Source organism: Streptomyces sp. NPDC050546, assembly GCF_044457425.1.
Taxonomy (GTDB): Bacteria; Actinomycetota; Actinomycetes; order Streptomycetales; family Streptomycetaceae; genus Streptomyces.
Genome location: NZ_JBITGX010000013.1, coordinates 122,972 through 179,033, shown reverse-complemented (window position 1 = coordinate 179,033; position 56,062 = coordinate 122,972). Strand labels below are relative to the sequence as shown.

At 69.3% G+C, this 56,062-nt stretch carries 50 protein-coding genes and 1 pseudogene (1 of these 51 only partly in view); 20 read left to right on the top strand and 31 right to left on the bottom strand.

The features are described from left to right. Positions 1-228 (top strand): annotated as a pseudogene (gene sodX / locus ACIBK5_RS30070) (nickel-type superoxide dismutase maturation protease); its annotated part reaches 258 nt to the left of the window's first position; the annotation flags it as partial. 65 nt (positions 229-293) lie between these two features. Here the strand turns inward: sodX and ACIBK5_RS30065 are convergent. Beyond that, on the bottom strand, positions 294-950 hold the full coding sequence (locus ACIBK5_RS30065) for a CGNR zinc finger domain-containing protein (RefSeq protein ID WP_399024318.1): 657 nt from the start codon (positions 948-950) through the stop codon (positions 294-296). An 89-nt stretch (positions 951-1,039) separates the two neighbouring features. Here ACIBK5_RS30065 and ACIBK5_RS30060 point away from each other — a divergent pair, with 89 nt between their 5' ends. Next, the gene (locus ACIBK5_RS30060; protein WP_399024316.1) at positions 1,040-1,810 is read left to right on the top strand and encodes a class I SAM-dependent methyltransferase; all 771 of its coding nucleotides are present in this window, start codon (positions 1,040-1,042) and stop codon (positions 1,808-1,810) included. Between the two features lie 64 nt (positions 1,811-1,874). Here the strand turns inward: ACIBK5_RS30060 and ACIBK5_RS30055 are convergent, their stop codons facing one another. From ACIBK5_RS30055 to ACIBK5_RS30045, 3 genes are read right to left on the bottom strand one after another with little or no spacing between them, the layout of a single operon-like run. Further along, on the bottom strand, positions 1,875-2,636 hold the full coding sequence (locus tag ACIBK5_RS30055) for an amino acid ABC transporter ATP-binding protein (protein ID WP_399024314.1): 762 nt from the start codon (positions 2,634-2,636) through the stop codon (positions 1,875-1,877). Beyond that, the gene (locus ACIBK5_RS30050) at positions 2,633-3,574 is read right to left on the bottom strand and encodes an amino acid ABC transporter permease (RefSeq protein WP_399024313.1); all 942 of its coding nucleotides are present in this window, start codon (positions 3,572-3,574) and stop codon (positions 2,633-2,635) included. Before ACIBK5_RS30050 ends, ACIBK5_RS30055 begins: the two co-directional genes overlap by 4 nt. A 32-nt stretch (positions 3,575-3,606) precedes the next feature. Next, positions 3,607-4,557, bottom strand: a complete 951-nt coding sequence (locus ACIBK5_RS30045) for an ABC transporter substrate-binding protein (RefSeq protein ID WP_399024311.1) — start codon at positions 4,555-4,557, stop codon at positions 3,607-3,609. 593 nt (positions 4,558-5,150) lie between these two features. Here ACIBK5_RS30045 and ACIBK5_RS30040 point away from each other — a divergent pair. The 4 genes from ACIBK5_RS30040 (at position 5,151) to ACIBK5_RS30025 (ending at position 8,582) form a co-directional block, all read left to right on the top strand. After that, entirely contained in the window at positions 5,151-6,383 is a 1,233-nt protein-coding gene (locus tag ACIBK5_RS30040) for a malic enzyme-like NAD(P)-binding protein (protein ID WP_391110293.1), read from the top strand. Positions 6,384-6,719: 336 nt separating this feature from the next. Continuing rightward, complete coding sequence (locus ACIBK5_RS30035; protein WP_399024308.1) at positions 6,720-7,685, top strand: zinc-binding dehydrogenase; 966 nt, start codon at positions 6,720-6,722, stop codon at positions 7,683-7,685. Positions 7,686-7,809: 124 nt separating this feature from the next. Then, positions 7,810-8,019, top strand: a complete 210-nt coding sequence (locus tag ACIBK5_RS30030) for an HTH domain-containing protein (RefSeq protein ID WP_004925761.1) — start codon at positions 7,810-7,812, stop codon at positions 8,017-8,019. Beyond that, positions 8,019-8,582, top strand: coding sequence for a Clp protease N-terminal domain-containing protein (locus ACIBK5_RS30025; protein WP_399024306.1), 564 nt, complete (start codon positions 8,019-8,021; stop codon positions 8,580-8,582). Before ACIBK5_RS30030 ends, ACIBK5_RS30025 begins: the two co-directional genes overlap by 1 nt. A 21-nt stretch (positions 8,583-8,603) precedes the next feature. Here ACIBK5_RS30025 and ACIBK5_RS30020 read toward each other — a convergent pair whose 3' ends face one another. Together ACIBK5_RS30020 and ACIBK5_RS30015 are read right to left on the bottom strand one after the other, a co-directional pair. Next, on the bottom strand, positions 8,604-9,713 hold the full coding sequence (locus tag ACIBK5_RS30020) for a helix-turn-helix transcriptional regulator (protein ID WP_399024304.1): 1,110 nt from the start codon (positions 9,711-9,713) through the stop codon (positions 8,604-8,606). Position 9,714: 1 nt separating this feature from the next. Continuing rightward, complete coding sequence (locus tag ACIBK5_RS30015) at positions 9,715-10,683, bottom strand: DUF4097 family beta strand repeat-containing protein (RefSeq protein WP_399024302.1); 969 nt, start codon at positions 10,681-10,683, stop codon at positions 9,715-9,717. A 147-nt stretch (positions 10,684-10,830) separates the two neighbouring features. On the opposite strand from ACIBK5_RS30015, the gene ACIBK5_RS30010 reads away from it, so the two are divergent. Next, a complete protein-coding gene (locus ACIBK5_RS30010) occupies positions 10,831-11,670 on the top strand; it encodes a hypothetical protein (RefSeq protein WP_399024300.1) in 840 nt (279 codons plus the stop codon). 116 nt (positions 11,671-11,786) lie between these two features. Here ACIBK5_RS30010 and ACIBK5_RS30005 read toward each other — a convergent pair whose 3' ends face one another. The 5 genes from ACIBK5_RS30005 to ACIBK5_RS29985 form a co-directional block, all read right to left on the bottom strand. After that, positions 11,787-11,966, bottom strand: coding sequence for a DUF6104 family protein (locus tag ACIBK5_RS30005; RefSeq protein WP_003992906.1), 180 nt, complete (start codon positions 11,964-11,966; stop codon positions 11,787-11,789). 86 nt (positions 11,967-12,052) lie between these two features. Further along, complete coding sequence (locus ACIBK5_RS30000) at positions 12,053-15,883, bottom strand: multifunctional oxoglutarate decarboxylase/oxoglutarate dehydrogenase thiamine pyrophosphate-binding subunit/dihydrolipoyllysine-residue succinyltransferase subunit (RefSeq protein ID WP_399024298.1); 3,831 nt, start codon at positions 15,881-15,883, stop codon at positions 12,053-12,055. 281 nt (positions 15,884-16,164) lie between these two features. Next, positions 16,165-17,277 carry a sensor histidine kinase gene (locus ACIBK5_RS29995; protein ID WP_399024296.1) on the bottom strand — a complete coding sequence of 371 codons (1,113 nt, stop codon included), beginning with the start codon at positions 17,275-17,277 and terminating at the stop codon, positions 16,165-16,167. Beyond that, positions 17,274-18,014, bottom strand: a complete 741-nt coding sequence (locus ACIBK5_RS29990) for a response regulator transcription factor (RefSeq protein ID WP_184590528.1) — start codon at positions 18,012-18,014, stop codon at positions 17,274-17,276. The genes ACIBK5_RS29995 and ACIBK5_RS29990 overlap by 4 nt, the downstream gene beginning before the upstream one ends. A gap of 135 nt (positions 18,015-18,149) precedes the next feature. After that, positions 18,150-18,827, bottom strand: a complete 678-nt coding sequence (locus ACIBK5_RS29985) for a spermidine synthase (RefSeq protein ID WP_399024294.1) — start codon at positions 18,825-18,827, stop codon at positions 18,150-18,152. 173 nt (positions 18,828-19,000) lie between these two features. On the opposite strand from ACIBK5_RS29985, the gene ACIBK5_RS29980 reads away from it, so the two are divergent. Then, positions 19,001-19,783, top strand: a complete 783-nt coding sequence (locus tag ACIBK5_RS29980) for a rhomboid-like protein (protein ID WP_399024292.1) — start codon at positions 19,001-19,003, stop codon at positions 19,781-19,783. Between the two features lie 11 nt (positions 19,784-19,794). Here ACIBK5_RS29980 and ACIBK5_RS29975 read toward each other — a convergent pair whose 3' ends face one another. Next, positions 19,795-20,454, bottom strand: a complete 660-nt coding sequence (locus ACIBK5_RS29975) for a GNAT family N-acetyltransferase (RefSeq protein WP_399024290.1) — start codon at positions 20,452-20,454, stop codon at positions 19,795-19,797. Positions 20,455-20,631: 177 nt separating this feature from the next. Here ACIBK5_RS29975 and lon point away from each other — a divergent pair, with 177 nt between their 5' ends. Together lon and ACIBK5_RS29965 are read left to right on the top strand one after the other, a co-directional pair. Next, positions 20,632-23,055: an endopeptidase La gene (gene lon, locus ACIBK5_RS29970; protein WP_399024288.1), complete on the top strand. Its 2,424-nt coding sequence runs from the start codon at positions 20,632-20,634 to the stop codon at positions 23,053-23,055. Between the two features lie 174 nt (positions 23,056-23,229). Then, positions 23,230-23,724: a MarR family winged helix-turn-helix transcriptional regulator gene (locus ACIBK5_RS29965; RefSeq protein WP_399024286.1), complete on the top strand. Its 495-nt coding sequence runs from the start codon at positions 23,230-23,232 to the stop codon at positions 23,722-23,724. A 14-nt stretch (positions 23,725-23,738) separates the two neighbouring features. Here the strand turns inward: ACIBK5_RS29965 and ACIBK5_RS29960 are convergent, their stop codons facing one another. Beyond that, the gene (locus ACIBK5_RS29960; RefSeq protein ID WP_399024284.1) at positions 23,739-24,524 is read right to left on the bottom strand and encodes a protein phosphatase 2C domain-containing protein; all 786 of its coding nucleotides are present in this window, start codon (positions 24,522-24,524) and stop codon (positions 23,739-23,741) included. A 367-nt stretch (positions 24,525-24,891) separates the two neighbouring features. On the opposite strand from ACIBK5_RS29960, the gene ACIBK5_RS29955 reads away from it, so the two are divergent. Genes ACIBK5_RS29955 through ACIBK5_RS29935 form a run of 5 tightly spaced genes read left to right on the top strand, consistent with a single transcriptional unit; the run spans position 24,892 to position 30,597 of the window. Then, positions 24,892-27,750 carry a nitrate- and nitrite sensing domain-containing protein gene (locus tag ACIBK5_RS29955; RefSeq protein ID WP_399024282.1) on the top strand — a complete coding sequence of 953 codons (2,859 nt, stop codon included), beginning with the start codon at positions 24,892-24,894 and terminating at the stop codon, positions 27,748-27,750. Further along, positions 27,747-28,271: a roadblock/LC7 domain-containing protein gene (locus ACIBK5_RS29950; protein WP_184590512.1), complete on the top strand. Its 525-nt coding sequence runs from the start codon at positions 27,747-27,749 to the stop codon at positions 28,269-28,271. The genes ACIBK5_RS29955 and ACIBK5_RS29950 overlap by 4 nt, the downstream gene beginning before the upstream one ends. After that, positions 28,268-28,690 (top strand): DUF742 domain-containing protein, encoded by a 423-nt coding sequence (locus ACIBK5_RS29945; protein ID WP_184590510.1) that lies wholly within the window; start codon positions 28,268-28,270, stop codon positions 28,688-28,690. Before ACIBK5_RS29950 ends, ACIBK5_RS29945 begins: the two co-directional genes overlap by 4 nt. After that, the gene (locus tag ACIBK5_RS29940; RefSeq protein ID WP_399024279.1) at positions 28,671-29,318 is read left to right on the top strand and encodes a GTP-binding protein; all 648 of its coding nucleotides are present in this window, start codon (positions 28,671-28,673) and stop codon (positions 29,316-29,318) included. Before ACIBK5_RS29945 ends, ACIBK5_RS29940 begins: the two co-directional genes overlap by 20 nt. 13 nt (positions 29,319-29,331) lie before the next feature. Continuing rightward, positions 29,332-30,597, top strand: coding sequence for a styrene monooxygenase/indole monooxygenase family protein (locus tag ACIBK5_RS29935; RefSeq protein ID WP_399024277.1), 1,266 nt, complete (start codon positions 29,332-29,334; stop codon positions 30,595-30,597). A 12-nt stretch (positions 30,598-30,609) separates the two neighbouring features. Here ACIBK5_RS29935 and ACIBK5_RS29930 read toward each other — a convergent pair whose 3' ends face one another. The 4 genes from ACIBK5_RS29930 to ACIBK5_RS29915 form a co-directional block, all read right to left on the bottom strand. After that, positions 30,610-31,734 (bottom strand): NlpC/P60 family protein, encoded by a 1,125-nt coding sequence (locus ACIBK5_RS29930; protein ID WP_399024275.1) that lies wholly within the window; start codon positions 31,732-31,734, stop codon positions 30,610-30,612. Positions 31,735-31,840: 106 nt separating this feature from the next. Then, positions 31,841-32,140 carry a hypothetical protein gene (locus ACIBK5_RS29925; RefSeq protein WP_399024273.1) on the bottom strand — a complete coding sequence of 100 codons (300 nt, stop codon included), beginning with the start codon at positions 32,138-32,140 and terminating at the stop codon, positions 31,841-31,843. Between the two features lie 10 nt (positions 32,141-32,150). Then, positions 32,151-32,804 (bottom strand): TetR/AcrR family transcriptional regulator, encoded by a 654-nt coding sequence (locus tag ACIBK5_RS29920; protein WP_399024271.1) that lies wholly within the window; start codon positions 32,802-32,804, stop codon positions 32,151-32,153. 132 nt (positions 32,805-32,936) lie between these two features. Then, the gene (locus ACIBK5_RS29915; RefSeq protein ID WP_031108281.1) at positions 32,937-33,875 is read right to left on the bottom strand and encodes a diiron oxygenase; all 939 of its coding nucleotides are present in this window, start codon (positions 33,873-33,875) and stop codon (positions 32,937-32,939) included. A 122-nt stretch (positions 33,876-33,997) separates the two neighbouring features. On the opposite strand from ACIBK5_RS29915, the gene ACIBK5_RS29910 reads away from it, so the two are divergent. Beyond that, entirely contained in the window at positions 33,998-35,110 is a 1,113-nt protein-coding gene (locus ACIBK5_RS29910; RefSeq protein WP_399024269.1) for a ferritin-like domain-containing protein, read from the top strand. A 44-nt stretch (positions 35,111-35,154) separates the two neighbouring features. On the opposite strand, the gene ACIBK5_RS29905 is transcribed toward ACIBK5_RS29910, so the two are convergent. The 7 genes from ACIBK5_RS29905 to ACIBK5_RS29875 all read right to left on the bottom strand — a co-directional run bounded on the left by ACIBK5_RS29905 (position 35,155) and on the right by ACIBK5_RS29875 (position 41,985). Next, positions 35,155-35,661, bottom strand: a complete 507-nt coding sequence (locus ACIBK5_RS29905; RefSeq protein ID WP_399024267.1) for a DUF3291 domain-containing protein — start codon at positions 35,659-35,661, stop codon at positions 35,155-35,157. Positions 35,662-35,705: 44 nt separating this feature from the next. Beyond that, positions 35,706-37,184 carry a penicillin-binding transpeptidase domain-containing protein gene (locus ACIBK5_RS29900; RefSeq protein WP_399024265.1) on the bottom strand — a complete coding sequence of 493 codons (1,479 nt, stop codon included), beginning with the start codon at positions 37,182-37,184 and terminating at the stop codon, positions 35,706-35,708. Next, positions 37,181-38,545 (bottom strand): FtsW/RodA/SpoVE family cell cycle protein, encoded by a 1,365-nt coding sequence (locus tag ACIBK5_RS29895; RefSeq protein ID WP_399024263.1) that lies wholly within the window; start codon positions 38,543-38,545, stop codon positions 37,181-37,183. The genes ACIBK5_RS29900 and ACIBK5_RS29895 overlap by 4 nt, the downstream gene beginning before the upstream one ends. Positions 38,546-38,597: 52 nt before the next feature. Beyond that, a complete protein-coding gene (locus tag ACIBK5_RS29890; RefSeq protein WP_399024261.1) occupies positions 38,598-39,014 on the bottom strand; it encodes an SH3 domain-containing protein in 417 nt (138 codons plus the stop codon). 191 nt (positions 39,015-39,205) lie between these two features. Continuing rightward, positions 39,206-40,483, bottom strand: coding sequence for an ATP-binding protein (locus ACIBK5_RS29885; RefSeq protein ID WP_399024259.1), 1,278 nt, complete (start codon positions 40,481-40,483; stop codon positions 39,206-39,208). Next, positions 40,480-41,154 carry a hypothetical protein gene (locus tag ACIBK5_RS29880; RefSeq protein WP_399024466.1) on the bottom strand — a complete coding sequence of 225 codons (675 nt, stop codon included), beginning with the start codon at positions 41,152-41,154 and terminating at the stop codon, positions 40,480-40,482. Before ACIBK5_RS29880 ends, ACIBK5_RS29885 begins: the two co-directional genes overlap by 4 nt. A 327-nt stretch (positions 41,155-41,481) precedes the next feature. After that, positions 41,482-41,985, bottom strand: a complete 504-nt coding sequence (locus tag ACIBK5_RS29875; protein ID WP_399024257.1) for a dual specificity protein phosphatase family protein — start codon at positions 41,983-41,985, stop codon at positions 41,482-41,484. A gap of 111 nt (positions 41,986-42,096) precedes the next feature. Here ACIBK5_RS29875 and ACIBK5_RS29870 point away from each other — a divergent pair, with 111 nt between their 5' ends. Continuing rightward, the gene (locus ACIBK5_RS29870; RefSeq protein ID WP_399024255.1) at positions 42,097-42,900 is read left to right on the top strand and encodes a nuclease-related domain-containing protein; all 804 of its coding nucleotides are present in this window, start codon (positions 42,097-42,099) and stop codon (positions 42,898-42,900) included. 257 nt (positions 42,901-43,157) lie between these two features. On the opposite strand, the gene ligD is transcribed toward ACIBK5_RS29870, so the two are convergent. Then, the gene (ligD, locus tag ACIBK5_RS29865) at positions 43,158-44,039 is read right to left on the bottom strand and encodes a non-homologous end-joining DNA ligase (RefSeq protein ID WP_399024253.1); all 882 of its coding nucleotides are present in this window, start codon (positions 44,037-44,039) and stop codon (positions 43,158-43,160) included. Positions 44,040-44,093: 54 nt separating this feature from the next. Here ligD and ACIBK5_RS29860 point away from each other — a divergent pair, with 54 nt between their 5' ends. Further along, on the top strand, positions 44,094-45,131 hold the full coding sequence (locus tag ACIBK5_RS29860) for a Ku protein (protein ID WP_399024464.1): 1,038 nt from the start codon (positions 44,094-44,096) through the stop codon (positions 45,129-45,131). A 5-nt stretch (positions 45,132-45,136) separates the two neighbouring features. On the opposite strand, the gene ACIBK5_RS29855 is transcribed toward ACIBK5_RS29860, so the two are convergent. The 3 genes from ACIBK5_RS29855 to ACIBK5_RS29845 form a co-directional block, all read right to left on the bottom strand. Beyond that, positions 45,137-46,960, bottom strand: a complete 1,824-nt coding sequence (locus tag ACIBK5_RS29855; RefSeq protein WP_399024251.1) for a hypothetical protein — start codon at positions 46,958-46,960, stop codon at positions 45,137-45,139. Positions 46,961-47,296: 336 nt separating this feature from the next. Then, a complete protein-coding gene (locus ACIBK5_RS29850; protein ID WP_399024249.1) occupies positions 47,297-47,803 on the bottom strand; it encodes an Asp23/Gls24 family envelope stress response protein in 507 nt (168 codons plus the stop codon). Positions 47,804-47,938: 135 nt separating this feature from the next. Further along, entirely contained in the window at positions 47,939-48,535 is a 597-nt protein-coding gene (locus tag ACIBK5_RS29845; protein WP_399024247.1) for a TetR/AcrR family transcriptional regulator, read from the bottom strand. 106 nt (positions 48,536-48,641) lie between these two features. Here ACIBK5_RS29845 and ACIBK5_RS29840 point away from each other — a divergent pair, with 106 nt between their 5' ends. Further along, positions 48,642-48,899 carry a hypothetical protein gene (locus ACIBK5_RS29840; protein WP_399024245.1) on the top strand — a complete coding sequence of 86 codons (258 nt, stop codon included), beginning with the start codon at positions 48,642-48,644 and terminating at the stop codon, positions 48,897-48,899. 403 nt (positions 48,900-49,302) lie between these two features. On the opposite strand, the gene ACIBK5_RS29835 is transcribed toward ACIBK5_RS29840, so the two are convergent. After that, a complete protein-coding gene (locus ACIBK5_RS29835; RefSeq protein WP_399024243.1) occupies positions 49,303-50,328 on the bottom strand; it encodes a hypothetical protein in 1,026 nt (341 codons plus the stop codon). Positions 50,329-50,351: 23 nt separating this feature from the next. Beyond that, positions 50,352-50,771: a hypothetical protein gene (locus tag ACIBK5_RS29830; protein ID WP_399024241.1), complete on the bottom strand. Its 420-nt coding sequence runs from the start codon at positions 50,769-50,771 to the stop codon at positions 50,352-50,354. An 807-nt stretch (positions 50,772-51,578) separates the two neighbouring features. Between ACIBK5_RS29830 and ACIBK5_RS29825 the strand changes: the two genes are divergently transcribed. After that, positions 51,579-52,760, top strand: coding sequence for a hypothetical protein (locus tag ACIBK5_RS29825; RefSeq protein WP_399024239.1), 1,182 nt, complete (start codon positions 51,579-51,581; stop codon positions 52,758-52,760). A gap of 446 nt (positions 52,761-53,206) precedes the next feature. Here the strand turns inward: ACIBK5_RS29825 and ACIBK5_RS29820 are convergent, their stop codons facing one another. Beyond that, positions 53,207-54,985, bottom strand: a complete 1,779-nt coding sequence (locus tag ACIBK5_RS29820; RefSeq protein WP_399024237.1) for a hypothetical protein — start codon at positions 54,983-54,985, stop codon at positions 53,207-53,209. Positions 54,986-56,062: the final 1,077 nt, after the last annotated feature.

Here is a 56,062-nt window from a genome sequence, read left to right as displayed (position 1 = left end):
GAACGGGGGAGGCCGTCCGCGCCCTTCGGCGTGGCCGAGGTGACCGGACCGTCCATGGTGCCCACGCTGCACCACGGGGACCGGCTCCTGGTGCACTACGGGACCCGGGTCAGGCCCGGTGACGTCGTCGTACTGAGGCATCCCTTCCAGCAGGACCTGCTCGTCGTGAAGCGGGTCGCCCAGCGCCGCGAGAGCGGCTGGTGGGTGCTCGGGGACAACGCGTACGCCGGTGGTGACAGCACGGACTACGGCGTCGTGCCGGACGAGCTGGTGCTGGGGCGGGTCCGGTTCCGTTACCGCCCGCGCGGGGCCGGGCGTTCGCCGTGGGCACTGCTGGGCTGGGTGCTGTCGGCCGCCAGGCCGGTGCTCTCGGGCAGGTCGGGCAGGGCGGCCTCGCGGCGCTTGCGGGCGCGGTAGGCCGCCACGTTGGCGCGGGTCGCGCAGCGGTCGGAGCAGTAGCGCCGGGAGCGGTTCGTGGAGGTGTCCAGGTAGGCGTTGCGGCAGGGCGCGGCCTCGCACAGGCCGAGCCGGTCCACGCCGTACTCGGTCAGGTGGAACGCCAGGCCCATCGCCGCGATCGCCGCGTAGCCCGCCGTGGCGTTGGACGGGTGGTCCGCCAGGTGCATGTGCCACAGGGGGCGGCCGTCGTCGTCGCGGAAGTCGTGCCCCGAGATCTGCGGGCTCACCGGGAACTCCAGGAGGAGGGAGTTCAGCAGGTCGACGGCCAGGGTCTCGTCGCCCGTGTCGGCCGCCTCGAAGACCGAGCGCAGCCGGGCCCGGATCGAGCGGAACCGCGTCACGTCCGAGTCGGTGGCGCGGCGGGCCGCCGACTGGCTGGCGCCGAACAGGTCGCGGACGGCCTCGACCGACGTCAGCGTGTCCTTGCCCCGGACCGGTTCCTCGGTGTTGACGAGGCGCACGGCATAGTCCGAGTAATAGGCCAGTTCCACTTGTAGTCCTTACGGAGGGGCTTTATTGTCGTGAACGCGGACTTGTAACAGCTGATGGTGCTTCCAGGGTATTACGAGGGAGAGGTTCCATGACGGACGCCGACACCACTACGGCCACCACCGACTGGCGTGCCTGGCAGGAGAGCTGGGACCGGCAGCAGGAGTGGTACCTGCCCGACCGCGAGGAGCGGTTCGGGATCATGCTCGACATGGTCGAGGCCCTGGTGGGCACCGCCCCGCGCGTCCTCGACCTCGCCTGCGGCACGGGCAGCATCACGGCCCGGCTGCTCGCCCGGTTCCCCGAGGCCACCAGCACCGGCGTCGACCTCGACCCGGCGCTCCTCGCCATCGCCGAGGGCACTTTCGCGGGCGACGACCGGGTCGGCCTCGTCACGGCCGACCTCAAGGACCCCGACTGGCCGGCGAAGCTGCCGTACGACTCGTACGACGCCGTCCTGACCGCGACGGCCCTGCACTGGCTGCACCGGGAACCTCTCGCGGACCTCTACGGCCAGGTCGCGGGACTCGTCCGCGACGGTGGTGTCTTCATGAACGCGGATCACATGATCGACGAGTCGACGCCCCGGATCAACGCGGCGGAGCGGGCACAGCGGCACGCCCGTATGGATCAGGCCAAGCGGGACGGCATCCTCGACTGGTCCGAATGGTGGCAGCTCGCCGCCAAGGACCCGGTCCTCGCGGGGCCCACCGCCCGGCGCTACGAGATCTACGGCGAACACGCCGACGGCGACATGCCCTCGGCGGCCTGGCACGCGCGCGTGCTGCGCGAGAAGGGATTCGGCGAGGCCAGGCCGGTGTGGTGCTCGCCCTCGGACACCCTGCTGCTCGCCCTGAAGTAACCGGTCGCGGACGAGCGAAGGGGGCGGTACGGAGATCCGTACCGCCCCCTCGGTGTCCGTGCCGTCAGAGCACCTTGGACAGGAACGACTTCGTCCGCTCGTGCTGCGGGTTCGTCAGCACCTCGCGCGGGTGACCGGATTCGACCACCACACCACCGTCCATGAAGACCAGGCTGTCGCCCACCTCGCGGGCGAAGCCCATCTCGTGGGTGACGACGATCATCGTCATGCCGGACTCGGCGAGGTCACGCATGACGTCCAGGACGTCACCGACCAGCTCCGGGTCGAGCGCCGAGGTCGGCTCGTCGAACAGCATCAGCTTCGGGTCCATGGCGAGGGCCCGGGCGATGGCGACGCGCTGCTGCTGGCCGCCGGAGAGCTGCGAGGGGTAGTTGCCCGCCTTGTCGGCCAGCCCCACCCGGTCCAGGAGCTCCTGGGCGCGCGTACGGGCCTGGCTCCTGCTCGCGCCCTTGACCTGGACGGGTGCCTCCATGACGTTCTCGACGGCCGTCATGTGCGGGAACAGGTTGAAGCGCTGGAAGACCATGCCGATGTCCCGGCGCTTGACCGCGACCTCGCTGTCCTTCAGCTCGTAGAGCTTGTCGCCCTTCTGCCGGTAGCCGACCAGCTCGCCGTCCACGTACAGACGGCCGGCGTTGATCTTCTCCAGGTGGTTGATGCACCTCAGGAAGGTCGACTTGCCGGAGCCGGAGGGGCCGATGAGGCAGAACACCTCGCCGGACTTCACCTCCAGGTCGATGCCCTTGAGAACCTCTACGGGGCCGAAGGACTTGTGGACGCCCTCGGCCTTGACCATGGCGGTCATGCGGTGCCTCCCGTCGGCTTGGAGCGGCTGGAGAGGGACAGCACGTTCGCCCTGATCTTCTGGAACGGGGTGGCCGGGAGCGACCGGCTCGAACCACGCGCGTAGTACCGCTCCAGGTAGTACTGGCCCACGCTGAAGACCGAGGTCAGCAGCAGGTACCAGGCAGCCGCCAGGAACAGCATCTCGGCGGGGGCGCCGGAGGTCTGGCCGATGTCCTGGGCCGCGCGGAGCAGCTCGGGATACTGGACGACCGAGACCAGCGAGGTCGTCTTCAGCATGTTGATGACCTCGTTGCCCGTCGGCGGCACGATCACGCGCATCGCCTGCGGGATGACGATCCGGCGCAGCGTCTTGGTGTGGCTCATGCCCAGCGCGTGGGACGCCTCCGTCTGGCCCTCGTCGACCGAGAGCAGACCGGCACGGCAGATCTCCGCCATGTAGGCGGCCTCGTTGAGGCCGAGACCCAGCAGAGCCGTCAGGAACGGGGTCATGAAGTCCGACCACTCGTCCTTGTAGAACGGCCCGAGGTTGATGTACTCGAAGACCAGGCCCAGGTTGAACCAGACGATCAGCTGGACCAGGACCGGGGTGCCGCGGAAGAACCAGATGTAGAACCACGCGATCGACGAGGTCACCGGGTTCTTCGACAGGCGCATCACGGCCAGCAGGACGCCGCCGACGATGCCGATCGCCATGGACAGCACGGTCAGCAGGAGCGTCTTGCCCACGCCGTCCAGGATGCGGTCGTCGAAGAAGTAGTCCGGGATCGCGCCCCAGTTGATCTTGCCCTGGGAGAACGCGTACACGATGCCGCCCAGCAGGGCGAGCGCGACGACGGCGGTGACGTACCGCCCGTAGTGCCGGACCGGGATGGCCTTGATGGCCTCCGGTCCGGCAGGGGGCGTGTCGGCCGGCGTCTTGTCGATGTCAACAGTCACGGGTGTTGCCTTTCAGTGCCGCTGCGTCGCGGTCACTTGCCGCCGTTGATCGTGGCTTCGGTGATGGCGCCGTCCGTGACGCCCCACTTCTTCATGATCTCCTCGTACTCGCCGTTCTTGACGACGGCGTCCAGCGCGGCCTTGAGGGCGTCACGCAGCTGCGTCTGGTTCTTGGCGACCGCGATGCCGTACGGAGCGGCCTCGACCTGCTCGCCGACCAGCTCGAAGTCCTTGCCGCCGCCGGAGGTCTTCACCGCGTACGCGGCGACCGGGAAGTCGGACGAACCGGCGGCCGCGCCACCCGCGCGCAGCCGGGTCTGGGCCTGCTGGTCGTTGTCGAAGGGCTCGATGGCGATCTTCTTGCCGGCCGGGCACTTCTTCGACTCCGCCTTGGCGAGGTCCTCGGACACCGTGCCGCGCTGCAGCACGATCTTCTTGCCGCAGAGGTCGGACCAGGTCTTGATGCCCTGGTCGTCGCCCTTCTTGGTGTAGATCGAGACACCGGCGGTGAAGTAGTCGACGAAGTCGACGCCCTCACCGACCTTCTTGCCGGTGTCGGAGTCGATGCCCTCCTGGCGGTCCTTGGTGTCGGTCATCGCGGACATGGCGATGTCGTACCGCTTGGAGCGCAGACCCGTGATCAGCGTGTCGAAGGTGCCGTTCTCGAACTGGAAGTCGACCCCGAGCTGCTTGCCCATGGCGGCGGCGAGGTCCGGGTCGATCCCGACCACCTTGCCGGCGTCGTCCTTGAACTCGACCGGGGCGTAGGCGATGTCGGAACCGACCTTGATGACGCCCTTGTCGCGGATGGACTTCGGCAGCTTGTCGGCGAGCGGGGCCGAGGCCGCCGTGTCGCTGGAGCCGTTGTCCTTGGTCTGGTCACCGCATCCGGTGAGCATCAGCGCGCCTGCGACCGCGATCGCACCGACCGCTGCTAGCCGGGAGTGCGCGGCGGTCGTACGACGGGTGGAGCTTGCGGTCATGGTGGGTTCCTCCGGCGGATGGGTGGAGTTGCCGATGGGGCCGGCGACTACCGGTGCGGCAGCGCCATGGGTCGACGAGTGCACGCACCTTCGAGTGTCGCGACCTCGTGTGATTACGGCATCTTGCCATTCGGACTGCGCGATTCTGGGGGCCAGCCATGTCAAAATCGGATAACGGGCGATCCCCGAACCGCATCACCCAGGTACATCACGGCTGGACCTTCTATGGGAATCAGTGCTTCCGGCCGGAAGATCTTCGGCGTAACCAGGGATTTCAGCATGGGGCCCGCGAACTTCGCGGATGCTTGAGTGGTTGTCGATGCTTTGTCCAGAGGTTGTCCCGAAATTGGACGAAGCGTCGGGGCGCCGTCATGTGACCTTCGCGTTATGGACTCGTCGTCGGCGCCTTCCGTCCGGTAAGAAGGGTCTTTACACCCCTCATCCGGGGCTCAGGGCGCGTGTGCGGCGCGCCCGTCGCGTACGCGCCCGTACGTATCACGTACAGAGCACGACCACGGCGGTACGCGGTCCCGCCCACCCCTCACCAGGAGTGGCCACCCTCAGACCAATGAAGATTTAAGGGGTAGAACGAAGTGGCAGCGGAGATCGTCAATCCTCGCAGCGAGAGCAAGACCGGCGATACGGGTCACGAGGGCGGTGCGGAGCCTCTCGACTCCTTCGACCCGGCGTTCGCACTGCATCGCGGCGGCAAAATGGCCGTGCAGGCCACGGTGCCGGTCCGTGACAAGGACGACCTGTCCCTGGCTTACACGCCCGGCGTCGCGAAGGTGTGCAGCGCGATCGCGGAGCAGCCGGACCTCGTCCACGATTACACGTGGAAGTCGTCGGTCGTCGCCGTCGTGACGGACGGTACGGCCGTGCTGGGACTCGGTGACATCGGGCCCGAGGCCTCCCTCCCGGTGATGGAGGGCAAGGCGATTCTGTTCAAGCAGTTCGGGGGCGTGGACGCGGTTCCGATCGCGCTGAACTGTACGGACGTCGACGAGATCGTCGAGACCGTGGTGCGGCTCGCGCCGTCGTTCGGCGGGGTCAATCTGGAGGACATCTCGGCGCCCCGGTGCTTCGAGATCGAGCGGAAGCTGCAGGAGCGGCTGGACATTCCGGTCTTCCACGACGACCAGCACGGTACGGCTGTGGTGACGCTGGCGGCCCTGCGGAACGCCGCGCGGCTGAGCGGGCGGTCGCTGGGCGAGCTGCGGGCCGTCATCTCCGGGGCGGGGGCGGCCGGTGTCGCCATCGCGCGGATGCTGGTCGAGGCCGGGATCGGGGATGTCGCGGTCGCCGACCGCAAGGGTGTCGTGTCGGCGGACCGGGACGACCTCACCGCGGTGAAGCAGGAACTGGCCGGGTTCACGAACAAGGCGGGGATCAGCGGGTCGCTGGAGGCCGCGCTGGCCGGGGCCGACGTGTTCATCGGGGTGTCCGGTGGGACGGTGCCGGAGGCCGCGGTTTCCTCCATGGCCGAGGGTGCGTTCGTGTTCGCCATGGCGAACCCGAATCCTGAGGTGCACCCGGAGGTCGCGCACAAGTACGCGTCTGTCGTGGCGACCGGGCGGTCGGACTTCCCGAACCAGATCAACAACGTGCTGGCGTTTCCGGGGATCTTCGCGGGGGCGCTGCAGGTGCGGGCCTCCCGGATCACCGAGGGGATGAAGCTGGCTGCGGCCGAGGCGCTGGCGTCCGTGGTCGGGGACGACCTCGCGGCCGACTACGTCATTCCGTCGCCGTTCGACGAGCGGGTCGCGCCGGCGGTTACGGCGGCCGTGGCGGCCGCTGCGCGGGCTGAGGGTGTGGCTCGGCGGTGACGTTGCCGTGATGTGGCCCCGTCCTGGTGTGGACGGGGCCATTTCTTTTGCCGTGGGCGGGCGGGTGCGGCTGCGTTGGTGTGCGGGTTCGTCGTGGGTCGGGGCCGTGTCTGGTCCGGCGCCCGCCGCTGCGGGCATGCGTGCCGCTGGGGGCGGCACGGGTGGGCGCGGCGGCACCCCGCTACGCCGGGCTGCGGACCCACCCCCGGCCCCAGCACCGACGCCGGGCACCTTGAGACGCCGGTAGCGGCACCGACGTGGTGCGTCTGGCAAGAGGGTGTGTCTCACACGGGGCGGTGGTTCCAACGGTTGGGCCGGGAACCTATCGTCAAGGTCATGTTCGCTGTCTATGCCGCCCGAATCGACCGCGACCAGCCGCTGACCGGCCTGGAGTTGGGAGAGCGTCCGGCTCCCGAGGCCCGCCCCGGCTGGAGTACCGTCACGGTCAAGGCCGCCTCCCTCAACCACCACGACCTGTGGTCCCTGCGCGGCGTCGGCCTCGCAGAGGACAAGCTGCCGATGATCCTCGGCTGCGACGCCGCCGGTGTCGACGAGGACGGCAACGAGGTCGTCCTGCATTCCGTGATCGGACAGACCGGGCATGGGGTGGGGCCCAAGGAGCCCCGTTCCATCCTCACCGAGCGCTATCAGGGCACGTTCGCGGAGCAGGTCGCCGTACCGACCTGGAACCTCCTGCCCAAGCCCAAGGAGCTCTCCTTCGCGGAGGCCGCCTGTCTGCCGACCGCGTGGCTGACCGCGTATCGGATGCTGTTCACCAACGCGGGTGTCCGGCCCGGCGACTCCGTGCTGGTGCAGGGGGCCGGTGGTGGTGTCGCCACGGCCGCCATCGTGCTGGGGAAGGCCGCCGGGCTGCGAGTCTTCGCCACCAGCCGGGACGAGGCCAAGCGGAAGCGGGCCGTGGAGCTGGGGGCCGTGGAGGCCGTGGAGTCCGGGGCGCGGCTGCCGCAGCGGGTCGACGCCGTGATCGAGACCGTCGGGGCGGCGACGTGGTCGCACTCCGTGAAGTCGCTGAAGCCCGGGGGCACGCTGGTGATTTCCGGTGCGACCAGTGGTGATCGGCCGTCGCACGCCGAGCTGACCCGGATCTTCTTCCTCGAGCTCAAGGTCGTCGGCTCCACGATGGGGACCAAGGACGAGCTGGAGGATCTGCTCGCGTTCTGTGCCGCCACCGGTGTGCGGCCCGTGATCGACGAGGTGCTGCCCATGGACCGTGCGCGTGAGGGCTTCGAGCGGCTGGCTTCGGGTGAGCAGTTCGGGAAGGTCGTGCTGGCGAATTCCTGAGGTGTTCCGGGGGCGTGTGTGAGGTGCCTCCTGAGTGATGTCGGCGGTCGGTCCGGGATGGGCCGGCCGCTTTCGTATGTCAACTGGGGTTGACGAATGGCGAGTGTCAACTTAGGTTGACGGTATGACCGAAGCAACGGATCTGGCCGAGCGCGCGGGTGACCGTGATCCACGGGTCGGCCTGAGGGCTGTCGCCGCGCTGCGCAGGCTGCTGGAGCAGTTGGAAGCCGTACAGGTGCGCAATGCGCGCAATCAGGGCTGGTCGTGGCAGGAGATCGCCGCCGAACTCGGTGTGAGCAGGCAGGCCGTGCACAAGAAGTACGGGAGGCATTGATGTTCGAGCGGTTCACGAAAGACGCCCGGGGTGTGGTGAAGGGTGCGTTCGAGTACGTGGAAGGGGGCGACGGGCAGAGTGTGGAGCCGGAGCATCTGCTGCTGGCGCTGCTCGACCGTGAGGGCAGTCGTGGGTCGTTCGCGCTGACCGCTCTCGGGCTCGGGGACCGGCGGGAGTCCGTGCGTCAGGCGCTGCGTGAGGCGCGGCGGCGGGCAGGGCTGTCACAGGCCGATACGGATGCGCTCGCCGGGTTGGGGATCGATGTGGCCGAGATCGTCGCCCGGGTGGAGGAGGTGCACGGGGTCGGCGCCATGTCCGGTGACCGGAAGGAAAAGGGGTGGTGGTCCGGGCGGCCCTCGTTCGGGCGGGGTGCCAAGGCAGTGCTGGAGCACTCCTTGCGCGTCGCTCTCGCTCAGGGGGACCGGCACATCGGTGACGAGCACATCCTGCTGGCCCTGACCATGCGCCCCGGTGTGCCGGCCGAGACCCTCGCCGACCACGGGGTGACGTACGAGTCCCTGGTGCGGGTGCTGTACGGGGGCGGCGAGGCCAAGGCCGGGTGACGCGGCTTTCCCTCCGGCCAGCTACTTCTTGGGCGTGCGCAGCAGTGCTCCCAGGTGGGCTGCCGCCGTCGACAGGTGGCGGCGGGCGTCACGCAGTTGGTCGGAGGTGACGCCATGGTCGCGGGCCGCGTCGCGGATGTCGTCCCGGAAGCGGTCGAGCAGGCGGTCCAGGTCGCGGGCGGGGTCGCCGGTGGAGTCCGCGGTGTCCTCGTGGGCCCAGGCCGGTTCGTAGGCGGCCGGGAAGTCCGTGGAGGGCCCTGAAGGGGCCGGCGGTTCTGCGGTGGTCGGCCGGTGGGTGTCAGATCCGGTGGCGGATTCCGTGTCGGATCCTGTGCGGGTGCCCGTCCCTGTCCAGTCGAAGCCGAAGTCCTTGCCGTAGCCCTTTCCGAACTCGCCCACCTCCTTGACCAGTTCGCTCAGGCCCTCGCGCAGGCCCGTCGGCCAGTCGCCACGGGTGAAGTGGTCCTGTACCTGCTCCTGGACCCGGCGGGCGATGTGCTGCACCTGTTCCTGCGCCTGGGCCCGGGCCTGTTCCTGAACCTCCTTGGCCTGGCGGCGGGCGCGCTGGGCGTCCTCGCGGGCGCGGCGGCTCTCGTCCTTGGCGCGGCGGGCCTGTTCCTTCCACTCCTGCCGGGCGCGCCGCATCTCCTCCTTGGCGACGCGCCACGCCTCCTTGTCGCCGTAGGCCGTGAAGTCCCCGAAGGGGGCGTCCGGTGCGCCGGGGGTCTTGCCGCCGTTGCCGCTGCGGGCCTCGGTCGCCGCCGCGCGCATCTCGCGGCGCAGATCGCCCGCGGCCCCGCGCACATCGGCCTGGATCTCGGCGGCCAGCTCCGCGACCGACTCCCGGATCTCCAGTTCCAGATCGGCCAGCTCGCCGCTGCGGTCGGCCAGTTCGGCCCGGCCGGCGTCCGTGATCGAGTACACCTTGCGGCCGCCCTCGGTGGTGTGGGTGACCAGGCCCTCGGCCTCCAGCTTGGCCAGGCGCGGGTAGACCGTGCCCGCCGACGGTGCGTACAGCCCCTGGAAGCGCTCCTCGAGGAGGCGGATCACCTCGTAGCCGTGGCGGGGGGCCTCGTCCAGCAGCTTCAGCAGATAGAGGCGGAGGCGGCCGTGGGCGAAGACGGGGGGCATGTCAGAGCACCTTCTTGTCGGTCGTGCCGTCGGCCGGGACGCCGGCGGCGCCCTCGTCCCGGCCGGAGACGGAATTGTCTCCCGAGCCGCCCCGGGGGCCGGTCGGCGGGTCCGTCGGCGAGCTGCCCGTGCCGGGTCGTGTGTCCCATGGCTCGGCCTCGTCCTCCCCGGCCGGGCGGCGCAGCAGGGCGATCGAGCCGGAGACGGTGGTGGCCCGTAGCGTGCCGTTGCCCGCGCCGAGACGGCCTGTGATCTTGTGGGCGCCCCACTGTCCGTGGACCCGTAGTCCGTCGAAGGCGTTGGAGATGGCGCCGCTCGCCGTGTTGGCCTCGACCTCGGCGTCCGCCGGGTACGGCAGGCGGATCGCGATCTCGCCCGAGACGCTGGTCAGTCGCACGTCCGTGGGGCCGTCCGGGTCGAGGTCGATGATCATGGAGCCGCTGACCGACTCGGCCCGCACGGAGGTGCCGGAGCCCTCGACCACCGTGAGGTCGCCCGAGACGGAGTTGAACCGGAGGTCACCGGTCACGTCCTGGGCCTCCAGGCTGCCGGAGACCGTGTCGGCACGGACCGGGCCGGAGAGTCCCACCAGGGTGGTGTCGCCCGTGACGCCCTTCACCACCGACGGACCCTGGATCCCGGAGACCACGGCGGCCGCGCCGACCACCCCCACCTCCACCCGGGTGGAGGCCGGGACGGCCAGGGAGACCACCGCGCTGCGGCGCCAGCCCTTGCGGTCCAGCCACTTGAGGAAGCCCTTCCAGGGCAGGTCCTCGTAAGCCACCGTGAGCGTGCCGTCCTGCTGGGTCACCACCAGGGGCGGGCCCTCGATCTCGGAGATCTCCAGGCGGGCGGAACCTTCGTCCGTGCCCACCACGTTCACCGTTCCGTTGACGAGTCGCACGTGCAGATCGCTCACGGGCTCGTCGAAAGTGAGCTTCCTCGGTTCCGCGACGGACCACTCGGACATGGTGCAGACCTCCCCGATTCAACGCGCCATATCGCGTCTTCTCGTATTCACGATATATCGTGGCGAGGGAAAGTCAAGGCACTCGTTCTGGGGATGGCGAGCTGTGCATAAGTGTTCAAATGGGGCGAGTCGCCCTAGCGTGTGACCATGCCGACGGAAGCTGGCCCCACCGGTCCCGCAGGTCCCGCCTCTGGGGCGCTGCTGCTGTGCCGGGCGGTACCCGGAGCCGTCGCCCCCGTCGCCCGCCTGCTGCGCGAACCCGTGCAGCTCCTTCGCGCGGGCGACGAATGGAGCGTGCTGGTCCCCGAGGGCGGGCCCTGGCGGGACGGCGGCGAGCCTGTCGACCGGGTGGTCACCGGCTGGGCCACGGCCCTCGCCGTCGGCGCGCCCTGGCCCGTGCTCGCCCTGTGGTGGGACGCCGACCACGCGGCATTCCTGCTGGCGTCCGGCTTCCGCCGCCCGGTCGGATTCGTCTGGCTCGCGAGCGGCGTACCGGTGGGGGAGGACGAGGCACTGCGCACCTTCGCCGCGCGCGTGGGCCTCGATCCCGTGCTGGACGTGGGGGCCCTCGACCAGCTGGCGAAACCCGACTCCGCGGCCGATGCCGGTAGCCGGCTGCGCGGTCTGCTGGCGGTCCTCGCGCGCGTGGGCGTCTCGCTGCCTCCGGGACTCGCCCCGGGCGAACCCGCCGAGCGCCTGCGGGAAGCCGCCGCGCGCCGGCCGGACAGCCTCCCGGTCGCATGGCCGGTCCGGCGCGACGAGGTCGCGGAACGCGACACCCTCGGTCACAGCCGCCTCGGCCCCTGGATGCCCTGGACCGGAGACCCGAGGGCCCGCGCTCTGGCTCTCGCTCAAGTGGCGGCGGGCGTACCGCTCCTGGCCTGGGGGCTACGGCGGCGCAGCGGGGGCTGGGTCGCGGCCGGAGGGCTGCTGCTGGCCAATGGCACGCTGGGCCTGGCGTACGGCCTCATGTATCCACGCGACTGAGGCCTCCGCCCCCGTGACTGACGCCTCCGTGCACGCGACTGACGCCTCCGCCCCCGCGACTGACGTCCTGAAAGCCGCCCGGGAGCTGCAGAGCGCCCGGACCCGGCGGAGGATTCCTACTCGTCGTCCTCGTCGTCCAGCCGTGCCAGCCAGGTCGCCAGGCGCTCCACCGGCACCTCGAAGTCGGGGTTGAGGTCGACGAACGTCCGCAGCTGCTCGGCGAGCCACTCGAAGGTGACCTCCTCCTCGCCGCGCCGCTTCTCCAGTTCCTCGATGCCACGGTCCGTGAAGTACATGCCGTCAAGGATATGTGCGCGCAAACGGCCGGGCCGCACCCCCGTAGCGGGGATGCGGCCCGGTCACATAGGACGCGCGAGGGCGGTTACGCCTCGAACACCTCACGCACCAGCTGCTCCTGCTCGGCCTGGTGCCGCTTCGCGGAACCGACCGCCGGGGACGAGCTGTGCGGGCGCGAGATGCGGCGCAGGCGCTCGCCGTGCGGGACGTCGGCGCCGACCGCCAGGTCCAGGTGGTCGATCAGGTTGAGCGCGATGAACGGCCACGCGCCCTGGTTCGCCGGCTCCTCCTGGGCCCACAGGTACTTCTCGGCGTTCGGGTACTTCTTGATCTCCGCCTGGAGCTCGGCACCCGGCAGCGGGTACAGGCGCTCGATGCGGATGATCGCCGTGTCCGTGACGCCGCGCTTCTGACGCTCGGCCTCCAGGTCGTAGTAGACCTTGCCGGCGCAGAAGACGACCTTCCTGACCGCCGCCGGGTCCACCGACGCGTCGCCGATGACCGGCTGGAACTGGCCCGTCGTGAACTCCTCCGCCTTGGCCGCCGCCGCCTTCAGGCGCAGCATCGACTTCGGCGTGAAGACCACCAGCGGCTTGTGGTGCGGGTTGTGCACCTGCCACCGCAGGAGGTGGAAGTAGTTCGACGGCGACGTCGGTGTGGCGACCGTCATGTTGTTCTGGGCGCACATCTGGAGGAAGCGCTCGGGGCGCGCCGAGGAGTGGTCCGGGCCCTGGCCCTCGTAGCCGTGCGGCAGCAGCAGGACGACGCCGGACGTCTGGGCCCACTTCTGCTCGGCCGACGAGATGAACTCGTCCACGACCGTCTGGGCGCCGTTGACGAAGTCGCCGAACTGCGCCTCCCACATCACGAGCGCCTCGGGGCGGGCCAGCGAGTAGCCGTACTCGAAGCCCATCGCCGCGTACTCGGAGAGGAGGGAGTTGTAGACGTTGAGCCGCGCCTGGTCCTCGGAGAGGTACTGCAGCGGCGTGTACTCGTCGCCCGTGGTGCGGTCGATGATGACCGCGTGGCGCTGGCCGAACGTACCGCGCTGCGAGTCCTGGCCCGCGAGGCGGACCGGGACGCCCTCCAGCAGGAGGGAGCCGATGGCGAGGGTCTCGCCCATGCCCCAGTCGATCGTGCCGTCCTCGACCATCGACGCCCGGCGCTGCAGCTGCGGCAGCAGACGCGGGTGGACGGTGATGTGGTCGGGGATGTTGACCTGGGACTCGGCGATCCGCTTGACGACCTCCGAGGTCACCGCGGTGTTCACGGTGACCGGGAACTCGGCCTGCGGGTCGGTGGGCTCGGCGGCGGCCGGCTGCGAGGTGGCCTCGCGGACCTCCGTGAAGACCTTCTCCAGCTGGCCCTGGTAGTCCTGCAGCGCCTGCTCGGCCTCTTCCAGGGTGATGTCGCCGCGACCGATGAGGGACTCGGTGTACAGCTTGCGCACCGAGCGCTTCTTGTCGATCAGGTCGTACATCAGCGGCTGGGTGAAGGCCGGGTTGTCCGACTCGTTGTGACCGCGGCGGCGGTAGCAGATGAGGTCGATCACGACGTCCTTGTTGAACGCCTGGCGGAACTCGAAGGCCAGGCGGGCAACGCGGACGACCGCCTCGGGGTCGTCGCCGTTCACGTGGAAGATCGGGGCCTCGATCATGCGGGCCACGTCGGTGGCGTACATCGAGGAGCGCGACGACTCGGGAGCCGCCGTGAAGCCGACCTGGTTGTTGATGACCACGTGGACCGTGCCGCCGGTGCGGTAGCCGCGCAGCTGCGACATGTTCAGGGTCTCGGCCACCACGCCCTGGCCCGCGAACGCCGCGTCGCCGTGGATCGCCACCGGCAGGACCGTGAAGTCCGTGCCGCCCTTGTTGATGATGTCCTGCTTGGCGCGGGCGATGCCCTCCAGGATCGGGTCGACCGCCTCCAGGTGGGAGGGGTTGGCGGCCAGCGAGACCTTGATCTGCTCGCCGTCCAGGCCCGTGAAGGTGCCCTCGGCGCCCAGGTGGTACTTCACGTCGCCGGAGCCGTGCATCGACTTCGGGTCGAGGTTGCCCTCGAACTCGCGGAAGATCTGCGCGTACGACTTGCCGACGATGTTCGCCAGGACGTTCAGCCGGCCGCGGTGGGCCATGCCGATGACGACCTCGTCGAGACGGGACTCCGCCGCGCTGTCCAGGACCGCGTCCAGCAGCGGGATGACGGACTCGCCGCCCTCCAGGGAGAAGCGCTTCTGGCCGACGTACTTCGTCTGCAGGAAGGTCTCGAAGGCCTCGGCCGCGTTCAGCCGGCGCAGGATGCGCAGCTGCTCCTCGCGCTCCGGCTTGGTGTGCGGGCGCTCGATGCGGTCCTGGATCCACTTGCGCTGCTTGGGGTCCTGGATGTGCATGAACTCGATGCCGGTGGTGCGGCAGTACGAGTCGCGCAGCACGCCGAGGATGTCGCGCAGCTTCATCAGGGACTTGCCGGAGAAGCCGCCGACGGCGAACTCGCGCTCCAGGTCCCACAGGGTGAGCCCGTGCTCGGTGATGTCCAGGTCGGGGTGCTTGCGCTGCTGGTACTCCAGCGGGTCGGTGTCGGCCATGACGTGGCCGCGGACCCGGTAGGAGTGGATCAGCTCGAAGACGCGGGCGGCCTTCGTGACGTCGTCGTCGTGGCTGGCGTCGATGTCCTTGAGCCAGCGGACCGGCTCGTAGGGGATGCGCAGCGCCTCGAAGATCTCGTCGTAGAAGCCGTTCTCGCCGAGGAGGAGGTTCGCGACGATCCGCAGGAACTCGCCGGAGGCGGCGCCCTGGATGACCCGGTGGTCGTAGGTCGACGTGAGCGTCATGACCTTGGAGATACCGAGCTTGTTCAGCGTGTCCTGGGACGTGCCCTGGAACTCCGCCGGGTAGTCCATGGAGCCGACGCCCATGATCACCGACTGGCCGGGCATCAGACGCGGCACGGAGTGCACGGTGCCCAGGCCGCCGGGGTTGGTCAGGGAGACCGTCACACCGGTGAAGTCGTCCATGCCCAGCTTGCCGTCGCGGGCGCGGCGGACGATGTCCTCGTAGGCCTGCCAGAACTCGAAGAAGTTCAGGGTCTCGGCCTTCTTGATGCCCGCGACCACGAGCTGGCGGTCGCCGTTGGGCTTGACCAGGTCGATGGCGAGGCCGAAGTTGACGTGCTCCGGCTTGACCAGGGTCGGCTTGCCGTCCTTCTCCACGAAGGAGTAGTTCATCGACGGCATGGCCTTGATGGCCTGCACCATCGCGTAGCCGATCAGGTGCGTGAAGGAGATCTTCCCGCCCCGGGCGCGCTTCAGGTGGTTGTTGATGACGATGCGGTTGTCGAAGAGCAGCTTCACCGGGACGGCGCGCACGGACGTGGCCGTGGGCACCTCCAGGGAGGCGTTCATGTTCTTCGCGACCGCGGCGGCGGGGCCGCGCAGCACGACCTGCTCGGGGCCCGAGGGGGCCTCGGCGGCGGGCTCGGCCTTCGGCTTCGCGGCGGCGGCCGGCTTGGCGGGGGCCGGAGCGGCCTTCGCCGGGGCGGCGGCCTGGGCCGGGGCCTGCGCGGCGGGCTTCGCCTGGGCCGGAGCCGAGGCGGGAGCCGGCGCGGCGGCGGGCTTCTCGGCCGCCGGGGCGGGGGCCGCGGCCTGGGCGGGGGCGGCCTGGGCCGCCGGCTGAGTCGTGGTGGTCCCCGCGGCCCCCGCGGCCGCGGTACCCGCCGGAGCCGAGGCGGCGGCCGCCCCTGGCTTGTAGTCGGCGAAGAAGTCCCACCAGGCTCGGTCTACCGAATTCGGGTCCTGGAGGTACTGCTGATAGATCTCGTCGACGAGCCACTCGTTGGCACCGAACGACGCGGCGGGGTTCTTCCCCGCTTGGTCGGTGTCGGTAGAGATGCTCGAGTTACTGGGGGACTGTGGCGACACGGCGGTAACCGCCCTCTTCCGCTTCACAAGATGATGGACAGCGGGAATCAAGGCTACGCCTCCCGGACCGTGAAGGTCAGGCCGGGCCCGTTCAACGTCACGCAAGTCACACTTCAAAGAGTGTTTCGGGGCTTGAAATGGCGGGAAACAAGCGTGGTTCCGCTTAAGGAGGGAAGGGGGGAGCGGCACCCGGGGCGCCGACGGCGCGGGTCTGTGCCTGATCACACGTGTCCGTCAGCGCGGACGCCCGTGGATCTTGAGGCTCCGCTTCGAACTTTACGTCAACTTGGCAGAGATGGAAGTCCCGGAAGAGTGACAAGAATCCGGCAACCTCGCTCGGATTCGGCCACTCCGATCCGCCCGCCGTGCAGATCCACCGCCCAGCGTGCGATGGCGAGGCCGAGGCCCGTGCCGCCGTCGCTGCCCGATCCCGGCGGCCGTTTGGCGCTGCCGCGGTTGAACCGCTCGAACACACGGTGCCACTCGGACTTCGGAATGCCGGGGCCCTCGTCCAGGACCTCCAGCTCCAGCGACTCCGGCAGTGCGCCGCGCCGCGCCTTGACCGTCACCCGGCCGTGCGGCGGGCTGTGCTTGACCGCGTTGTCGATGAGGTTGGCCACGACCTGGTGGATGCGCTCCGGGTCGGCGTGCGCGGTCAGCTCCGGAGGCGAGACGTCGAGGTGCAGATGGACGTCCGTACGGGTGTGACTGCCCGAGCCGGTGGCGATGCCCGCGCGCACGGAGGCGACCATGTTGGCCTCCTTCAGCACGCCCGACAGATACGGCCACACCTCGAAACGCCGCTGCTTGAGCGGTACGACGCCGTTGTCCAGGCGGGACAGGTCCAGCAGCGTCTCCACCAGCCGGCCGAGCCGCTCGGTCTGCTTCAGGGCCGTGCGCATCGTCTCGGGGTCGGCCTGGGTGACGCCGTCGACGATGTTCTCCAGCACCGCGCGCAGCCCCGCGATGGGTGTGCGCAGCTCGTGCGAGACGTTCGCCACCAGCTCCTTGCGCTGGCGGTCCTGGGCCTCCAGCTCGTCGGCCATGGCGTTGATCGTCACCGCCAGGTCGCCCAGCTCGTCACGGCGGTTGTCCCGCACCCGGCGGGTGTAGTCGCCCTGCGAGATGGAGCGGGCCACGGCGGTCATCTCGTCCAGCGGCGCGGTGAGCGAATGGGCCACGAACTGCGTAATGAGGAGCGTGGCGATCATCGAGAAGACCGTGATGAAGCGCAGCTCCGTCTTCGTGTGCACCGCGATCACCGACAGGCCTGTGGTGATCAGCACCGAGATGACGACCAGCGCGCCCAGCTTGGTCTTGATCGAGAACGGGCTCACCCCGCCCCAGGGTTCCGGCTCCCCGGGGTTTCTCCGTGCGGCCGGCCCGCCGCTCATGGCGTCGGGGTCTCCAGGGCGTAACCCACGCCGTGCACCGTACGGATCCGCTCGGCGCCGATCTTCCGGCGCAGCGCCTTGATGTGGCTGTCGACGGTCCGGGTGCCGGAGGCGTCCGCCCAGTCCCAGACCTCGGCGAGCAGCTGCTCGCGCGAGAGCACCGCGCGCGGGGTGTTCGCCAGACAGACCAGCAGATCGAACTCGGTCGGCGTGAGGTGAACATCCTCACTCCGCACCCGCACGCGTCGCTGCGCGTGGTCGATCTCCAGCTCGCCGAGGCGCAGGATGCCGCTGCGCGGCGTCGCGGCGGCCAGTGCGGCCCGCTCCACACGGCGCAGCAGCACGTGCACACGCGCCGCCAGCTCCCGCATCGAGAACGGCTTCGTCATGTAGTCGTCGGCGCCGACGCCCAGCCCGACCAGCATGTCGGTCTCGTCGTCGCGCGCGGTGAGCATCATCACCGGCACCGGCCGGGCGGCCTGCACACGACGGCAGACCTCCAGACCGTCGAAGCCGGGCAGCATGATGTCGAGGATCAGCAGGTCGGGCTGCCAGGCCTCGGCCGTGTCGACCGCCGCCGGACCGTCGCCCGCCGTTTGCACGAGGAATCCCTCGGCTCGCAGGCGGGTCGCGATGGCGTCCACGATCGTGGCGTCGTCCTCGACGACGAGAACCCGGCGCTGCGCGCCCGGGGTAGCCGTCGCCGAACCGTTGTGGGAGGTCTGTGTCTGCTCCATCGCCCGCCCCTGGGGTGTGCTTTCCGGAATCAGTGGGGTGATTCCTCATGACTGGCTATGCCTGCGCATGGTTGCGATTGACGCTTGAATGATCGGCGTCAGAGGAGCAGCGTACGGGGAGTCAGGACACCTTTGCTATCCAGGGCGGATGCCGAGGTGTACGACGTCGGGAACGCCCCGGGCAACCGGGATCTCTTCGGTACGCACCCGTTGGAACCCGGCATTCCGCAAGGTTTCTTCGAATTCCGGAGAGGGCTGGGCGGACCAGACGGCGAGTACCCCGCCGGGTCTCAACACCCGTGCGCAGCTTGCCAGTCCGGCCTCCGAGTAGAGATTTCCGTTGCCCTCCGTGACGGTCCAGCCGGGGCCGTTGTCGATGTCGAGACACAGGGCGTCGAACGTGTCGGATGTCTCATTGACGTAGGTCACGAGATCGGCTTCGACGATTTTCGCGCGGGGGTCGGCCAGGGCCTCGGCGGAGAACGCGGAGAGCGGGCCGCCGAGGTGCCATTCGACAATCGCGTGCTCGCGTTCCACGACCGCGATCCCTCCCCAGCGGGGGTCCGCCGACGCGTGGGCCAGGGAGAAACCGACGCCGAGTCCGCCGATCAGGACGTCCGGGCGGTCCCGGCCGGGCAGGGCGTCCAGGGCCGCGTCGACCAGCCGCCGCTCCGAGCGGCCGTCGGAGGTGTCCATCAGGAAGCAGCCGTTCGCGATGATCTCCAGCCGGTCCCCGTGCCGCCGCAGCACGACCTCGCCGTGCGGGCCCTCGCGACGGTCCAGTACATCGGGCGTGTCGTTCGAGGTGGGCATCGGAGCATCCTGGCAGGTGCGGGGTGCACGGCGCCAAGAATTAACGGAGCGGCCCGCGGCGGACGCGCTGCGCGGCTTTCGGGTTGCTGTGAATCGGCTCTCGCGTGGCGCCGGTCACAGACAGTGGGGCAGAGGTACGCGAAGGCTGGGACGTGACGGAAGGAGCGCCCGCTGTGGAACGCACCGCGCCGCCCGACGAGACGGCCGTGACGACGCGGACGGGCGCGCCCGTGTCCGATGTGCCGGGGCTCCTGGACGGGGTTCCGAGACAGCGGGGTCCGCGAGAGGGCGTAAGAGAGTCCGTCCCGGTGCGGGAGCCCCGGCGCCGGTTGCCGAGACCCTGGCTGCTCCTGCCCACGCCGACGGGCACGCCGTTCACCTTCGGGTACGTGGTCGTGCTCTGCGTCACCTCGCTGATCTCCGCCTACGCGGACCCCGCGCTGGTCCACGCCCTGCTCCAGGGTTCCAGCACCGATGTGGCACATCTGGTGCGGACGCCGGGGCTGGTGCTGGTCGGTAGCGCGCTGTGGGTCGCGGGCGGGGTGGCCTCGCCGTTCACGATCGGGTTCGTGCTGGTGCTGACCGCGCTGGAACGGCGGATCGGGGGCCTGCGCACGGCCGGTGTCTTCCTGCTCGGGCACGTCCTGGCCACCCTGGCGACCGAGGTCCCGGTGGGGCTCGCGGTGCTGGCCGGGCACCTCCCCGACAGTTCGCTGCACCGCCTCGACTACGGCGTCAGCTTCGGCGTCGCGGCCGGCACCGGCGCCCTGGCCGGCCTGCTCTCCCCCTGGCTGCGCGTGCCGCTGCTGGCCGTCTTCGGCGGCATGCTGCTCCAGGACCTCCTCGCCTTCACCGACCCGATGACGAACTGGGGCCACCTCATCGCCCTGGCCATCGGCATCACGACCTGGCCGGTGCTGCGGCGGTGGGGCGCGAAGCGGGCCGTCGGGGGCTGAGGGCGAGCCCGTCAGGCCGGCGGGGCGGTAGGCGGGCAGTGCCTGGCGCTGGTCAGCAGGGCCACCACCTCCCAGCCCAGTGCCTCGTAGAGCCCTCGCCCCGCGGGTGTCCCGGACAGGACGCCGGTGCGTGCTCCCTGCTCGACGGCGGCGTTCTGAAGCGTCCGCATGACGAGGCTGCCGAGCCCTCTGCGGCGGTGCTCGGGGGCCGTCTCGATCTGGTCGGCGACGGCGGTCGCGCCGGTCGGGGCGATCTGGCCGCGGGCCGCGAGGGAGCCGTCGGGCGCGGCGACCAGCACGCGCGTCACCCCGCCGCGTGACCAGGTGCGCAGCCGGTAGCCGCCGGGAACGTCAGGAACGTCGTCCGCTGTCAGGGGGACCGTCATCAAATAGCCGGGCTCGGGGTCGATCCACCAGTGGTCGTCCAGCCAGCCGGCGATCACCGAGGGATCCCGGAACGCCTTCAGCCAGACCGCGTCCCCGGTCACCTCGCCGGCCACCTTGCGGACGGCCGTCTCGTCGAGATCCTCGCCCGTCGCGCCGAACACATGCCGTGTGACGTGGCCGATCGCCCCCACGTCGATCGTGCAGCCCCATGGCTCGGTCACGGGCGGAGCCGCCCCGCGCGACACGACCCATCCGTCCACCCATGCCCGCACGGTCGCTTCCACGCCGCCCCCTCGGTAATAGCCAATCGCACTCTTTATCTATTACGGAAGCCGACCTTACGCGTCCGCCCGCCTCGCGTGTCGCAGGTGATCGCTGACAGCGAACGGCCGTCGGGGAACATCCGGCGGTCCCCGTGCATTGAGTCGGCATAGCTCAACTTGACTGCCGAAGGGGAGATCATGGCTGCTGAGTCCAAGGCGTTCACATCGCTCACCCTGCCCGTGCTGCCGCTCGACGGCGAGGTCGTGCTGCCCGGGATGGTGGTCCCGCTCGATCTGAGCGACTCCGAGGTCCGTGCCGCGGTGGAGGCCGCTCAGGCCGCTGCCAGGTCAACACCAGGGAAGCCCCGGGTACTCCTGGTGCCACGGATCGACGGGACCTACGCGAACACCGGTGTCCTCGGCACCGTCGAGCAGGTCGGCAGGCTCGCCGACGGCGACCCGGGCGCCCTGATCCGTGGCCGGGGCCGGGTGCGTATCGGGGCGGGGACCACGGGTCCGGGCGCCGCCCTCTGGGTCGAGGGCACTCACCTCGACGAGTCCGTGCCGGATCCGCTGCCCGGCCAGGTCGCCGAACTGGTCAAGGAATACAAGGCACTCGCCACCGCATGGCTGCGCAATCGCGGCGCGTGGCAGGTCGTCGACCGGGTGCAGGCCATCGACGACGTCTCGGCGCTCGCCGACAACTCCGGCTACTCGCCGTTCCTGACCACCGACCAGAAGATCGAGCTGCTGGAGACCACTGACCCGGTGGCCCGGCTGAAGCTCGCCGCCCAGCAACTGCGCGACCACCTCGCCGAGCAGGACGTGGCCGAGTCCATCGCCAAGGACGTCCAGGAGGGCGTCGACAAGCAGCAGCGCGAGTTCCTGCTGCGGCGTCAGCTGGAAGCCGTCCGCAAGGAGCTGCGCGAGCTGAACGGCGAGCAGGACGGTGAGGAGTCCGACGACTACCGCGCCCGCGTGGAGGCCGCCGACCTGCCGGAGAACGTCCGCGAGGCCGCGCTCAAGGAGGTCGACAAGCTGGAGCGGTCCTCCGACCAGTCGCCCGAGGGCTCCTGGATCCGCACCTGGCTCGACACGGTCCTGGAGATGCCGTGGAACGAGCGCACCGAGGACGCCTACGACATCCAGGGCGCCCAGGGTGTCCTCGACGCCGAGCACGCCGGTCTGGAGGACGTGAAGGAGCGGATCACCGAGTACCTCGCGGTGCGCAAGCGGCGTACCGACCGGGGCCTCGGCGTGGTCGGCGGGCGGCGCGGCGGTGCCGTGCTCGCGCTCGTGGGTCCGCCCGGCGTCGGCAAGACCAGCCTCGGCGAGTCCGTCGCCCACGCGATGGGCCGCAAGTTCGTGCGCGTCGCCCTCGGCGGTGTGCGCGACGAGGCCGAGATCCGCGGCCACCGGCGTACGTACGTCGGCGCTCTGCCCGGCCGGGTCGTGCGCGCCATCAAGGAAGCCGGGTCGATGAACCCGGTCGTGCTGCTCGACGAGATCGACAAGGTGGGCTCGGACTTCCGGGGCGACCCGGCCGCCGCCCTCCTCGAAGTCCTCGACCCCGCGCAGAACCACACCTTCCGGGACCACTACCTGGAGGTCGAGCTGGACCTGTCGGACGTCGTCTTCCTGGCCACCGCCAACGTCCTGGAGGCCATCCCGGAGGCGCTGGCCGACCGGATGGAGATCGTCCGCCTGGACGGCTACACCGAGGACGAGAAGGTCGTCATCGCCCGCGATCACCTGCTGCCGCGCCAGCTGGAGCGGGCCGGGCTCGCCGAGGACGAGGTGACCGTCGACGAGAGCGCGCTGCGCAAGCTCGCCGGGGAGTACACCCGCGAGGCGGGCGTCCGGAACCTGGAGCGGTCCGTCGCGCGGCTGCTGCGCAAGGTCGCGGCCCAGCACGAACTGGGCGAGCGGGAGCTGCCGTGGACGGTCACGGACGAGGATCTGCGCGCACTGATCGGCAGGCCGCATCACGTTCCCGAGTCCGCGCAGGAGCCGGCGGAGCGGCGGACGTCCGTGCCGGGTGTGGCGACCGGGCTCGCGGTGACGGGAGCGGGCGGTGACGTGCTGTACGTGGAGGCGTCGCTGGCCGACCCGGAGACCGGCGCGGCCGGGCTGACCCTGACCGGCCAGTTGGGCGACGTGATGAAGGAGTCCGCGCAGATCGCGCTGAGCTTCCTGCGTTCCCGCGGTGCCGAGCTCGAACTGCCGGTGGGTGATCTGAAGGACCGGGGCGTGCACATCCACTTCCCCGCGGGCGCGGTCCCCAAGGACGGCCCCAGCGCCGGCATCACGATGACCACGGCCCTCGCGTCCCTGCTGTCCGGCCGGCTGGTCCGCACCGACGTGGCGATGACCGGCGAGGTCTCGCTGACCGGGCGGGTCCTGCCGATCGGCGGTGTGAAGCAGAAGCTGCTGGCCGCGCACCGCGCCGGGGTCACCACCGTGATCATCCCCAAGCGCAACGAACCCGACCTGGACGACGTCCCGGCCGAGGTGCTGGACAGGCTCGACGTCCACGCCGTGACCGATGTCCGCCAGGTCCTGGAGCTGGCGCTCGCGCCCGCGACGAACGGGGCGGCGCCCGAGGTTCCGGTGGCCGCGTGACGGAGGTCGCCGGATAGGGAAGGCCCGGGTTCTCGTGAGGGAGGCCCGGGCCTTCACCGTGTGGTGGCCCTGTGGACAGGCGTGCCGTGACCTGCGGAATACTTGCCGAACTGCGGTGATGACGGCAGGTGACGGAAAATCTCAGTACGGGGCGAGACCGAGGCAGGGGCTGACGTGCAGGACAACGGGAACGGCGACGGACCGGGAGGCGAATCCGCCCTGGCCGCGAGCGGTGTGGACCAGCCCGCCTTCCTCGCGCTGGAGCGTGAGCTGACCGTGCTGCTGCGGCGCGCTCGGGCCAACCAGGGCGAGATGGCCCGCGAGGTCCACCCCGACCTGGAGTCGTCCGCGTACGGGCTGCTCGTCCGGCTCGACGAGTGCGGCAGCCAGCGGGCGACCGAGCTCGCCGCCTACATCGGCGTCGGCAAGGCCACGATGTCCCGCCAGCTGCGCGCCCTGGAGGAACTCGGGCTGGTCGCGCGCGAGCCCGACCCCGCCGACGGCCGCGCCTGGCTCGTCGCCCTCACCCAGGAGGGCCACGACCGCGTCCGCCGGGTGCGGGAGGCCCGCCGTGCCCGCTACGCCGGCCGCCTGGCCGACTGGGACACCCACGAGGTCACGGAACTGGCCCGGCTGCTGCACCAGCTCAATCGCGGCATGGAGAGGTAGGACCGGGCAGCCGCTCAGAACTCCACGTACACGGCCGTCGCGTCGTCGTGCCGCTTGCTCCTGCCCAGGAACGTCGCGGCGGTCTCCGACCGTTCCAGTGCCCGGACACGGTCCACCAGTGCCTGGGGGCCCTCCTTGCGCACGAGGTGGAAACAGTCCGTCCAGTCACCCTCCTCGAACCTCTCCACCCAGCGCGTGGCGCCGTCCGTCAGGGCCGCCAGCGCCCGGACCTGCCGGCGGGGCAGGGTTCCGGTCACCGCCCGGGCCGCCACCGAGGGATCCGCGGCCGCCGTCCAGAAGCCGCCCTCCTTGTTGCGGACCGTCGAGTCCACCAGCGCGTCCGTGGCCAGGGCCGAGCGGGGGAGGAGGGAGAGCCGGTCGTCGAGGACGGGTGTCACCACGCCGTCGGGGGACTCCAGGAGGAGGGCGGAGTCCGAGAGCACCAGGTACTCCACCGTGGCCGGGGTCCAGCGGGCCACGACCACCGTGGCCTGCGGTGTCCGGGGGTGAGAAAGGTCACAGGTTGCGGCATGCGCCTCGGAGGTACGCGCGATGGCGCGGGACAAGGCGTCGACCAGGGGAGCATCCGGGAGTGAAACGGTCAGTTCGGTCAGAGCTCCGCCGAGGCGTGCGGTGAACCAGGGGACGGAATGCAGACACCCCGTCCCGCCCCTCGGCGGCGTGACACCGTCCAGGACGACGACCGCACCGCCCTGTCCGGAGGCCGGTAGTCCGACACTGGCGAAGTCCTCGTTGGGGCGGTCGGCGTCTCCCGGCTCAGAGGCGAGTTCAGTGCGCATCCAGCCAGTCTGCACGAGCCCTTCACAAGGCTCGCAAAAGGCTGGCAATAGTTGCGGGACCGGTGCGGCAGCGCAGGTCAGGCGCCTGTTTTGGGAGGGAATGCTTTGTTCCGGGAAGGCGTGGCGGCGAATATTGCCACCGCCCGCCGCCGACGTCCAACCGGCATGCCGCACAAGGCCGCTGCAAGGGCCAGCGGAACTTGCCCCTCAACTCTCGTCCGGGGTTCACTCCTTCGGGTGGCGGGTCAGGTGATGCGCGTGCGCTGCCCACCGGCGCTGGGAGGGTCGGGAAGTGTACCGGGAGTGCACGTCAGTTGACGGAACGTCACCCGGGCCATGGGTTCACGAGTCAGGAATGCGAGCACCGGTGCAGAAGACGCGGCCTCGTCGTACAGGCAAGCAGACGGCCCCCGCTCAGGGCACTGAGCAGACGCCCCCCACCGGCAAGGGCCGCTCCACGCACGTACGCAACCGGCTCATCGTCGCCGTGGCCGTGGTCGCCGCGGCCATCGCCGGTGCCGGTACCCCGTCCGTCCTCGCCGCCTCCGGGGAACTCCACGACTCCCAGGAACTGGTGACGCTCGCGGAGCAGACGCAGGACGCCCTCGGGCTCGCGCACTCCCTCGCCGACGAGCGGGACGACGTCACCTCCTACATAGCGGCCGGCCGCCCCAAGGCCAAGGCGCCCTCCGAGCAGCGCAGCGCCCGCGTGGACCGGCAGGTCGAGGAGCTGCGGGCCGACACCGACACGCCCGCCTCGCTCCGCTCGGACCTCGACGACATCGCGGCCGTCCGCCGGGCGGCGCTCACCGGCAAGAGCAACGCGCTCGAAGCGCATCAGGCGTACTCCACCGCCATCACCCAACTCCACCGGCTCGCCGAGCAGCTGGCGCAGCAGACGCCGCCCCGCGCGGGCTCCGGCGCCTACGCCCGGGCCGAACTGGACTCCGCCGTCCAGCAGGCCGCCGCCGCCCGCGGGCTGCTGCTCGCCGCCCTCAGCGTGCCGCGCGGCGAGACGGTCACCGACCCCGTCACCGGTCTGCCCGCCGAGACCTCCTCCGACGCCGACACCCGGCAGCGCGACGCCCTGAGCGCCGCCGCCCAGCAGGCCCGGCTGCGCTCCGACGCGGCGCTCGCCGACTTCCGCGACACCGCGCCCAAGGCGGCCCGCACCTCGTTCGACTCCACGGTCACCGGCACCGAGGTCAACTCCGCCGACAAGTACCTCGCCATCCTCACCGACCAGCCGACGCTCACCGGCGGCGAACTCTCCACCGTCAACACGAAGAAGCTGGACGCGGCCCTCTCGGCCCGGGTCGACCTGATGCGCGGTGTGGAGTCCGCCCTCTACGACCGGAGCACCAAGGACCTCGAGGCACTGCGCGACGACGACGTCACCGCGCTGGAGATCCGCATCGCCGTCCTCGGCGCCCTCATGCTGCTCGCCGTCGGTGTCGCCACGGGCATGGCCCGCAGCCTCACCCGGCCCCTGGCGGTCCTGCGGCTGGGGTCCAAGCGCCTCGCCGAGGCCGAGGACCCGGCGGCCGAGGAACCGGTCAAGTTCACCGGCCGCAACGACGAGTTCGCCCAGGTCGTCCGCTCCGTCAACGCCCTGCACGGGCACGCGGCCGCCCTGACCGAGCGGATCACCACGCTGGAGTCCGACCGCAAGCACCTCGTCGGCCAGCGCCAGAAGATGGCCGACGCACGCGAGGAACTGCGCGGCGAACTCGCCGAGTCCGTCGCCCAGCTGGAGCGGGTGCGCACGGCCATCGGCGGTACGTTCGTCAATCTCGCGCTGCGCACCCTCGGACTGGTCGAGCGGCAACTGGCCGTCATCGAGAACCTGGAGGAGCGCGAGCAGGACCCGGACCGGCTCGCCACCCTGTTCAAGCTGGACCACTTCGCGACGGTCATGCGCCGGCACAGCGAGAACCTCCTGGTCCTCGCCGGCACCGAGCACGTCCAGCACGCCGCCGGGCCCGTGCCGCTCGTGGACATCGTCCGTGCCGCGGTGAGCGAGATCGAGCGGTACGAGCGGGTCCGTATCGCCGCGCTGCCGCCGCACGCGCACATAGCCGGGTTCGCCGCAGACGACCTGTCCCACCTGCTGGCCGAACTCATGGAGAACGCCACGTCGTTCTCGCCGCCCGACCTGCCCGTCGAGGTCTCCGGCTGGCTGCTGGAGAACGGCGAGGTCATGCTCTCCGTCCAGGACGAGGGCATCGGCATGACCGAGGACCGGCTGGAGCGCCTGAACTCCCGCCTCTCCGACTTCGACCCGGAGGCGCCCTACGACCAGGAGGGCGAGGACGGTCTCGGCCTCGGCCTGTACGTAGTGGCCCGCCTCGCCCACCGTCACGGGGTGCGCGTGCAGTTGCGCGAGCAGAAGCAGGGCGGGGTCGCGGCGGTGGTCGTCCTGCCCCGCAACCTCTTCGCCGCCGCTCCACACACGGCCGTCCCGTCCTCCGGCCCGCTCTCCGCCACGACCCACACCGTCTCCTTCCCGGGCGCCGACGCCGAGGCCAACTCCAACGTCCTGCACAGCCGCGCCGGCGGCGGAGACCCGTTGGTGGCACTGGCGGAGAAGGCGGTACGGCGGGACGAGGCGGCGGAGGCCGCCGAGCACCCGGAGCCGGCGGAAGCCGGAGTACCTGCGGAGTCCGCGGTGCCGGTGGAGTCCGAAGTGCCGGCGGATGACGAGGCTCAGGTGGAGCCCGAGGCGCCTGCGGAGCCCGAGGCGCCCGCGGCACCGGCGGAAACCCCTGCCGAGACCACGATGGAGCTGCTGCTTCCGGTACCGGAGGGGGACCCGGAGCCGACGCAGCACGATCCCGCGGCCGCCGACGGCGATTTCGCCCCACAGGGGCCACCCGCACACGACCACGAAACCCGCACGGGGGGTGCGGGTGGGAACGAAGACGCCGAAGGCGAAGCCGAGGCCGACGTCGAGCACGAACGCGTCACCGACAAGGGCCTCCCCAAGCGCACTCCCAAGATCACCGCACAGGCCCAGGCTCCGCGCCAGCGGACCGGCTCCGTGGACGCCGCGGCCCTCCGCCGCCGTCTCGGCGGCTTCCGCCAGGGCGCCCAGGCCGGCTACCGCGAGGTGGAGGCGGAGATCGCCGAGCAGACGGCCTCGCACAAGCGGCCGGTCACCGGCACATCAGGACCAGCTGAATCCGAAGAAGCCACGGGGGGCACAGCCGAGGAGGCAAGCAGTTGACCGCTCCCAGTACCTTCGGACTGATCGGGCTGAGCAGTGAGGCCCGCAACCTGCACTGGCTGCTGACCAACCTCGTCGAGGAGGTACCTGGCATCCTCTCGGTCGCGGTCGTCTCCTCCGACGGACTGCTCCTGCTCTCCTCCGACGACCACCGCAACCGGCAGGCCAGGGAAGCCCTGCAGGCCCGCGGTACCAAGCGGACCGGCCCGCGCGGCTCAGCCGCCGACCTGGCCACCATCGTCTCCGGCATCGGCAGCCTCACCGTCGGCGCCGCCAAGCTGATGGACTTCGGCGGGGTCAGGCACACCATGGTCGCGATGGACGAGGGCAGCCTGTTCGTCATGTCGATCAGCGACGGCTCGCTGCTCGGCGTCCACGGCTCCGCGGAGTGCGACATGAGCGTGGTGGCGTACCACATGGCCCTGTTCGTCGGCCGCGCCGGCCATGTCCTGACGCCCGAACTCCGCAGCGAGCTCCGTAGTTCCCTGGAGCGGTCCCAGACGACGGGGAGTGCCCGATGAGCAGTACGCCGAAGCATCACCTGCCGGTCCGCGGCGGTGACCGCAAACCCGCCCGGGTCCGCCCCTACTCGCTCACCGGCGGCCGCACCCGGTTCGGCCACGTCCTCCTGGTGGAGACGTTCGTGGCGAGCACGGCCGCGCTGGAGGCCCCGGAGGAGCGCCGGGAACTGACCAACGGCTCCCTCTCCACCCGCGTGATGCCGGAGCTCCAGGCCATCGTCGAACTGTGCCGCCGGATGCGTACGGTGGCCGAGATCGCCGCGCTGCTGAAGATGCCGCTCGGCGTGGTCCGCGTGCTCCTCAGCGACCTCGCGGACCAGGGAAAGATTCGTGTGTACGGAACGGGAACCGGCCACGGCACGGGCCGCCCGGACCGAGCTCTGCTGGAAAGGGTGCTGAGTGGACTCCGTCGTCTCTGACGCCGCTCACGGCGTCTCCGCAACATCCCCGTTCGTTCAGCCCGACGCGAGCATGCACGCCTGGGAGACGGACCGTACCCGCGCACCCATCGCCACGAAGATCGTGGTGGCGGGCGGCTTCGGCGTGGGCAAGACCACCCTGGTCACCGCAGTCTCGGAGATCACGCCTCTGCAGACCGAGGCACTGATGACCGAGGCGAGCGAGGCCACCGACGATCTCACCTCCACACCGGGCAAGACCACCACCACCGTGGCCATGGACTTCGGGCGCCTCACGCTCGACGACGACCTGGTGCTCTACCTGTTCGGCACGCCGGGCCAGCAGCGGTTCTGGTTCATGTGGGACGACATCGTGCGCGGCGCGATCGGCGCGGTCGTCATGGCCGACACACGCCGGCTGAAGGACTGCTTCCCGGTACTGGACTACTTCGAGAGCTCCGGACTGCCGTACGTGGTCGCGGTGAACCACTTCGACGACAGCGAGCTGTTCGAGCCGGAGGATGTGCGGGAGGCCCTGACCATCCCGCGACACATACCTGTCATGATCATGGACGCGCGTCGCCGGATCTCCGTGATCGAGACCCTCCTGGCCCTGGTGGGCCACGCGCTCGACGAAACCCCCGAGTAGAGGACAGCCCCGCATGCGGAAGATACTCGTCGTCGGAGCCGGTCAGTCCGGACTCCAGATCGCTCTCGGCCTCCAGTCGCAGGGGTACGAGGTCACCCTGATGTCCAACCGGACGGCGGACGAGATCCGTACCGGCCGGGTCATGTCGACGCAGTGCATGTTCCACACGGCACTGCAGCACGAGCGCGATCTCCAGCTGAACTTCTGGGAGTCCCAGGCCCCGAAGATCCAGGGGCTCGGCGTCTCGGTCGCCGCCCCCGGCTCCTGGGCCGAGGGTCCCGCGGCGCGTGCGATCGACTGGCTGGGCAGGCTCGACGGGTACGCGCAGTCGGTCGACCAGCGCGTGAAGATGGCCGGCTGGATGGAGACGTTCGCGCAGCGCGGCGGACAGCTCGTCATCCACGGCGCGGCCGTCGGCGACCTCGACTACTTCTCCCGCACGTACGACCTGGTGCTGGTCGCGGCCGGCAAGGGCGAGCTGGTCCAGATGTTCGGCCGGGACGCGGAGCGTTCCCCCTACAGTGAGCCGCAGCGCGCGCTGGCCGTGGCGTACGTCCACGGTCTGGGCCCGCGCCCCGAGCACCCGGACACCGAAGGGGTCCGCTGCAACCTCGTGCCGGGCGTCGGCGAGCTGTTCGTCATGCCCACCCTGACCACCTCGGGCCGCGCCGACATCCTGTTCTGGGAGGGCATACCCGGCGGCCCGCTCGACGCCTTCGGCGGCGTCAAGGACCCCGCGGAGCACCTCTCCCTGACCCTGGAACTCATGGAGCGGTACGTCCCCTGGGAGTACGCGCGGGCCACCAAGGTCGAGCTGACCGACGCGGGCGGCACGCTGGCCGGCCGCTACGCCCCCACCGTCCGCAACCCCGTCGGCCGCCTCCCCAGTGGCGGTCTCGTCCTGGGTGTGGCGGACGTCGTCGTCGCGAACGACCCGATCACCGGGCAGGGCTCCAACTCGGCGTCCAAGTGCGCCGCCGCGTACCTCTCCGCGATCGTCGAGCACGGTGACAAGCCGTTCGACGAGGAGTGGATGCGGTCCGCCTTCGACCGCTACTGGGACACCGCCCAGCACGTCACCAAGTGGACCAACGCGATGCTCGCGCCGCCGCCGGAGCACATCCTGAACCTGATCGGCGCCGCCGGTGAGCTCCAGCCGGCCGCCGACCGCTTCGCCAACGGCTTCAACGACCCGGCCGACTTCGAGAACTTCTTCTACGAGCCGGAGAAGACGGGGGCCTACCTCGCCGAGTTGTCCGGCGGCGCTGGTGCGGCGTAGGGCCGACCGGTCCTAGCGGTCGTACCCCTCGTCCGACCCGTCCGTGGCGCCCTTGGGAAGCTTCGGCGGCGCGTACCGCCGCAGGGGCTTCCCGGCCGGGTCCGGGCGTACGGCGCCCAGGAGCGGGTTGGCCGCGATCGGTGACACCTTCACCTTCGCGCCCGGGCGGGGTGCCTGTACGACCATGCCGTCGCCGAGGTACAGCGCCACATGCGTGGCCTCGGGGAAGTACACGACCAGGTCTCCCGGGCGCAGCTCGGCGAGCGGGATCCGCTTCAGCCGTTTCCACTGCTCCTGGCTGGTCCGGGGGATGGGTGCCCCGGCCTTGGCCCATGCCTGCGAGGTGAGGCCCGAGCAGTCGTACGACTTCGGGCCCTCCGCACCCCACTCGTACGGCTTGCCGAGCTGCCGGACGACGTAGCGCAGGGCTCGGTCGCCCTCCGCTGATGGTCTGCGGGCGCTGCTGAGCGCGCCGGACGCCATGAATTTCTTCTGGGCCTTCGTGATCCCGTTCCTCTCGAACTCGGAGAGGGCGGCGAGCTGGTCGCGGCTGAGGGTGGCGAGGAGGTCCTCGACGTCGTGCAGGCGTCTGACGACCTGGTCCCGTTCCTTTTTGCGCCGCTCGGTGAGGGTGAGCTGTGCGTCGAGGGCCTTGCGGGCCTTGCGGGCGAGGTCGTCGGCCTTTCGCTCGTCGCCCGTCAGGCGGTTGATCGTCTCGGCCCGTTCCCGGGCGATCCTTCGGATCACGTGGCTCTGGTCGATCGCGTGCTGGGGGTCGCGGGCCAGGAGCAGTTGTACGTACGGGGAGATGTCGGTGCTGCTCTGGTACTGCTGCCGGGCCAGGCGGCCGACCTCGCTCCGGCTGTCGTGGAGGGAGAGCCGGGTCCGGGCCAGGGCGCGGTTCAGGCGGTCGGTCTCGGTGCGCTGTTTCTTTAGCCTCTCCTCGGTGGCGTTGTAGGCCTCGGTGGCCTGTTCGGCCTTGTGGTAGAGCTGCTGAAGGTCGGTCAGGAGGTAGGCGAGGGAGGCCGGGGGTGGTCCGGGGTCGGGCTTCGGGGCCGCGGTGGCGGGGACGGGGGCGAGGGCTGTTGCTGCTGCCATCGCCGCCATACAGGCCAGACGCAGAAGGGTTCCTGACATGCCATCACCTCCGATGCGGGGGCGGCCCTTCGGCCACCGGACATCGTGAGGATGAGGGGTGCGGGGTGGTGTGTGCGGTAAGCCTGCGCGGTTCGGCGCAACAGGGTCACCCGTCGGCGTCGTCCCGCTTGCCGGGCGGCGTGGCGTGTGGCTTCGACCAGGGCCATGTGAGCCGCCGGGGCGGGACGCCTTCGGGGGCGTACTCGTACTTCCAGCGGTTGGTCAGGCCGACCCTGCCCGGTCCGCGGGGGACGCGGCGGTAGACGAGCACGGTGGGCGGGCCGCCGGCCGGGTCCGGGACGGGGATGCGGTACGTCTTGGGCGGGTGGCCGGTGATGCCGAGCAGGACGGGCAGGACCCTGCCGTCCATGGGGCCGCCCTCGAAGGGGGTGTCTTCGCTCTTCACCAGATCAGTGTCAGACATCCTCGGCGAGGGCCTGGACCAGGGCGTCGGTCTGCGGGTCCCGGCGGGCGGTCACCGACAGCATGGCCACGAACTGCTCCACGAGCCAGTCGCGGAGGTCCTCGGCGGGGGGCTGCTTGTCCTCGTCGAGCCAGATCAGCGACGAGGCCTCCACGGCCGTGATCCACATGCGGACGGTCATGCGCAGGCGGGGGCCCGGGGTGGTGACCTCCAGATGGCTGACGATGTGCTCGGCGGCGGCGCGGCGTACGCCGTCGACGATGGCGGTGGTCCGTGAGGTCTCCACGACGCTGCCACCCTGGAGGAGGGCGCTGAAGCCGGCGTCGTGCTGGTCGACGAAGGCGAGGTAGCGGTCGAGGGCGCGGGACAGGCGGGGGAGGAGGGGGCCCTCGCGGGGTTCGTCGAAGCAGGTGCGGAGCTCGTCGGCGGCGGAGCGCAGGGCGGCCTCGTAGAGCTGCTGCTTGCCGCCGGGGAAGTACCGGTACACCAGGGGGCGGGACACTCCGGCCGCCTCCGCCACGTCGTCGAGGGACACCTCCTCGGGTGCGCGGTGGGCGAAGAGGTTCAGTGCGGAGGTGAGCAGCTGGCTGCGGCGTTCCTCGACGCTGAGTCGCCGGTAGGCGGGGGTGGGGGCGGCTGGTGTCATGACTCGCAGCGTAGCCGGGGGGCCGGGGGTGGGGTGCCTGCGGCGGCCTGCGCGGTCTGTGGGGGGTGCGCGTCGCGCCATCTCGCCGGGGGTGGGTCGGGGCCGTGTCGGCGGGTGCGGGCGCGTCGTGGCTTACGCCAGCAGGCCCGAGGACTTCCACAGGCGGCGGCCCACTCCCCGCAGCACTCCGATGTCGTCGAGGAAGTCCGTCAGTCGCTTCGAGCCGTTCTGCATGACCTCCCGGCGATGCCCGCTGGCCCGGACCTGGGCGAGGGCCTCGCGCTTGTCCAGGCCGACGTTCGTGTAGACGTCCGGGTTCACGAACGCCACCGAGAAGACCCGGGCGAACTCGCCGGAGGTGACCCGGGTGAACTCCTGGGACCACTTGGGGGCCGTCACCATCTGGCGGCGGAGTTCCTCGCGGGCGTAGCGCACGTGTCGGGCCTCCTCGACCACGTGGATGCGGGTGACTCCCCTGACCAGGGTCTGGACGCGCTCGTCGGGGAAGGTCAGGCGCTGCATCCAGTCGAGGACCTCCTCGCCGAGGAGGGTGGCGGTGAAGGAGCCGGGGGTGGTGGAGATGGTCTTGAAGAGGCGGCCCAGGTGCTGGTGGGCGCGGCTGACCGGGTACCAGGGTGTGTCGCCGTGGGAGATCAGGCGGGCGAACATCTTGGAGTGCCGGCACTCGTCCTCGATCTCCGTGAGGGCGTAGCGGACGTGTGCGCTCGTCGCGGCCTTGTCGTAGATGTGGCGGACGAGGAGCTGCATGAGGATGATCTCGAACCAGATGCCCAGGGAGGCGAGGGCCGCCGCCTCGTGCTGGGAGAGCAGGATCCGCTGTTCCTCGCCCATGCGCTTCCAGAGCGGGGTGTCGTAGAGCGAGACCAGCTCCGGGGGCCAGAACCACTTGCCCTCCTCGAAGGGCGCGTCCCAGTCCAGTTCCTTGTCCGGGTCGAAGGAGTGCTTGGCTGAGGAGTCGAGCAGCCGCTGGGCCACCTGCTCCCGGTCCTTGAGCAGGCCGAGGGCGTCGCGCAGGCCGTCGAGCGCGTCGGCTTCCGTCAGGGTCGTCATGGCTGCCCACCTCGTTGTGCACACGTCACTGTCCCCTTTATGAGACTGCGTGTCAGCAAGCTCGTCAATCCCCTGTGCGCCACTTGTTGACGCGGCGTCTACCGCGTAGGAACCTGCGAGGCATGCCGACCTTCGACCTGTACGCCGAGGAACCGGAAGAGTCCGTATGGCAGGTGCCGGCTGGCGGCGCGGCCCGTTTCAACTGGGATTATGACGACGGCCGTGACCGGCTCCTGGCCCTCTATCAGAAGGGCAAGGACAAGCAGTGGGACGGCCAGAAGCGCATCGACTGGGAGCTGGAGGTGGATCCTTACGATCCGCTGGGGACTCCGGATGAGGCGATGTCCCTCTACGGGACCAGGCACTGGGCGAAGCTGACGGAGAAGGACAAGGGCGAGCTGCGCCTGCACTACGCCTCCTGGCAGTTCAGCCAGTTTCTGCACGGTGAGCAGGGCGCGATGATCTGTGCCGCCCGGATCGTCGAGTCCGTCCCTGATCTGGACGCGAAGTTCTACTCGGCGACCCAGACGATGGACGAGGCCCGGCACGCCGAGATCTACGGCCGGTTCCTGCACGAGAAGGTCGGGCTGCTGTACCCGATCAACGACAACCTCCAGTCCCTGCTGGGCGACACGCTGCGCGACTCGCGCTGGGACATGCCGTACCTGGGCATGCAGGTGCTGATCGAAGGCCTGGCGCTGGCCGCCTTCGGCATGATCAGGGACACGACGGACAAGCCGCTGCCCCAGCAGATCCTCGCGTACGTCATGCAGGACGAGGCCCGGCATGTGGCCTTCGGGCGGATGGCGCTCAGGGACTACTACCGGCAGCTCACCGACGCCGAGCTGAGGGAACGCGAGGAGTTCGTCATCGAGGGCTGCTATCTCATGCGCGACCGGCTGCGCGGCGTGGAGGTGCTGGAGAACTTCGGCATCCCGAAGGCCGAGGCCGAGGCCTGCAGCGAGCAGTCCGAGTTCCTCGCCCTGTTCCGCAAGCTCCTCTTCAGCCGCATCGTCCCCTGCGTCAAGGACATCGGCCTGTGGGGCAAACGCCTCCAGCAGGCCTACGTCGACATGGGCGTCCTGGACATGGGCGACTCCGACCTCGACCTGCTGATGTCCCAGGACGAGGAGATCGCCGAGAAGCTGGACGCCGAGCGGTTCGCGGTGGAGGAGCGGGAGCGGGTCGCTGAGGTGGAGGGGGCGATCGCGGCCGGTCAGCGACTCGACGGCTGATCACGCGGCATCGGCATCGGCCTCACCGCCCTCGACCGCCGCCGCTAGACCGAGCAGCCCAGCCCCTCCGGTACCTCGCCCAGCGGGGGCGTCGCCCCCTGGGGCGGGTACGACGTGCGCAGGGTGAAGGCGTACGGGGTCGGGCCGTGGGTGCGGAGGTGGAGGAGGCGGGATTCGGCCTCGGCGACGGTCGGGCGGTGGCCCGCCGGGACCCACCACATCGCCACCATCGCCTCCTGGACCCGCTCGAACCACTCGCGGCGGCGGGCGAGCATCTCCCGGTGCCTGCCCTGGTACATGAACGCCGTGAGCGCGTCCGTGTCCCGCCACACCGACATGTTGATGATCAGCCAGGAGTCACCGAAGACGAGCACGTCCGTCGCGTCGCCGGTTTCGCCCTGCAACCGCCACACGAAACCCTCGGCGGCGTCGGCGTCCGCGTTCACGGGGTCCAGGGCGTCGACGAAGTCCTTCAACTGCGGGGAGTCCAGAGGGGCTTTGAGGCGGGCGATGTTGACCTGGGCGAGTTCGAAGGCGGCGGCAGAAGTCATGACCGAACGGTAGGTCGGGCGTCTGCTCACGCGGTAGGGCCGTCTCAGGAACCGGGCAGCCGGTCCCTGGACTTCAGCACCGCCTCCATCACCGCCCGCGCGATCGGCGCCGCGTCGCCGCCCCCGCTGATCTCCCCGCGGTCCGCGTCCGCGTCCTCCACGACGACCGCGACCGCCACCCGCGGCTGCAGATCGCGACCGCCCTGCGCCCAGGAGACGAACCAGGCGTACGGTGTGCCGGAGTTGCCGACGCCGTGCTGGGCGGTGCCGGTCTTGCCGCCCACGGTGGCACCGCGGATCGCGGCGTTTCGTCCGGTGCCGCCCCTGACCACACCCCGCATCAGCCCGCGCAGCCGAGCCGCGGTCGCGGGGGACATCGCCTGGCGGATCGCGCGCGAGCCGGCGGTCGCGAGTGTGCTGCCGCCCGGCCGGGTCGTGCGCTCCACCAGATAGGGCTCCCGCACCTGTCCGCCGTTCGCCACGGCCGCCGCCACCATCGCCATCTGCAGCGGGGTGGCGCGGGTGTTGTACTGGCCGATCGACGACAGCGCGAGCTGTGCCTTGTCGAGGGAGGTGTCGAAGGTGGACCGTGCCACGGAGAAGGGGATACGGAGCGCCGTGTCGTTGAAGCCGAAGGCCCGGGCCGCCGCCGTCATCCCCGGCACGCCCACCTCCACGCCCAGCTGCGCGAACACCGTGTTGCAGGAGAAGACGAACGCCTCACGCACGGAGGCGTCCGCGCAGCCCTTCGCGTAGTTCGACAGCCGCGTCCTCGTACTGGGCAGCCGGTAGGGGTCGGGGGAGTCGGTCGGCTTGTCGAGGTCCGTGACCAGGCCGGCGTCCAGCGCGGCGGCCAAGGTGACGATCTTGAAGGTCGAACCCGGCGGATACGTCTGGCGTACCGCCCGGTTGAGCATCGGCCGGTCCCGGTCGGCGTTCAGCCGCTTCCAGGCCCGGGCCGCCGCAGCCCCGTTCCCGGACAGCGGCTGGGGGTCGTAGGACGGGGCGGACACCAGGGCCAGGATCCGGCCGGTCGACGGCTCCAGGGCCGCCACCGCGCCCTTGCGCCCGGCGAGCCCCTGGTATGCCGCCCGTTGTGCCGCCGGGGCGAGCGTCGTCACGACGTCCCCGCCGGCGTTGCGCGCACGCGTGAAGTCGTTCCACAGCGGGAACGGCGCGAGCATCGGGTGCGAGCCGGACAGGACGCCGTCCTCGGTGTGCTCCAGGAGCGTCGTGCCGTACAGCTGCGAGGCGAAGCCGGTGACCGGCGCGTACATCGGGCCGTCGGCGTAGGTCCGCTCGTAGCGCAGGTGTTCACGGGTGTCCTGCGAGCCGGTGACGGGCCGCCCGCCCACCAGGATGTTCCCGCGCGGCTGCTCGTAACGGGAGATCTCCGGACGGCGGTTGGCGGGGTGGCCGTCGTACAGCGGGGCCTGGACGACCTGGACGCGGGCGGCGTTCAGCAGCAGGGCCACCAGCAGCACGGCGCAGAAGAGGCCGGCGTGCCGGATGTGCCGGGTCATGGGGTCTCCTGCCCGTCGTGCTGACGCCGGGCCGAGTCGCTCACCCGGACCAGCAGCGCCACGATCGCCCAGTTGGTGACCACCGACGAACCGCCCTGCGCCAGGAACGGCATCGCCATGCCGGTCAGCGGGATCAGGCCGGTCACCCCGCCCGCGATCACGAACACCTGGAGCGCCACGAGCGAGGCGAGGCCGACCGCGAGCAGCCGGCCGAAGGGCTCCCGCAGCGCGAGACCCGCCCGGAACCCGCGCTCCACCAGCAGGCCGTAGAGGACGAAGATGGCCGACAGGCCCGCCAGTCCCAGTTCCTCGCCCGCCGTGGCCAGAATGAAGTCCGATTTCACGGCGAAGCCGATGAGGACCGAGTGGCCGAGGCCCAGGCCCGTGCCGAGGAAGCCGCCCTCCGCGAAGGCGAACAGGGACTGGGCGAGCTGGTTCGGGCCCTCGCCCGCCTCGACCGAGGTGAACGGATGCAGCCACGTCTCGATCCTGCTGTGCACATGCGGCTCGAGCCGGCCGACGGCGGCCGCGCCCAGCGCGGCCAGCAACAGTCCTACGGCGATCCAGCCGGTGCGGCCCGTGGCGACGTAGAGGAGGACGACGAACAGGCCGAAGAAGAGCAGCGACGTACCGAGGTCCCGCTCCAGGATCAGCACGCCGACGCTGACCAGCCAGACGGCGACGATCGGGCCGAGCACCCGGCCGGTGGGGAACTGGAACCTCCAGACGCGGCGGCCGGTGTACGCGAGGGCGTTGCGGTTCGCGGCCAGGTACGCGGCGAAGAACACCGCCAGCAGCACCTTCGCGAACTCGCCGGGCTGGATCGAGAACCCGGCGATCCTGATCCAGATGCGGGCCCCGTTCACCGCCGGGAACAGGATCGGCAGGGTGAGCAGGACGAGCACGGCGACGACGCAGACGTAGGTGTAGCGCTGGAGCACCCGGTGGTCGCGCAGCAGCAGGACGACCAGGATGAACAGCGTCACGCCCAGCGTCGACCACACCAGTTGGGCCGGTGCCGCCCGGTCGCCCGGGGTCTCCAGGTCGAGCCGGTAGATGAGCACCAGGCCGAGCCCGTTGAGCAGCACGCCGATGGGGAGGAGGAGGGGGTCGGCGTGGGGGGCCCGCAGCCGTACCGCCAGATGCGCCAGCAGCGCGAGGACGCCGAGTCCGGCGCCGTAGCCGGCGGCACCGGGCGGGAGGGTGCCGTGCTGGGCGAGGCCCACGTCGCAGTAGCCGTACACGGACAGCAGTACGGCCACGACGATGAGGGCGAGCTCGATGCCACGGCGCCGGGGGAGGGGGCGGACGGCGGACGCGGGAGGGTCCGCCGTCGCCACGGTGATTCCGGCCTTGCTCATGTCCGGAACCTACCCAAACGGTGCGTCTTGTGTGTGTTTGGGTGACCGAGTGTCAGCACCAGCGTGGCGCGGGGCCGATGTTGTCGATGAAGCGGGCCGCGCCCCAGGCCCAGGTGCCGTCCGCCAGCAGGTACCAGAGCGGGTTGCCCTGCACGGTCTGGCCGGGGGCCTTGCAGAAGATCTTGACGATGTCGCCCCGGTGGGCGAACCGGATGATCCGCGAGCCGCGGTTCGGGGCGCTGCGCAGCGCCAGCGTGTTCGCCGTGACGACGCCCCGGTAGAAGCGCCGGTCGTCGTCGGGGCGGTGGTGTCCGGCGCCGCCCATCGTGCCGGAGCCCATCGTGCCGGCGCCCATCGTGGTGTCACCCGTCGTGTCCCACTCGTCGTCCGCGACGGCGGGCGTGACGGCGACAGCGGCGGCGAGGAGTGCGGCGGCGGTGGCTATGGAGAGGCGGGAGCGCAGAGACATGGGGAGTACCTCCATGTGGGGGCGGAAGGACCGAAGCTGACTAATCGCCACATTAGGAGCGCCCTCAGGGCCCCGCCCGCCACAGTGGGCCATAGGAGGAAGGCAGCAGGGGCTCGCCCGGAAGGGGCGCGGGGAACTGCGCGACCAGCCACACGTGACGCGCGGACGCCGACGATCCGCAGCCCCGAGCTCTAGTGCGCCTCTGCCGCCAGTGCCAGCGTCGCCACCGCCCCGCCGTCCGGCGCGTTCGCGAAGCCCAGTCGCGCGCCCAGCACCTCGGCCTGCCCCAGCGCGATGGTCAGCCCCAGCCCGTGCCCCCTGGTCCCGCCCTCCGTGCGGAACCGCTGCGGACCGTGCGCCACCAGGTAGTCCGGAAAACCGTCCCCGTGATCGCGAACCGTCACCACCGGACCGTCCACGGTCAGTACGACCGGCCCACGGCCGTGCTTGTGCGCGTTCGCCACGAGATTCCCGAGCACCCGCTCCAGCCGCCGCCGGTCCGTCTCCACGGACACATCCCGTACGACCCTGACCTCCGTGCCGTTCCCGTTCCCCGTGGCCCGCACCGCCCGCTCGGCCAGCGGCCCCAACTGCTCCGTGTCCAGCTCCAGCAGCTCCCGCCCGGTGTCCAGCCGGGAGATCTCCAGCAGGTCCTCGGTGAGTGTGCGCAGTGCAGCGACCCGGTCCCGCACCAGTTCCGTCGGGCGGCCCGGCGGCAGCAGTTCGGCCGCGGCGTGCAGTCCGGTCAGCGGCGTGCGCAGCTCATGGGCCACGTCCGCCGTGAACCGCTGCTCGGCCAGCAGCTTGCCCTGCAGCGACGACGCCATGGAGTCCAGCGCGGCGGCGACCGCGGCCACCTCGTCCTGAGGGCGCGCCGGAACCTTGGCGGGCAGGTCCGCTCGGGCGGCGGTACGAGGGTCGTTCACGCGCGCGTCCAGATCGCCCGCGCTGATCCGCCGGGCCACCCGCGCCGTGGTGTGCAGCCGCCGCGTCACCCGCGTGACCGCGAACGCGCCGACCAGCAGCGTCGCCCCGATCGCCAGACCCGAGGACCACAGGATCGCCCGGTCGAGGCCGGCGATGGTCCGCGCCTGCTGCGAGTAGTCCACCGCCACGGCCAGGGCCCGTCCGCCGTCGGCCGGTCCCGCCGCCCACATGGTGGGGCGCCCCTCGCGGTCTGCCACCATCGTGCCCCGGTCACCGGCCACCGCGAGGTCCCGCAGCTCGCGGGGCAGCTCCGAGGGATCCAGCGCGGCGCCCCGCCGCAGCGGGTCCCCGGCCTCGTACCGCTCCGTCGCCTGCTCCAGCCGCTGCAACGCCTGGTCGCGCGCCTGGCCGACGGTCTGGTCGGTCACCTGCACATGCACCAGGACGCCGAGCAGGGCGGCCAGCGCGCAGCACATCACCGTGATGAAGGCGGCGGCCTTCACGGCGAGCGTCCCCGACCACTGGGGGAGCGTGGGTCTCATCCGTTGCTCGCCGAGGGGGAGGCGGACGGGTGGCGGGAATGCTTCCGCGGGCCGGTGCGCAGCATCTCGTCGTGGGTGAGGAGCATGGCCCGCTGGTCGCGGTCCCAGGTCCACTGGAGGCGGTACTCGTACCCGGCCACCTCGGACGGCGAGCGGATGACCAGGGAACGCCCGGCCAGCTCCACACCGCTCAGCGCGTCCTCCCACGACATCACCTGCACCAGCCGGTGCTTCTCCACGGTGTAGACGCGCACCGCGGTCGTCTTGCCGGGCAGCAGCCGGAAACCCAGCGTCAGATCGTCGCGCCCGTCGCCGGTCAGGTCCCGGTAGTAGGGCTTGAGGACCGGGCACCGTCCCTGCCCGGGGCCCTTGCCGCAGCCGGTCATACGGCCGGCCGTGTCCCGGTACGGCGCCTTGCCGCCGTCGTAGTCGCCGGGACTCGCGGCGATCTCGGCCCGGACGACCGCGACCGGGTCCACGCCGTGGATGTCGTCACCGGCGGGGACCTTGACGCCCTTGACCACCTCGGTGTTCACCTCGCCGATCTCGAAGGCCGGGCTGGACGCGGGGGTCTGCTCCGGCCAGAGCCGGGCCGGACCGACCGCTGTCGGCGTCGACCCGGCGCCCTCGAGCCCTCCGGCGTCCCCGCAGCCCGCGGCGGTCGCCAGCAGGAGGGCGACGACGACGGCGCGGCGGGCGGCGACGGCGGCGCGGCGGGCGGCGTGACCGGGGCGGCGCGCGGCGACGGCGGCGCGGCGGGCGGCGTGACCGGGGCGGCGGGGGGCGTGAGGCAGGCAGGGGGCTAGGCCGGGTCGGCTTCCGGGAAGGCCTCCGGGGCGGCTGAGGGGCACTGCACTCCTGCGGTTCGAGGGTGATCACGCGGCTCGGGCACGACCCCGCCGGCCCGGTACACCTTATTCGCGGGGAAGTCCTATTTGCGCGCGAGGGAGCCCGTTTGCCGCCGCACCGGCCGGGTGCTGTGCTGGTTCTGTGCCGTCCTACTCGGTGAGTTCCTCCAGCAGCCGGGCCGTGGCCAGCCCGGCCCGCAGGTACTCGACGAACAGTTCGTTGTGCAGCGCCCAGGGCGAGCGGCGGTCCCGGATCAGCCTGATCGCCGTCTCGGCGGAGTCGCCCCGGCGCATCAGCGCGTGCGCGACGACAAGTCCTGAGCGGTTGTACCCGTGGTAACAGCGAACGAGGACCCTGCGGCCCTCGTCCAGTGCCTCGCACGCCGCCTCGGCCAGCCGGATCACCCCGGCGAGCTGCGTCCCGTCGAGCGGCCCGTCGGGAATGGGCCAGACGTGGTGCCGGACGCCCGGATCGGGGCCGTGTCCGGGCAGCCGCAGCAGCGTCTGCACGAGGTCGAACTCGTCCCGTACGACGACGAACTCCGGATGGCCCAGGGTGCCCGTGTACTCGTGGCCGCCCATCCACAGTCCGGGGACCACCTCGCTCCACGGGCTCTCCGGAGCCGGCACATCGGGTTTCCTGCGGGTACGCAACAAAGCCTCCCCACCACCACCGCCCGGGGGCCTGCCCAACTCCTCTCAAAGGTAGCCGGGTTCTTGCCCCCGCAGCACCCCGCCTGTTCCCATGGTCGGGGGTGATGGTGCATGGACGGACTGCGCGTCATACCGGCCCGGCGGCACGGCCAGGAACGGCTCTACGTCTGCCTCCCGGACGGCAGGAACATCGCCTGGTACGACCGTGAGGCGGCCCGGGTCAACCTGCTCGGCGCGGACCGCGAGGACGACGTGCTCCGGGCCCTCGGGCCCTTCATCACCGGCCCGGTGACGGTGGGGCCGCCCCCGGTGCCGACCCCCGCCGAACTCGCCCGCCTGGCCCTTCACCCCGACGACGACCTGGCCCCGAACCGCCCCGGCGAGGCCCTCATGGTCGCCCTCGACCGAGACCCCGGCCCGGCCCACCGGCTCCGCCCCGACCCACGCCGCCGGGCCCTGACGGCCGAGCAGACGGTAGGGGACGCCCTGGACGCCCTGGACGGCGCGGGCTGGCACACCCTGCACTCCGTCCCGCTCCCCGGCGGCAGCCGTATCCACCACCTGCTGATCGGCCCCGGCGGCCTGTACGCCGTGCACACCCTCTACGCGCGCAAGCACCGCGTGACGGTCGCCGACCCCATGGTCACCCTGGGCCGCCGCGAACCCCACCCCCTGCTCCGCCGCGTCCGCACCGACGCCGACCGCGCCTCCTACGCCCTGACGGCGGAGGTGCACCCCGTACTCGCCCTGCTGGGCCCCACGACCGTGTCGCTCCCGACGCCGCCCCGCGAGCTCCGCATCCTGACGGACACGGATGTCCAGGCCCTGGCCGACCACGGCGCCGTCCTGAAACCGGCGGACGTGGAGGCCCTGCACGCGATGGCCCGGGACCGGAGGACCTGGACGAGGGTGTGAGGGTGCCGCGGGCGGGGGTGGCGCGGTTGCCCTCACCGAGCGCCACCGCGCACCGAGACGGGCACTCGGCCCATGTCGCCCGGAGACCTGCCCGGCCGGCCGGGCAAGCGGCCTGGCCACACGGCCCGAGCTGCCCGGCCGGCTGGTCAAGCGGCCCGGCCGCACGGCCGATTCGCCCGCCCCGAGCGCATGTCCCATGGCCCGACCCCGCGACCGTACGACGGCGGCAGCGAGCGCCCGATCCCGCGACCGTACGACTACGGCAGCGCCCCGGCCCGCCCCGGATCCAGCAGCGGCGCCAGCAGATCGCCGAATTCCCGCAGCCGTGAGGCAAGATCCCCCGCCTCGAAGTCCAGCCGGCCGGGCGCGCCGCACTGCTCGATCTCCTCCCAGGTCACGGGGGCCGAGACGGTCGGCTCGGGGCGGGCCCGGAGGGTGTAGGGGGTCGCCGTGGTCTTGCGGGCGGCGTTCTGGCTCCAGTCGACGAAGACCTTTCCCGGCCGCAGGCTCCGTGTCATCCGGTGCAGCGCGAGCCGCGGCATGGCCTTCTCCGCCTCGACGGCCAGCTCCTTGGCGTAATCGGACACCCGCTCGGAGGAGGCCCCGCGCACGGCGGCGAGCAGATGCAGCCCCTTCGAGCCGGAGGTCTTGGCGTAGGCCTCGATGCCGTCGTCCGCGAGCCGTTCCCGCAGCCACAGCGCGACCTCGCAGCACTGCACGATGCTCGCCGGCGCCCCCGGATCGAGGTCGAAGACGATCCGGTCGGCCTCGTCCGGCGTATCGACGAGCCACTGGTGGGTGTGGAACTCGGTGACGAGGTTGGCCGCCCACATCAGGCTCGGCAGGTCCTGCACCAGGACCATCCGCGAGGGCCCCTCGACCCGCGGCACCTCGGCGGTGGTGACCCACTCGGGCGTACCCGGCGGCACGTTCTTCGTGAAGAAGACCTGCCCCTCAGGCCCGTCCGGATACCGCAGGAAGGACACCGCACGATCGCGCAGATGGGGCAGCAGGACCTCGGCGACGGTCGCGTAGTAGTGCAGCACCTCGCCCTTGGTGAAGCCGGTGGCGGGATACAGCACCTTCTCCAGATTGCTGAGCGCGAGCCGTCGCCCCTCCACCACTGTGATAGGCGCCATACGATAAGAATCCCACGCGAACCAGGACGAACACTCCCGAGAGTGACCGGAAGGGTGCTGCACGTGAGATCCATCTGGAACGGCGCCATCTCGTTCGGGCTGGTCAGCATCCCGATCAAGCTGGTGAACGCCACCGAGAGCCACTCGATCTCCTTCCGCCAGATCCACACCGAGGACGGCGGTCGCGTCCGCTACCGCAAGTTCTGCGAGCTGGAGGACCGCGAGGTCACCCAGGCGGAGATCGGCAAGGGCTACGAGGACGCGGACGGCACGATCATCCCGATCACCGAGGAGGACCTCTCCAGCCTGCCCATCCCCACGGCCAAGACGATCGAGATCGTGGCCTTCGTCCCGGGCGACCGGATCGATCCGCTCCAGATGGACGCCGCGTACTACCTCCAGGCGAGCGGCGCCCCCGCGGCCAAGCCGTACACCCTTCTCCGTGAGGCCCTGAAGCGCAGCAACAAGGTGGCGATCGCGAAGTTCGCCCTGCGCGGCCGGGAACGCCTGGGCATGCTCCGGGTGGTCGGCGAGGCCATCGCGATGCACGGTCTGCTGTGGCCGGACGAGGTCCGCGCCCCCGAGGGCGTGGCCCCCGACACGAACGTCACGGTCCGCGACCAGGAACTGGACCTGGCTGACGCACTGATGGACACCCTGGGCGAGGTCGACCTGGAGGATCTGCGCGACGAGTACCGCGAGGCCGTGGAGGAGGTCATCGCCGCGAAGGCCGCCGGTGAGACCCCGCGCCAGGCCCCGGAACCGGCGACGGGCGGCAAGGTCCTGGACCTGATGGCGGCCCTGGAGAGCAGCGTCCGCGCGGCCCGGGAGTCCCGGGGCGAGGAGGCCGACGACCACGCCGAGGTCAAGTCGCTCCCGCAACGCAAGACGGCCCGCGCCGCCCCCCAGCAGACCGGCGGCAAGAAGTCGACGTCGACGGCGAAGAAGACGGCGGCCAAGAAGACGGCAGCGGCCAAGAAGTCCACGGCGAAGTCGGGGCAGTCGGGCCAGGCCGCGAAGAAGACGGCGGCGAAGAGCACCGCGAAGAAGACGACGGCGAAGAAGTCGGCCTCACGCAAGCGCACGGCCTGACCACCTCAGGGCGCGTACGCGATGTCAGGCCGCGGTGGCCTGCTCATACCGGCCCCGAGGAAGTAGTCGACGTGGTGGGACTGCATGTACCCCTTGAACGTCATGGCGTTCCGGTAGGCCGGGTTGTGGGCCAGGGTGTACAGCCGGTGGCTCGTCGGCTGGTTGGTGGTGAAGATGATCAGCTCGTCGTAGGACGCGTTGGTGTACACGGCCTCCTCGCGCCAGTCGCCGAGAATGTCGCCGACGAGCGTGGGGCCGCCCTGGGCGGCCTTGACCGCGCCGTGGTTCCAGGTGCTGACGAGCCGGGGCAGGCTGCCGCTCGGCGCCGGGCGGGCCGGATCCCACTTCTCGATCTTGCCGTCGTTGAGCAGTTCCATGGTGAGGTCCCCGTCCCACCACAGCCCCAGCTGCGGCCAGGGGCGCAGCGAGGTGTCCGGCTCGGTGAGCCGGTTCGTGGACGCGTTGTACAGGCCGGAGAAGGACCAGACCTCCATGCCGGCGAAACGCGGGTCGACGTCGCCCGCCATACCGCGCCCCACGTCGCCGGGCCCGCCGCCGTGCCGCCAGATCACGTTGCCGTTCGCGGCGTCGTAGTAGTACTCCAGCAGCCCGCTCGGGTTGTCCTGCTGCACGCCGTAGCCCTCCAGGCCCGGACGTCCCGGGTCCAGGTCGGCGAGGTGGAAGCGGTCGCCGTGGATGATGCCCTGGGGCGCCATGGAGTAGCGCAGCGAGCCGTTGCCGTTGAGGACGAACCCGATCTCGGCGACCTCGTCCGTCCCGTCGCCGTCGACGTCGATCGCGCGCGTGTTGTGCCCGTCGGGCGCGTCCTGGCCGCCGCGCTGCCATGTCCACTGGCGGTCCAGTGAGTCGCCGTCGAACTTCCAGGCGCCCATCATCAGGTTGAAGGCCCCGTCGTCACGCCGGTTCTTCATGTAGGCGACCAGGCTGGGCGTCCTGCCGTTGAGATACGCCACCCCGAGCCGCGCGGCCATCGGGCCGTCGGCCAGATAGGTCGTCGGAACGGCGGACCAGTTGCGGAGCGCCCCGGTCCGGCCGTCGAGCACGGCCATGAACTGGCGCGCGTCGTTCTCGTGCGTCCAGGTCGTCCCGTCGCCGAACCTGACCCCGTCGGCGACCCGCAGGGCGACCTCCGCGCGGCCGTCGCTGTCGAAGTCGTAGACCGTGACGCCGTCCCAGTGGCCCACGTCGATCGCGGACGACCCCGGCTCGATGTTGTCCTGGTTCCGGCTGTTCGGCCCCAGATCGACCTCCCACAGGAACGCGCCGTCACCGCTGTACGCCTCCAGCTTCTGCGGGGAGGTCTGCCGGTCGACGACGTAGTCGTACTCCCCGTCGCCGTCGAGGTCGCCGACCCACACGAACTTCACCGCGCCACCGGACCGTAACGGCACCCGCACCACGGGCTCCACGGCATGGCCGGCCGTCAGCGCGAAGGCACCGCTGGGCGCCTGCTCCTGCCCGCCGACGACCGGGGCCACGCGGTAGCTGTTGGCGCGCGTCAGATCGGCCGTGGTGTCGGTGTAGTTCGTTCCGCCGGTCAGCGCACCGGAGTTGAGCTTGACGTACGCGCCACCGGCCGTGGACCGGTACACGTTGAACCCGATGCCCTCCGGGTCGAGCCCCAGCAGCCGCCAGGAGACGAGGACCTGGCCACTGCCGGCCCGCACCGCCACGACCCCGCGGCCGAGGTCCTCCATCACACGTGCGGCCTTCACCGACGGGGCGGGACTCGCACCGGCGACGGCGACGGTGAACGTGGCGCAGACGGCCAGGACTGTCGCGACTGCCGAGGGGATTCTCATGCGCATGACAACTCTGCCTCCTTCGAGGTCCGGTGGTTAAGCGCTTTCACAGCCGTGATGGAAGCACCGAGCTGAGGACCCGTCAATACTGGCGTACGGAAGCTACGGCCCCCAGTAAACGCTTACAGCCTGGCCCTACCACGGCACACGGGGCGCCACGCTCGCGACGCCCCGGAAAAGGACCTGAACCAGGCGGAACCAAGCGGACCGATCAGAGCCGAACGGAGCCAAGCGGACCGATCAGAGCCGAACGGAGGCGCACCGAGCGGAACCAAGCGGACCGAGCGGAGCCAAGCGGAACCGAACGGGAACCGGACCCTTTCAGGCCACGCGCCCCTGCTCTCAGGCCACGCGCCGCTGCCCCTCCTGCTGCTCCTCGGACTCGCCCTCCTCCTCGTCCGGCAGATGTACGTCGTCGACGGCGATGTTGACCTCCACGACCTCCAGGCCGGTCATCCGCTCCACCGCGTTGACGACGTTGGTCCGGACATCCGCGGCGGTGTCGGCGATGGCGGCGCCGTACTCGACGACGAGATCGAGATCGACGGCGGCCTGGCGCTCGCCGACCTCCACCTTCACGCCCTGGGTGACCCCACTGCCCCCACCGGGCACGCGCTGGCGCACGGCCCCGAAGGCCCTGGTCATCCCTCCACCGAGGTTGTGCACCTCCGGAATCTCCCGGGCGGCCATACCCGCGATCTTCGCCACGACCGTGTCCGCGATCGCGGTGCTCCCACGGGCATCAGGGGCAGTCCCGCTCCCCCTGCCGCCCTGCGGCGCCGTGGCCCCGTCCTGCTTTCCCGTCCTGGTACCGGGAGCGGTGTTCCTGCGCTGAGTGGTCTCCGTCATGACCGTCACCTCGATGACTGGGTGCGGGGGTATGAGCAGCGTCGTTCCTATCTACGGTAGAACAACGGTGCGTATGGGGCGAAAGTGATGGAAACCCGCCAAGGCCCCCGGGTCCTCCGGGTCTCCCGATGCCCCTCATCGCAGCAGACGGTCGACGTGGCGCTGGAGGACAGCCAGTGCGGCCTCGGGGGAGTGGTGCCCCGCGAGGACGTGGACGGTGAGTCCGTCGGCCAGGGCGAGAAGAGCGTGCGCCTCCTCGACGGCGTCGAGGTGTTCCGGGATCTCCTGCGTGTCCTGGCCGTAACGGATGAGCCACACGATGAGGTCATGGAGCTTGCCGTAGGTGTCGCGCAGGACGGCGGGCAGCCGCTCGCCGGCCGGGGCCCGGCTGACGAAGGCCAGCCAGACATGCGCCTCGGTCTTCGACGCCTCGTCCAGCAGGGCGAGTTCGGCCAGGGTGTGTGACAGCAACGTGGACGCCGCCTGCGGGGTGGAGGCCGCGGCGATGCGCTGCTCGGCGCGCTCACCGACGCGCTGCGAGACGTGCTCGAGCGCGAAGAGCATCATGTCTTCCTTGGTGCGGAAACACCGCTGGACGGCCCCCATGGACACGCCAGCCTCGGTGGCGACGTCCCGGAGGCTCACGGTCTCCATCCCGGAACGCGCGATCAGGGCACAGACCGCCTCGGCGATCCGCGACCGCCGCTCCTCGTAGTCGACCTGTCGGGGCAAGCTCGGCTCCTCCCATTTTCCGATGCAGTTGCATCGTAACCGCTGACGCTGCACGATGTGATGCGACCGCATCGAAAAAACCGCGTCCACTTGGAAGGGCCCAGCAATGCCGAAGCAGCAGCAGTCCAAGAAGTCGAACACCAGCTCAGGTCAGGGCTTACTCTGGCTCTTCGGCGCCATCCTGACCGTCCAGGGCTTCGGCTCGGCCATCACGGAGGCCGGCTGGAACACGAGCTTCGGCGTCGCCGGCCTGTTGCGGGCGGCCCACGCACCCGAGTGGGGGACTCTCCTGGTCGGCTGCGCGGGCACGGCCCTGCTGGCGACAGCGGCCCGCCGCCGGTTCGCGAAGCGCCAGGCGCACTGAACCCGACAACGACGAAGAGCGGAACCCAGTCCCACTGGGTCCCGCTCTTTGTGCAAGGCACCTACGCTGATCAACTGCCTGATTACGCTGATCGAAAGCGAAGTGCCCCCGGCAGGATTCGAACCTGCGCACACGGCTCCGGAGGCCCCTTGAGTCTCGGGCAACGCAGCAGGTCACGGCCCTGCACATGGCAGATCAGGTGGGGGAAGTCCACAGATGGGCCACGACCACTGAGCACCGTTAAGGAATTCGTCCCGCGCCGCTTCGACTGCGGTCGGCGACTGGTGCGCGCCGCGGGCCTCGAGTTCGGCAACCGCAGGGGCCTGCCAGAAGTGCTCGCCTCCGTGCCCTCGACCGCGGCCCAGCCCTTGGGGATCCACTTCACGCAGGGTGCCCGTGCTCATCACTGGTCCTCCGTTGCACTATGGACATCGAAGCTCGCGCTACAGCTGAAGCAGAGGCCGATTTCCTCAGTCGTATCCGCTACTGTGACGACACCCAACACCAGGCAGTCATTCTTGCAGACAGGACATTCTTCCAGCTGACCATTGTCCTCACCAGCGACGCGCCAGATGTATTCAACGGCCGCCGTCTCGGGGTCGATGAATTCACGTAGACAGAATCGACAGACAACCGGTTCTGGGTCCACTGCGTCATCGTGCACGACCAACGCCATTTGTCGGCAATCTGGGCAATGAACCGTGAGGTCCTTCACAGGGCCTAGCTCACCAGCCAGGTCCTTCATGCGCTTGTCGACTAGCTTCTCGATGCGGCCCAGCTTCAACCGCAGCTCAGCCATCGTGTGGTCAACTGCCTGCAATTCTCGCTGGGCGCTCAGCATCTGGGGAGATTCGAGCCAGTCGTTGACCATCTGCGGTGTCACGGGCGCCTTGAAACCACCCTCATGGAATGTCTGATCGAATTTACGATCCAGCGTGGGCCGCAGCTCACGGTTGATGAATTCCAGCAGGAAGTCAAGAACCTGCGCGGTTCTGGCCTCAACGACGTACGCGGACCCCGTGAGTCCGTAATGCATTAAGGCATTGCGGTCTTTCGCGAGCTTAGTGATGGCTTGACGAGCCTTCTCCGGTATCTCGACCCGTGCGATCTTGGAAAGCCTGTCGATCGCATCATCGGTGCCGCAGCTCTCGAAATCGCCATCCTTGAACTTCTCAAAGTCCGCATCGGCGATCCTCTTGAATACCAGGCTCCAGTGTTCTCCGATGAGACGGGCTTTGAGTAGGACCTCGGTTGCCGCCTGAAGGTGGAGCACGGCGTACTTCAGCTCTCGATCACTCGGAGGCGTAGTTCCCTCGGTGAGGCCGGCAACCGCGCGGTCCAGGTAGTCCATGCCGTTGCGGACCGGGGTGAAATCCAGGTCAGGACGAGGGTTGAGCCGAGCAGATGGAGCGGACCGGTCCTCAGTCACCTCAAGCGCCTGGTCGTCGCTCCTCAACGGCCCTCGACCCGTCCGATGGACCGCTGCAACTGCGCGTGGCCGTCCAGCAGCACTTTCAACTGGTGGACCGACGCGTTCGTGTTGTCGTCGACATCCTGAGTGGCCAGTTCGTGGACCAGGCGGAGGACGAAGCCGAGGTTCGGCTGGTCCCTGCTGTAGAGGAGCACTCGGCAGTTGCTGTCCGTTGGAAGCCGGGCGGGAAGGTGGCCGACGTTGTTCGCGGCCAACTGACGTTCAATCCGCTCGATGATCCGCGATCCGGCCCGCTGCGCTCCATCGAAGCGCACCAGCATCTCGACGCTCCACAGGTCGTAGCCGCCGATGGCGGCGAGGTAGCCTGGCAGCTTGGCCCACGCCTCTTCGATCGTGGACGCTCCCGGGATCGTCGGTACCGGCAAGTCGATGTTCGTCACGCGGCCAGCCTTCCTATCGGTCCGGCAGGAGCCGGAACTGATGCCGCGCCAACATTACCGAGAACAATCGGAGTTGTTGTCGGGTACTTATTACAGATCACGACTTCACCGAGCTGGCCCGGTGGCTCCGCACCCCCATGAACAGCCACGCCTGACCACCGCTTTAGGAGTTCGATCCGAGCTCGCTCCGGCTGCGGCCGTCGACTCGTGCGACTGCCGGACAGAGGTGCTGGTGTACGCCCTCGTTCGATGTCGCTGATGTCAGCCGTAGATGTCAGGAGCCTTTTGATCTGTAGCTTTGTAGAGATCGGTCGGGGAGGGTCATACCGGTCACTCGGCAGCGTCTGAAGGGGGTTGAAGGCCGGCGACGGTTGCTGGGGTTGCCGTATCCGGTTGCTGTACGACTGCCGCAGCATCACGGGCGCGGGCGAGGCTGTGGCGGGCGGTGAGGGTGTCGCGGTGGCCTGCGTAGGTTTCGGTGGTTCGCCCCCTCCGCGGTGGTGTGCCTCCGTACCAGGTTGTGTGCTTCTGTCGATGTCAGCAACGGGCCCTGGACTGTCCTAGCCCTCAGCAGCCTGAAGGGCAGTCTCCTGGGAGCCAGCTTCGCTGACCACATTGACGATGTCAGCGGTCAGTCTGCGGGCCCCTTGCCACAACTGCCACAGGAGCGTACGACCTGGGTCCTCCGGATCGGATGCCCTACCACCATGCAGACCTGCAAAATGCGCCTCTCCTCTTAGCCTCCTATCATAGGAGTAGGTGCACACATGGCTGGACTACTTGGCTCTGAGAAGGATGGTCAGCGCCATGGCAGACAAGCCCATTGAGACGCCAGAACCCGGCGCCACCCCCTTCCGCCTTCTTGAGGAAGCTTCTACCTGGACGCTGGCTGGCCGAATAATAGGGCTTGCACTTCAACTATGCGGCGGATCCGAATGCCTGCGTGAAGCTCCTGATGATATGGCACTCATGGAGCTACCAGACAATGAGGTCAAAGATCTCAAGGAGCTGGTCGATTGCTTTACTGAGAGTTCCCACTATCTCGATTTTAGTGATCTGAGTGTCGATCAAGATGAACCCCTGCTCATTCCGGAGCACAGCGCCAAACTAGAAAATCTATACTCCTCATACATCAAAGGTGACCCCTCGGCCGCGCTATCCCTGATGCGGGCGTGTTTGAAGCATCCACACCCTGTCGTTCGCACCGCCGCCGCAGCCAGCCTCCACCCTCTAAGGAGTACCGATGAGCTCATATTCTATTTCCCAAAAAGTGAGGCGCAACTCGTCGAGTCAATCCTGAAGCAGGCTTCCTGGAATCCAGATCCTGCCATTCGCGAAATGGCCCTCACTGTCACTGGAGCGGCGGGGCCGCAGCCGATTGCCGGATCTTCTGGCCGCACCCGAAGGGACCGACAGCGCGGTCGGGCGTCGATTATCGTTCACGGAACCCGTGCATACAAAGGGGACTGGTGGCGCCCTCGGGGCGTGTTCTATGAATATCTCGCAAATGGACCGAAGTCGAATCTAATCAATGACGAGTGTCCGTGGAGCTGGAGCGGCGAGCTCGACGCCAAAGTTCGACGGATGGCAGCCAGGTCGCTGGCGGGGTTCCAAAGAGACCGTAACATTAGGAAGTTCGACACAATCATAGGACACAGTTACGGTGGGGGCATAGCTTTGATGGCTACACAGTTCGGAGCCAAAGCTCGGAATATCATACTCTTGAGCACGCCTGCGCTCGACTATGAACCAAATTGGGATAATGTCGACGAAGTTAAGTCACTCAGAATTCATTGGGAAAATGTATTGATGCTTGACTGTCTGAATCGAATTATCAGGATAAAGAAACCACCTATACGGCAGCGATTTTCTGATGCAAGAATCCACGAGATTCCCACGCTTCCGCTCTGGTTCAGGGAACATTCCAGCACCCACGATCCAAGTGTCTGGGTTGCTAATTCCATACCCGAACTTATATGGCCTGACTAGCGAATCCGGCCGCTCGTCGCGTTGGCCGCTGCTGCAAACAGTCGTTGCCGCCGTAACAGTTCCCATAAAAGGGGCGGATCAGTCAGCTTCGGTGATTCCCTCGGCAGTACCGATGACCTCTTCGTCCCCCACTGGATGAGGCTGGAGCCTTGGGCCGGTACGCCATTCACGTGTACTGCCAGTCCGGAGACGTTCGTGCTCGTCCGCTGGTGTTCGTCGGCGTTGTCACGCACTTAGGCATAACCCACCCAGTGTGGCAGATCATCGCCGGGAGCCCAGGCCGGAGCGGGGTGGGGGTGGTCACCTGTGGGTGCCGTCTGTCGGCGTTGGTCGGCCTCGGACGGCCCAGGGACGGCCCAGGGAACCCAGGTGTCGCGACCACCGCCACGTGGTTGCGACCTCTTCGTCCCGAAGTCTGAGCCCACGGCTGGTCCGCCTATCAATCGTCACTCATACGGGTCCTCAAATTCCCCGTTACCCTGTGCCTTCTGGGCTTCGCGCAGCATCCGAAGCCCGTCCCCAGTCCCCATGTACAGCGCAATACTCTCCTCTTTGGTCATTTCCTTTCGAAGTTCTTCGCTTCCCCCGAAGCTAGTTAACGACGCATCGGGCACAGTAATAAAAAGGCTAACGCCCACAGGCCCTCCATTGCGAATGATTCTCAGACACAGAGATCTAGCTTGGCTGCTCACCTTAAACAGAAGGTGCGCTTCCTCAATGGCGACGAGAAGCCCGGGCTTTTCAGTGCTGGGATTTATATACCCCCCATTCTTGATCCTTGCCTTGATAACCCGATCGACTGCCGACAAGATTTCTAGTGTGGTTTCTAGGTCGCCACGCGAGTACTTAAAAGCCGCACCGTTCTCCGTGAACGGATGAAAGTGCTTCTGTTCGGGCGACCAGTCGATGAGAAATAGGCAGTACCTAGAGCTCGACAGTGCGCCGAGCAAAATTATCGACAGGTTGTTACTTTTGCCGATCCCCCTTTCCCCGGCGATGATTCCGTGACGCACACCAACGTTGTGTTGATGCAGCTCAATCTCTACCCGTCGCCCGTCTCGAAAATTGCCTATGGCAATCTTTCCCGTTTCCGGGTCATACAGGGAATTGGCTGGATCGTACGGCAAGACAGTGGAGTGGAATTCGTCTTGAAATTCCACTTGCCGCCAGTAACTTGCAGACCTGATGTCGCCCATGTCTTTATAGATCGCTGCCAGGTTAGCGGCTGCGCTTCCATTGCCGTCCGCCGCTAACGGTTCCCAGGCTGCTATTGCATACTCATCCCGCCCGGCCATATAGGCGTGCATTCCTATGAGCCAACGGTCGTCATCGTCGGGGCAAAGATTTAGGGCTTCTCTCCATATGAAGTCAGGGACATCCGACCTGTCTCTTGTAGTGCGAGATACCGCGTCTGAAAGGTAGTCGAACGCACGCCACATGCCCTCATACTCTTCGCCTGGTATCAGCAGCCCAGAGATGCCATATCGGACTTCCGTGGCCCAGGTCTCGGCCTCATCCCAAGATTCAGGCCTCAGTGTTGAGCTGCCTAGATATTCTCTATGCAGCTCTTTGAGGACGTCGATATCTACAGCACCACTGAAACCAGCCCGAGCCAGGTCTACACTCGCCTGAACGAGGGCAGCCCCTCGAGGGTGTCCCCCTACGCGTTGTGCTCTCTGCCACTCCTCCAGCAGGGTGGGGCCGGCGGCCAAGTACTCGGCAACACCGTATGTGTCACTATGCTTCACTGCATCGGATAGCCTCTCATCGCCAGTTTTTGAAGCTCGAGCCACCTCGCGGTCACTCCATATTCGCTCAATAAAGATTGGCTCCACCGTTCGCAGTAGGCGATTTCCAATCTGCCGAGAAGAACTTTCCCTATCAGACGCTCTGAGGCCTCGGGAGTTTGCGTACATTTCAAATAGGTCGTCCCGCATTGTGGCTACGATTGCGACATTCATTCCTTCCAAATCATGCAGTAGGGCCGGATTCAATCCGTGATCTCCAAGAAAACCCTCAAGGTCGTCCAACCAAATAACGAAGGGTGCCGCAGGGGAGTCCCTCAAGAACCTTGGAAGTTCGGCTAGTTTCGTTCCGCGAACAGGTGCGTAAATTGTGTGGTCTGACATGCAGCGCTGAATTCCATGAACTGCCGTCCTGCTTTTTCCTGAGGTAGAGTCTCCCGTCAGCAGTGCCATGCCGCCGTGAATGGCAACATACTTCATTCGTTCTGCTACTTCTCGATCCGCATCACGGAGCACGTATGGCGGTAGTGGTGGGCGGTGATTGACTGTGCGAGATCTATGCACTCCTAGTTTAAGTGCGTCAACTTCGTGAACCTTGGGCCATTCGGTCGGCTTAAAACTAGGCGGCCCCTCTAGTTGTATGTGAATCTCAGGGTTAGTGATGATCGGGGCAGTAACATCTCCGCCCACTGCTACTGCCGCGTCCCCGGTTGCGGTGACCTTCTTTTGACGCACTTTCTGCCCCCATCCCTGCTATGCGTCTTCGGTATCGGTAGTTAAATCACCTTTCGCTTCTCCGCCGATGGCGATACTGCCGGGACCTTGAGCATTTATCCCCTCTTGGGTACTTGCTGGCGGGCTTGATTGCGATACCCCGCGTATTCGCGTACTAATCGACCCGTGAGCGGAACCGCCTACGGCTACGCTACCTGCACCCATGGCGGTTATGCTTGCCTGCTGGAATTCACTACTCGTTAGCCATATTTGAGTTCCGACACCGATTACAAGCAAGGCCCCTAGCGCTACCCACCAAGCAATGCTTGGCCGGTCCGTAGCGATGTTTGTTACAAGGCCTATTGCGGCGGCGATCACCACTGCTACCCCACCCGCAAGACTGCGCTTCATTGCTACTGACACAGGCCCTCCCACGGTCTGAAGCGGCCCTAGCACGAGCCGGCTTCCCCCAACGACATAGTCTGCCGGATCATTGAGGTCGGCGGAGCGGCTTTGGGCTGGAGCTGCTTTGGGGCGAGTGATCATGGCCCCGTAAGCTTCCGGCGAGTCGGGCAGTCTGTGGATCTGCCCGTTAAAGCACGACGTTGGGGCCATGATCTTAGAGGCTCGCCCCAAAGTGGCTGCCTAAAGCCGTGGAGCCGACCGCCCCAGCCACAGAGGGTGTCTCCCACTTCGTACCCGCAGCTCGCCAGCGCGCCGCCGGGCGCGGCCAGCCGGGGCGCAGACAGGAGGCAGGCCGCGGGCGGGGGGGGCCGGCCGCGGGGTGGGCGGGCCGGGAGACCGGGGGCCTAGGGGTGTCGGAGGGGGGGGGGCGGGGCTGGT

What these genes read in the sequence shown, in the direction of transcription:
- ACIBK5_RS30060 (WP_399024316.1), top strand. Translation starts at nt 1,040, where the DNA reads ATGACGGACGCCGACACCACTACGGCCACCACCGACTGGCGTGCCTGG.
- ACIBK5_RS30055 (WP_399024314.1), bottom strand. Translation starts at nt 2,636, where the DNA reads ATGACCGCCATGGTCAAGGCCGAGGGCGTCCACAAGTCCTTCGGCCCC.
- ACIBK5_RS30045 (WP_399024311.1), bottom strand. Translation starts at nt 4,557, where the DNA reads ATGACCGCAAGCTCCACCCGTCGTACGACCGCCGCGCACTCCCGGCTA.
- ACIBK5_RS30035 (WP_399024308.1), top strand. Translation starts at nt 6,720, where the DNA reads ATGTTCGCTGTCTATGCCGCCCGAATCGACCGCGACCAGCCGCTGACC.
- ACIBK5_RS30030 (WP_004925761.1), top strand. Translation starts at nt 7,810, where the DNA reads ATGACCGAAGCAACGGATCTGGCCGAGCGCGCGGGTGACCGTGATCCA.
- ACIBK5_RS30025 (WP_399024306.1), top strand. Translation starts at nt 8,019, where the DNA reads ATGTTCGAGCGGTTCACGAAAGACGCCCGGGGTGTGGTGAAGGGTGCG.
- ACIBK5_RS30020 (WP_399024304.1), bottom strand. Translation starts at nt 9,713, where the DNA reads ATGCCCCCCGTCTTCGCCCACGGCCGCCTCCGCCTCTATCTGCTGAAG.
- ACIBK5_RS30015 (WP_399024302.1), bottom strand. Translation starts at nt 10,683, where the DNA reads ATGTCCGAGTGGTCCGTCGCGGAACCGAGGAAGCTCACTTTCGACGAG.
- ACIBK5_RS30010 (WP_399024300.1), top strand. Translation starts at nt 10,831, where the DNA reads ATGCCGACGGAAGCTGGCCCCACCGGTCCCGCAGGTCCCGCCTCTGGG.
- ACIBK5_RS30005 (WP_003992906.1), bottom strand. Translation starts at nt 11,966, where the DNA reads ATGTACTTCACGGACCGTGGCATCGAGGAACTGGAGAAGCGGCGCGGC.
- ACIBK5_RS29995 (WP_399024296.1), bottom strand. Translation starts at nt 17,277, where the DNA reads ATGAGCGGCGGGCCGGCCGCACGGAGAAACCCCGGGGAGCCGGAACCC.
- ACIBK5_RS29990 (WP_184590528.1), bottom strand. Translation starts at nt 18,014, where the DNA reads ATGGAGCAGACACAGACCTCCCACAACGGTTCGGCGACGGCTACCCCG.
- ACIBK5_RS29985 (WP_399024294.1), bottom strand. Translation starts at nt 18,827, where the DNA reads ATGCCCACCTCGAACGACACGCCCGATGTACTGGACCGTCGCGAGGGC.
- lon (WP_399024288.1), top strand. Translation starts at nt 20,632, where the DNA reads ATGGCTGCTGAGTCCAAGGCGTTCACATCGCTCACCCTGCCCGTGCTG.
- ACIBK5_RS29960 (WP_399024284.1), bottom strand. Translation starts at nt 24,524, where the DNA reads ATGCGCACTGAACTCGCCTCTGAGCCGGGAGACGCCGACCGCCCCAAC.
- ACIBK5_RS29945 (WP_184590510.1), top strand. Translation starts at nt 28,268, where the DNA reads ATGAGCAGTACGCCGAAGCATCACCTGCCGGTCCGCGGCGGTGACCGC.
- ACIBK5_RS29935 (WP_399024277.1), top strand. Translation starts at nt 29,332, where the DNA reads ATGCGGAAGATACTCGTCGTCGGAGCCGGTCAGTCCGGACTCCAGATC.
- ACIBK5_RS29930 (WP_399024275.1), bottom strand. Translation starts at nt 31,734, where the DNA reads ATGTCAGGAACCCTTCTGCGTCTGGCCTGTATGGCGGCGATGGCAGCA.
- ACIBK5_RS29920 (WP_399024271.1), bottom strand. Translation starts at nt 32,804, where the DNA reads ATGACACCAGCCGCCCCCACCCCCGCCTACCGGCGACTCAGCGTCGAG.
- ACIBK5_RS29915 (WP_031108281.1), bottom strand. Translation starts at nt 33,875, where the DNA reads ATGACGACCCTGACGGAAGCCGACGCGCTCGACGGCCTGCGCGACGCC.
- ACIBK5_RS29910 (WP_399024269.1), top strand. Translation starts at nt 33,998, where the DNA reads ATGCCGACCTTCGACCTGTACGCCGAGGAACCGGAAGAGTCCGTATGG.
- ACIBK5_RS29905 (WP_399024267.1), bottom strand. Translation starts at nt 35,661, where the DNA reads ATGACTTCTGCCGCCGCCTTCGAACTCGCCCAGGTCAACATCGCCCGC.
- ACIBK5_RS29900 (WP_399024265.1), bottom strand. Translation starts at nt 37,184, where the DNA reads ATGACCCGGCACATCCGGCACGCCGGCCTCTTCTGCGCCGTGCTGCTG.
- ACIBK5_RS29895 (WP_399024263.1), bottom strand. Translation starts at nt 38,545, where the DNA reads ATGAGCAAGGCCGGAATCACCGTGGCGACGGCGGACCCTCCCGCGTCC.
- ACIBK5_RS29890 (WP_399024261.1), bottom strand. Translation starts at nt 39,014, where the DNA reads ATGTCTCTGCGCTCCCGCCTCTCCATAGCCACCGCCGCCGCACTCCTC.
- ACIBK5_RS29885 (WP_399024259.1), bottom strand. Translation starts at nt 40,483, where the DNA reads ATGAGACCCACGCTCCCCCAGTGGTCGGGGACGCTCGCCGTGAAGGCC.
- ACIBK5_RS29870 (WP_399024255.1), top strand. Translation starts at nt 42,097, where the DNA reads ATGGACGGACTGCGCGTCATACCGGCCCGGCGGCACGGCCAGGAACGG.
- ligD (WP_399024253.1), bottom strand. Translation starts at nt 44,039, where the DNA reads ATGGCGCCTATCACAGTGGTGGAGGGGCGACGGCTCGCGCTCAGCAAT.
- ACIBK5_RS29855 (WP_399024251.1), bottom strand. Translation starts at nt 46,960, where the DNA reads ATGCGCATGAGAATCCCCTCGGCAGTCGCGACAGTCCTGGCCGTCTGC.
- ACIBK5_RS29850 (WP_399024249.1), bottom strand. Translation starts at nt 47,803, where the DNA reads ATGACGGAGACCACTCAGCGCAGGAACACCGCTCCCGGTACCAGGACG.
- ACIBK5_RS29840 (WP_399024245.1), top strand. Translation starts at nt 48,642, where the DNA reads ATGCCGAAGCAGCAGCAGTCCAAGAAGTCGAACACCAGCTCAGGTCAG.
- ACIBK5_RS29825 (WP_399024239.1), top strand. Translation starts at nt 51,579, where the DNA reads ATGGCAGACAAGCCCATTGAGACGCCAGAACCCGGCGCCACCCCCTTC.
- ACIBK5_RS29820 (WP_399024237.1), bottom strand. Translation starts at nt 54,985, where the DNA reads ATGAAGTATGTTGCCATTCACGGCGGCATGGCACTGCTGACGGGAGAC.